The following is a 57671-nucleotide window of genomic DNA, read 5'->3' as shown; positions in this document are numbered from 1 at the left end:
ATGCAACTTTAATAGCTTGCGTAACAGCTATCTTCATTTTTGAGCTTTCAGCTATTATGTCTTCAAAAGAGTACTTTGCACCCATTCTGCGTATCAATCTTTTTACTTCATCAAGTTCCTTAGTCAATTTTGCTATTTCTGATACATCATGAATTACACCCACGCTTCCTTTGAATTCTCCTCTGACAAATAATGGAGTTACATCAACGATAACTTCTCGCTTTCCGGGACCCACAAGCAGTCTTGCACCATAAATAGGTTGCCGTGTCTGTGCTACGCGCAAATGCATGCTTTCACCCTGAGCTATATCAACCGTGGCGAGTTTGCCTATGACATCTTGAGCAGAAAAACCAGTGATTTTAGTATATGCCTTATTTACCATAACAATTCTTCCATTTTCATCTGCTACGGATATAGCGTCGCTTGTTGATTCAATTATCGTTTTCAGAAGAACTTCAATTTCCCGCAAATTTGTTACTTCCTCTGCCATCTTTTGAACACTCGTTATATCACGGAAGATTGCCACTGCGCCTATGATTGCTCCAGTTTTGTCTCTTATGGGAATCCTTGTCGTAATTATCTTCGTGTTGCCAAGTTGTTGGATTCTATTCACCTCCGGCACACCTGTTTTCAGAACAATATGTAAGCGTGTGTTTGGTATCGCATCTGTCACGGATTTATTAATCACCTGAGAAACAGGTATGCCAAGCATGAGTGATGCCTGTTTATTCATAAATGTTATCTTGGAGTCTTTGTCTATCAGTATTACACCTTCAATTATTGAATCCAGAACTGTTTGAAACAACTCCGCTCTGTCCATTCTGGCCCTCCTCAAAAAAAAGACGCAAAAATTCATCAGCCGGGAGTTCACGCACTCTTTTTTTGATAGCCGAGTGGATCATATTATGTACCATTTTGTTTGGAGATACAAAAATCTTTCGAAGAAATAGAATATACTCATCAATCTTAATTGACACATGATTTCTGCACATTGAGAGTATTGCAGAATCCACTTTCGGAGCTGGTGAAAAACACGATTTTGGTAAATTGCTGACTTTTTGCACATCATAGAAGCTTTGTGCAAGTACAGTTATGAAGCTGTATCTCTTTTCACCGGGTTCAGCAACAAGCTTTTCAGCAAATTCTTTTTGAACAATCAGTACAACTTTCTGAAAACCGAGCTCGATTAATTTTATAATTATTTTTGAAGATATTTGATAAGGTATGCTACCTATACATAAATTGATATTCTCTATTTCTTCCGGCGTTGACTGCAAAAAATCTTTCACATACACTTTTAAACCAGGACTGGCGAATTTCTGACAAAGCTGTTTTGCAAGTTTCTGGTCTATCTCGTATGCCAGGACCTGAAACCCAGCTTGCAGTAGAAAACCTGTTATAAAACCTTTCCCGGCTCCTATCTCAACTACTCGTCTATTCGAAACATCGTGAGAGATCAATTCAACTAACTTAATGGCCGTGGACTTATCATTCAAAAAATGCTGTCCATAAGGCCTCATTGTTCAAACAATACCTCTGCTTGAGCCTCTATCACAGTTGTACCATCTTTCTTAATCACAGGTGTATCTAACAAAAGTCTATGTTTCTCGGGAATTACTTGATTAACTTTCACATGTATTTCTATTTCTTCATCTATATAGACAGGCGATTTATATTTGATTTGCTGCTTTACAAGAATTGTACCCGGCCCGGGAAAATCCATTCCGAGCACCTTAGATATTAATGAAGCAACAAGCATACCATGACAAATTCTTTTCTTAAAACGAGTGGTTTGTGCGTAATTTTCATCCAGATGAACTGGATTCCTGTCGCCGATTAATTCTGCATAACTTCTGACCATCTCATCTGTGATGACAAATTTTTCAACATGACTCTGGCCTGGATAAAAATCTGTGAATTTCATAACAACACCTCCTAAGCTTTTAATATACACTATACTTTGAAATTCGTAGAAACCAGATGTTAAGATCACCTACTCTTTTTTCTGTAATATTTGCTACAACTTTGAGTAATTCAATAACCGTAAAATAATAATTGATAAGTATACAAGGGGTGAAAAGATGAAGAAAAACCCGAAAAACCCAAAAACAGTATCACAAATTGAACTCCTTCGTATGCTGAAAGATGGTGAAGAAGGTGCGAAAGAGGAACTGCGAAGGAGGATGACTCTTTCTGATGGAGAAACCAATCAAGCAAGAACAGCAGAAAGTAAACAGCGATCGTAGTTCTGTGGAGTTTATTAATTTTTCCTTGTCTATCGATGGAATAGATGTGCTGAGGAATATCGATCTGGTAATGAAATCAGGTGAGTTGGCTATTGTCTACGGCCCTCGAGGGGCTGGTAAATCCGCGCTTTTAAGATCCCTCCTCAGATTGAACAGAGAAATATATGATAATGTAGAACGATCGGGTGAATTAAAAGTAAACGGAAAGCCAGTTAATGCTTATGACAAAAAGACATTGAGGCGACTCGTAACCTATGTAGAGCCTTCTTTTGTTGAAGCCCTTGATCATCTCAGATTCGGTGAATTTATCAATTTAGTTCTGGCGGAAAAGCAAGTTTCACTGGACGAACTATCTACTGAACTTGACAGGCTTGGAATATTAAGATTGCTGAAACGGGAAATGCGAACCCCTCTCAGGGAATTCTACACTATGGAAAAAATAATGGTCCTTCTATTTGCGGCAATAGTCAGAAAATCTTCAATAATTGTTTTAGATTGTATTCTTGACCACGTCGATGATGATGCCATAGTCCCGGTTGTTAGGGAACTTTCTTCAATAAAAGAAGATAGAGTCGTAATACTCAGTACAAGGCATCAAAGCCGTTTCCTCCCAATGGCAGATTTGTTTGTAGCAATAAAAGATGGTAGAATTGAATACAAAGGGGCTCCAAGAGAATTAGTACTGAAGAGGTGAAAATTTGAAAGTTATAACAGTCACTTTCAATCCTGCCTTAGACAGAGAGTTTATAATCGAGGATTTTCAAGTGAATAAATTACACAGAATTTTACACCGTGAAGATATGCAAATGTCTCCAGGCGGAAAAGGAATAAATGTTTCTATTGCACTTGCAAAGCTCAGAGTGCAATCGGTTGCAATAGGTGTTCTTGGAGGTTATATTGGAAGAGTGCTTCTGACCGAATTAAGCAAACTAAGTCCGTTGATAAGCACGAGTTTCGTGCACATTGATCATGAAACCCGGGAAAACATAGCTATTTTGGATCCTAAGGATCATACAATTACAGAAATCAACTCCCCCGGGCCAACCGTTGAAAAAAGAACTGTCGATTTTCTTGTAAAAAGATACCAGATGCTTCTTTCAAGAGCAGAGGCAGTTGTTCTGTCAGGTAGCCTCCCGCCAAATCTTGGTGGAGAAATTTACGGGATGTTGGCAAAGATGGCTAAGGAAAAAGGGAAACAGGTCTTCATGGAAATAACCGACGACTACATTAGATCTGCTTTCGATATTCAAGTTCCGAATGTAATAAAACCGGATGTGAGACAAAAAGCAGTTGTTCTTGGAAAAAAACTAATCTCTCTTGAGGATTATGTTGACACTGCTTCTGAGCTTGTCGATATGGGAGCCGAAATGGCAATAATCTCATACCAAATTAAAAGTGATATTGTAGCAACAAGTGATGGAGTATGGATTATTTCAACCCCATTAGAGATAGAAATATCGAATCTCCTTGGCGCTGGAGATGCTTATATAGCCGCCATGGTTTATAAGAGGCTAACCTGTCCAAATTGCGATCACTTAGAAGTAGCGAAATTTGGCTACGCAGCTGCTTTAGCAAAAACCAAAAAACTGCCGAAAGAAATGCCAGAATATAACGAAATCAACGAATGTTTGAATAACTGCGAAATTAAGAGACTCAGGTAGGTGATCGCTGTGCGTGTATTTGATGTGATGACCCGCGATGTAACAGCTGTAACCAAAGATGAAAGTGTTGAGAACGTATTACGCATAATGTCGAGTCAATTACTCTCTGGAATACCTGTAGTTTCTGAGGATATGAGAGTTATTGGGTTTATAAGTGAAAGCGATATAATTAGAGCGACGGTGCCAAGTTATTTTTCTCTTCTTCAATCAGCTTCTTTCATACCTGACATGAACCAATTTCTCAGAAATGCCAAACTTGTAAAAGATAAGCCTGTTTTTGAATACATGTCTTCTCCACCGATAGTTGTGAATGAGCATGCTAATTTGATACATGTTGCAGACATTATGATCAGGCATAACATAAAAGTCATACCTGTGGTTGATGATCTTGGCAGATTGGTCGGTATGATCGGCCGCACTAATATTTTAAAAGCAGCAATGGAAGGGGCTCTGTAAAATGAAAAGAGCTTATGTTACTTTCCTTGGCTGTAAAGTCAATCAGTATGAATCTGAGTATATGATTGAACAACTTGAGCAGCACGGGTTTGTAATGTCACCAAATTTTTCGGAAGCTGATCTTTGTGTGCTAAATACCTGTGCCGTCACTTCTGAGGCTGCAAGAAAATCGAGACAATTGATTAGAAAATTAAGAAGATCAAATCCGGATGCTGTAATAGTAGCAACAGGATGCTATGCTCACATAGATGCGCAAAGTCTCATTGATATCGGAGCAAATATAATCATTGGAAACAATGAAAAACGCAATTTAGTTAATTACATAGCGAGGTACTTTGAAAATTCTTCGAATTTTGTAGATGTGAGCGAACCAGATCAGGAAGTTTTGGAAAAAGTTAAAAGCTTTCTCTCAGATAGAACCAGGGCGTATATAAAACTTGAGGATGGTTGCAATGAATTTTGCAGTTACTGTATAGTCCCCAAAACACGAGGAAAGCAAATAAGAAGTAAGCCTGTTGAAGTTGTAATTAAAGAAATGAACGATCTTTTGAATAATGGGTACAAAGAAATTGTACTTACAGGCGTGAATCTGGGAAAATATGGTCGGGACATAGGAACATCTTTAAGCATGTTATTAAGGACTCTGCTAAATCAGATTCATGATGATTCGAGAATTCGGCTTAGCTCAATAAATGTTCAAGATTTATCAGACGAATTGATATCGCTATTTGCCTTGAGTAACAAATTATGCCCTCACCTTCATATACCTCTGCAAAGCGGTTCAAATAGAATTCTGCAGAAGATGAACAGAAAATATACTGTTGAAGAAGCTCTCGACATCTTTGAAAAGCTGAAATCAATTAATCAGTATTTTTCTTTTACAACAGACGTAATCGTTGGTTTCCCCGGAGAAACAATTGGCGATTTTTTGCAAACGCAAGAATTAATCAAGGAAATCGGCTTTGTGAAGGTGCACATTTTTAAATATTCATCCAGACCCGGGACAGTAGCAAGTAAACTTGGTTACCATATATCAAATGATGAAAAAGAGAGAAGAGCAAAAGAACTTGCAGCTTTGTGTAAAGAGATTTCAGAAAAATATCGAAAGAAAAGTATTGGAAAAATCAGGCATGTTCTTGTTGAGCATAACAGATCGGGTATATGTTCCGGTTACGACGAATATTATGTGCGCCATGAGTTTGCCGATGGCGATATTGGGAATATCGAGAGAGTAATCGTAAAGTGCGTAAGCACTAATGGGGTGGTGTCGGTACTTGCTGATCTGGAAGGGGCGCTGGCTTGAAAAGCATGAAGCGTATATTTCCTTAGAGGAACCATGCCTTTTATACGGAGGTTTGGTTTATGAAACACTGAGAACCTATAATAGGAAACTATTTGCTGGTAAATATCATTTTGACAGACTCAAAGCATCAGCAGGTTGTTTGCATATAAAAATAGATATGGATTATGAAAATTTTCGGAAGATCATCTCTGAAGGTGTTGAGAAGGTAAACTGCGATGTATCTGTAAGAATCATGTTGTTGCCCCGTGGCAATATAAGTGCTTTTGGGTTTGAGACAAAATCTTATGAATTAATCATTTTTCTCGAGAAATTGAACATTTCGAAATTTCCGGAAAAAGTAAAAGTATCGTTGAGCAAAGTTAGAAAGATAGATGATTTAGCCACACCTGCGTATTTAAAAATTGCTGGCAGAACAGATATATTACTGGCAAAAATGGAAAAAGGAGATGCCTACGATGTTATCATGCTTGGAAGTAAGGGACAGGTTTGTGAAGGGACTTTTTCAAATGTGTTTTTAGTGAAGAACAACACTGTTGTTACGCCCAGTCTTGATAGTGGTATTCTGCCCGGGATAACGAGAAAAAATGTGATAGATCTGTGTAAATCGCTGGGAATAACTGTGGAAGAACGATGGGTTGAACCAATAGAGTTATGCGATGCAGACGAGCTTTTCTTGACTCATACGAGTAGAGGCGTTGTGCCTGTTGATGAGTTAAGCAGTTGCAAAACTTACTCAAAATCTGTTGGAAGATTTCTCGTATCGAAATTTGAAGAATACATAGGCTCCATAGAGGAAAACTGGTTATGAAGAAAATAAACGAGATTTTCGATATGCTTTCATTTAAAGACCCACTATTCAAAGAATTGAAGCTCAGATCGTTTTTTCAATATGAATTAAGCAGTTTCTTGGGAGAGGCTTTGGCAAGGCATTGCAAATTCTTACAATTCAAAGAGGGCGTTCTGTATCTGGAATGTGATGATCCAATCTGGCTTACTGAGGCCAATTTTATGAAAAGAAAGATAAAAGATAAAATAAACGAATTGTTTCATCAACAAATGGTTAAAGACATAGTCCTTAGGAGGTGCAAGTTATGACAGATTACAAAGCTGAAAGTATTCGAATATTGAAGGGATTAGAAGCAGTCAGGTTAAGACCCGGTATGTACATTGGTTCCACAGGAAAAAGTGGATTACATCATTTGGTGTATGAAATAGTAGACAACAGCATAGATGAGGTAATGGCTGGTTTTTGCAACACGATCCGTGTAACACTTTTCGAAGACAACACGGTTGAGATCGAGGACAACGGAAGAGGTATACCTGTTGACACGCATCCGGAAACTGGCCGAAGCGCGCTTGAAGTTGTCATGACAACGCTTCACGCAGGTGGTAAGTTCTCAAAAAATATTTATAAGGTCAGTGGGGGTTTACATGGTGTCGGTGCTTCCGTGGTAAATGCTCTATCGGAAATTCTCGAAGTTTGGATCCACAAAGAAGGTAAGATATATTATCAAAAATATTCAAGAGGATTTCCACAATGCGAAGTTACCGTTATTGGCGAAACAGATAAACAGGGTACAATCGTGAGATTTAAACCTGATGATCAGATATTTTCAATCCTCAAATTCGACCCCGATTTAATTGAGAACAAACTTAGAGAATTAGCTTTTCTCAACCCTCAGGTAAAAATAATATTTGAGGACCTGGCAAACGAATATACCGTTACAATGCATTATGAAGGGGGTTTACGTGAATATGCCCGCTACCTTGCGTCTGGAAGAAAACCCATTCATGAAACAATCGAAGTTTCTGGCGAACTGGACGAAATAATCGTCAAAATAGCAATCATGTACACAGATTCTTACGAAGAAGAGAAGATATATTCTTATGCAAACAACATAAGAACTATTGACCATGGTACTCACGTTACCGCTTTTAAAAACACCTTTACAAAGATGCTGAATGAGTATGCAAGATCTCTTGGCATATTGAAGAAAGATGAATCCTTTTCTGGAGAAGATGTGCGGGAAGGATTGATAGCTATTGTAACTGTACTTATGAAAGAGCCAGAATTCGAAGGGCAAACCAAATCAAAACTTGGCAGTGAAAGTGCTGGAATAGCTGTTTCAAGAATACTAAAGGAGAAATTATCGGAATATTTTGAAGTGAATAAGCAGGTTTTAAAGGTGATTCTTGAGAAAGTATTAAAAACTATGAGGGCAAGAGAGGCAGCGCGTAAAGCCAGAGAGTTGGCCAGACGAAAAAATGCCATGGAAAACTTATCTTTACCAGGCAAACTTGCAGATTGCGTTTCATCAAATGTCGAAAATTCGGAATTATTCATAGTAGAGGGAGATTCCGCTGGTGGTTCAGCAAAACAGGCTCGAGATAGAGAATATCAGGCCATACTTCCATTAAGGGGTAAAATCCTGAATGTTGAGAAATCCTCAATGCAAAAATTGCTTGCAAACGAGCAGATTAAAGATATTATTGTTGCAGTTGGGACTGGTATTGGTGATAGTTTTGATTCTTCAAAACTACGGTACGGGAAAATAATTATTATGACAGATGCAGACATTGATGGTGCGCATATAAGAACACTGTTACTCACATTCTTTTTCAGGTATATGAAACCTCTAATAGAGGACGGAAGAATATACATAGCTGTTCCACCATTGTATAAAGTATCTTTTTCTTCGAATTCCGTGTATGTTTACACAGAAGAGGATTTCCAGGCTTTGAGACGCGAGCTTGGTGAAGAAAGAAAGCTGGAAGTTCAAAGATACAAAGGATTAGGGGAAATGAATCCTGAACAATTGTGGGAAACAACAATGAATCCAGAAACTCGGAAGTTGATACAAGTAAATATTGAAAATGCCGAAGAAGCAGATGCATTGTTTGAAATATTAATGGGTGAAAGTCCATCAGAGAGGAGACGTTTTATAGAGAGGCACGCATTGAAGGTGACCTATTTGGATGTATAACTCACAAAAAGCAATATATTTTACAGGAGCAATATGTTTTGTCATTACATTTTTCGGATTTTTGAACTTCTTCCCGGACAAGGTTCTGTATCCTGACCGAGGGGAAGATTATTGTATTATATTTTATAAAAATAGATTCTGGTGGATTTCTGAAAAGGGGTTTCTCTTGCATACCGCTTCCATTGATGATATTGTTAAACAAGCATTTATAACAGATGTTAATGTCAATAGCCTGATAGTCGATGCAAATGATGTCAATATAATTCAAAGAATCGAGGATGTCCTGAAAAATCCATACATTGCTGAGATTAAATTAAGTAATAAAAGTGCAATTTTGTTAAAAGGTGTTGTATTATATTTCAATGAATGGGATGATTTGATAAGGCACAGTTCAAAGCTGGAAAAATTGCTCAAAACAATGGAGCCCAGAACAGAGTATTTTCTCTCGTCTTCGGGGCTTGTCTATAAGATCAGAGGTGGTGGCGGTGAGGAAAAGTGAAACATACGTTTCTATCGATATAGGTTCTTATTCAATTAAAGGACTGGTGGTATCGAAAACACCAGAAGGATATGAGCTTGCGGTTCATTCAACAACGCACTCAAGGGGAATTGACAGTGGGGAAATCAAAGATGTGATTGCTTTCAGAGAAAGTTTCAATCAGATGTTGAGTCAAATTGATGAAGTAGTTAATTTAAACCGAGCCAGCGTAATTATCTCAACAAGTTGCGGTAGATTTTCTCTTCACGAGGTAAGCAAAGAAATGAATATTTCTGAAAGCGAAAAGAGAACAATTGACGAAAATGTAATTGACAGTTTGAGGCAATCGATAATTGAAAATTTTGGAGATAGTTATCAGGTTCTGCATATTTATCCTAAAAGATATATGATAGATAGATCAAAAGCAGTTTTCAATCCGCTTGGCATGCTTGCAAATCATTTGCAGATGGATGTAACTACGGTAACCATAGATAAATCAACAAATGCTCTATATGAATTTCTTCAAGATTTAATTCCAGTGGATTTCGATTTTGCATCGTCGCTCATAACAGCTTCAGAAGGTGTTCTGACGGATAATGAAAAAGAAGATGGGGTTTGTGTTGTAAAATTAGGGCATTCCAGTTCAGCAATTGTTATTTTTGGAATGGGAGTGCCTATAAGGTTTGAAACTGTATCCCTTGGCATGAAAAATGTTATAAAAGATATCTCTATAGTTTTTAACACATCTCTGGAAGAAGCCGAAAGGTTGTTAAAAACTCATGGAAATGCTATGTATGGTGACATGGCATTTGATCAACAGGAAGTTGAATTTAGAGGACTCGATGGCAGAACAATTAGAAGCATAAGTAAAAACGACCTTGCAAAGGTGATACATGCACGGCTCAGAGAGATATTAACAAAAGTAAAGCGAGTTTATAAAGAAACAATTATGACGATACCAGAGTTTTCTACCAAAGGGCTGCCAGGCGGTGTGGTTTTGCTTGGCGGGGGAGCAAAGGTGCCAAGGTTACTTGATTTAGCACTGGACGTTTTCAAGAATCCAGTGCGAATAGGAACATACAACACATCAACAAATGTCGTGATAAACAATTCAGAAGAAATACTCGACGATCCTTCTTATGTATCAGCATTTGGCGGCTTTATCTCTTTGATTCAGGAAGAAAAAAACCTTGAGCTTCCGGTTGCCAAGTACCAGAAAAAGGAAGTTGCTCAGGGTTTCTTCAAGCGACTTGTTGAGATATTCAAGAACCTCTGGTAATAAAAAGGGGAGGTAGATTCCATGCCATTTGAACTGGGAAAATCAAAAACAAACGGATCAGATAGATTCACTAAAAAGCGTATCCCTGTAATAAAAGTGATAGGTGTTGGGGGCGCTGGGAATAATGCCATCAATAGAATGGTGGAAATAGGTATAAAAGATGTTTCTTTTATTGCTGTAAACACAGATGTTCAAGTGCTGGAGGAAAACAAAGCGAACATAAAGATACAAATTGGCGAAAAGAGAACTCGCGGGCTTGGAGCAGGAGGTGACCCGCAAGTTGGTGAAGAAGCAGCGGAAGAGAGCAGAGAAGAACTTGAGCAAGCTTTGCAAGATGCTGACATGCTCTTCATTACTGCTGGATTCGGTGGTGGTACAGGAACAGGCGCCACACCAGTCATAGCCGAAATTGCTAAAAGTATGGGAGCGCTCACCGTCGCCGTCATCACAACTCCGTTTTATTTTGAAGGAAAAGAACGCTGGAATGTTGCAGTAGAGGGGTTAAGAAAATTAAGAAAAAACGTAGATACTTTGATCAGGATCTCAAACAACAAACTGCTTGAAGAATTGCCACCTGATGTAACAGTAGTAAATGCGTTCTTGAAAGCTGATGAAACGCTTCATCAGGGTGTGAAGGGTATATCAGAATTGATAACTAAACGGGGTTATATCAATCTCGATTTTGCCGATGTGGAATCAGTTATGAGAAATGCCGGAGCAGCCATGCTTGGTATAGGGCTCGGAAAGGGCGAAAACAGAGCAGTAGAAGCTGCTAAGAGAGCTATGGAAAGCAAGCTTATGGATCGTCCGGTGGAAAATGCAAAGGCGATTATTTTAAATGTTTCAGCACCACGAACTGTACAATTAAGGGAGATGCATGTAGCAGCTGCGATTATTAGAGAAAACTGCAGTGAAGATGCCGATGTAAAATTTGGTTTGATAATCGACGATGAACTTGAAAACGATGAATTGAGAGTAACTCTAATAGCAACAGGTTTTGATGAAGAGGATAGATATCTTTTCCCGGAGAGCGAAATCCCCGCTGTCTATCGACTGGGCTTGGAGGATATGAATGGCATTGGATAAGCCAAGATATAAAAGACTTGGTGAAATATTGGTTGAAAAGGGTTTAATAACCAAAGAAGAGTTAATAAAGGCTTTAGATGAGCAAAGAAAGAATCGAAAAGCCATAGGTGAAATTCTTGTCGAAATGGGTATTATCACCTGGGAAGAAATTACAGAAGCCTTAAGCCAGCAATACAACATTCCAATGCTAAAAGACCCACCTCGTGCAATTCCGGTTGACGTGCTGAGAGGTATACCAAAAGCCATGATTGATGAATTAAGAGCTATTCCTGTTGATAAAAAAGATGACAAAATAGTTGTTGTAACAGATAGCGTGTACAACATATCACGTATTACCAGCGAAATAAAATTTTTGACAGGTAAAGACCCTGTAATCTACCTTATAACTCCCACACTTTTCTCATTAATGTATGAACAGCATGTTAAAGGAGCTCCTATGGCTCTGGCGGAAGAAATACCTGTTGAGCAGTTTGAAATTGTAGAGGAAGAAACGGAAGAGACTTTTGCAGACGTGGAAGCGCCTGTCGTTAGAATGGTCAATGCCATAGTTCAAAAAGCTGTTCAAATGGAAGCGAGCGATATTCATATTGAGCCATTCAGAAATTACGTAAGAGTTCGCTACAGAGTAGATGGTCTTTTGAGAAAAATAACCGATTATTCTAAATCTCAACATGGCGCTGTTGCCACAAGAATAAAAATCATGTCAGGCCTTGATATATCTGAGAAGAGATTGCCCCAAGATGGCAAGTTTTACATGAACATTCAGGGGGACCAGTATGATTTTCGTGTTTCAACGATGCCATCTGTTCATGGCGAAAAAATAGTTATGAGAATATTGAAAGTATCAGGCGCGTACAAACAACTTGAGGAACTTGGCTTCAGCGAATTCAACTATAAACATATATCGAATCTTCTTAAACGTCCAAATGGAATAATTCTTGTAACTGGTCCTACCGGAAGTGGAAAATCTACCACTTTAGTTGCAATGATAAATAAGCTGAAAGATGTTACATTGAATATAATAACCGCTGAAGACCCAGTGGAGTACACAATAGATGGCGTTACTCAATGTCAGGTGAATCCTGAAATTGGGTTGACATTTGCAAGATATTTGAGATCCTTTTTAAGACAGGATCCAGATATTATTATGGTTGGAGAGATGAGAGATAAAGAAACGGCAGGCCTTGCAATCGAGGCTTCTCTTACCGGCCATCTGGTTTTAAGTACTTTGCATACGAACAGCGCTGCCGCAGCAATTGACAGGATGGTTAACATGGGTATTGACAGGCACATGATTGCAACTTCGCTGATAGGTGTGATAAGCCAGCGCCTTGTCAGAAAATTGTGTGAAAACTGCAGAATAAAAACCGAGCTAAGAAAAGAATATACTGAAATGTGGAAAGCAGCCTTTCCTGAAATAGAACCTGTTGAATATGTTGCCGGAAATGGTTGTGCTGAATGCAACGGCACCGGTTACAAAGGTCGTGTAGCAGTAGGAGAGGTATTAATAGTTAATAGAGATGTGAAAGATCTTATAGTCTCAGGTGGTGGCGAAAGGGAGATTTATGATCTGGCACTTCGAATGGGAATGCGCCCCATGTTCATAGATGGATTTGAAAAAGTTTTAAAAGGAATTACTTCTTTTGAAGAAGTCCTTAGGGTGACGACCGGGACATGAAATATTTTTCCAGAGACCCTGACGATTGGAAAAAACAGGAGCAGGAATTTCTCAAGAGAGAAAAGGAAAACACAAAGAAATATCGCAGGCAAGGTTTTTATTTTTTAATATTTAATTTAGTCGTTGTGCTGATTTTCTTTTTTGGTTTGAGATTGTATTATGCTCAACTTCCGTCGGAAGAATCAGATATTAACCAGCTCCTCTTACAGGTAGAAAGCCCCTATAATTCAGGTTTACCACTTGATTTGCAGGTAAGGCTCTACAACAACTATAATAAAGAACGTGAAGTGATTCTCGACGGGTTTACACTGAGTATAAACAAAGGGGATAAAACTGTCTACAGTTTTGTTCAAAAGGACACAGTAAGTGCCAGCCTCGAACCATTCACAAGCCGTTTGCTTTTCGACCTGAAAAGAGAGGTAGAACTTACATCTCTCGAGGCTGGAGAGTACATTGTACACGTAAAAGTTAATGTTAACGGCCAGCAGATTACTGCCCAGAAAACTTTTTTAAGTGTTGAAAAATATCAGGTAGATGTTGATGGACTAATGGATTTCTATTTTCCGGGAGAAATTATGAAGTTATCTGTTTATTTAATCAATAATACTGCACATTTGAGAGATCTGGAAGTAAAATCTTTGAAAGTTACTCTGAAAAAAAACAATGAAATTATCTGGCAAGAAGATTCTTTTGATCAGAAAATGTGGTCAGAAGTGGGTGTAGGTAAAAGTGTCTTGATCGAAGACGATTTGAAATTTCAATTTCAGCAGGAGGGGCGTTATATTCTTTCCATTCAAGCTGAAGTGAATGGCTCACTGACTTCTTTATCGCTTCCAGTAGCCTGCGTTCGCGAATATGATTACGGCAGTAATATAGAAAAGGTAGATTTTTATACTGATGCACCAAAGCAAAATCCATTAGGTGCTAAGATGTCTTTTTCTGTATATCTTCAAAATCCCACAGCAAAAGATATTTTTCTACTTCTGGATAAACTGGAAGTTTTACTGCCACCAAGCGCCCTTGATTTTCAGAAGACCTCTGTTAGAATATGGTTGGACCCTTATGCAAGGTATGAAATTTTTAAATTTCTTCCGAAAAATTCATCGGCGATCACTCAGCCGGGAATATATAAACTAATTGTTCGAATTCATTCGTCAGGAAAAACACGAGAATTCGAAAGCCATATTCAAATATTAGAATAGGGTCATATGGAGGTGTAAGAAATAGAGGTTTATACACTTGAACGACTCGATTTCGACAAAATTGTCTCTATAGTTAAAAAATTCGCGCTGAGCAATTGTGGAAAAAAACTACTTGAAAGCTTCAAACCAGTAGACAATCCTCATGATGAATTAAATGCAGTTGACGAGTTTATAAAAATTGTCAAAAGTGAATATGATATTCTGCCATCAAATCTGACATTGATAGACCAGGATGATATTTTCGAAAAAATAGAAAGCGCGCAAACCCTTGGTTCTGAAGAATTGCTAAAAATGGCTGATTTGCTATCTATTATTGGGGTCGTCAAAAAGAACTTATCTGATCTTGCTGATGATTTTCGAACAAAACAACTGAGTGGTTCTCTCGGTAATTACACAAAGATGGTTGAAGAAATACACAAGTGTATAGATGAAAACGGATGGGTTCGTGATAACGCATCTGAAAAACTAAAAGAAATAAGAGACGAACAGAAAAAAATTACAAAGAAAATTCGCAAAGAAATTGAGAATTTCGTTAACTCTCACAGGAATTTTTTGCAAGAGCCGGTTGCAACCATCAGAGATGGAAGGCATGTCTTTCCTGTTAAAGCTTCATATAAATCTCAAATCAAAGGAATAGTGCATTCTGTTTCCTCTACAGCTGTAACATATTTTGTTGAACCAGAGCAATTTGTTCCATTGAACAATAACATTAGAGAACTTAGAGACCAAGAGCAGGATGAAATCAACAAAATATTAAGGGATCTGACTTTGAGGTTATTTGACAACTGGCGTAAAATCAAATCTGATTTGCAAACTCTTGCATACATAGATTCATTGTACGCAAGAGCTGTGTTTGCTCTTAAATACAATGCACATGTCATCTATCCCTCACAGGAAGGTGTGATCAAGCTCATTTCTGCAAGGCATCCACTTATAGATCCACAAAAAGTTGTTGCTATTGACGTAGAACTCGCAAAAGATAAATGTGGTCTTGTGATTACTGGACCAAATACGGGCGGGAAAACAGTGACACTGAAAACCGTTGGTTTGTTCTGCAGTATGATGATGGCTGGATTTCCTCTGACCTGCGACAAAAACTCAAAATTGCCGGGTTTTTCAAAAATTGTAATAGATGTTGGCGATGAACAGGATATTCAACAGAACCTGAGTACTTTTTCATCTCATATGGCAAATATAGCCAGAGCGCTGAGTATAGCAGATCAAACAACGCTGGTGCTGCTTGACGAGCTTGGGTCAGGAACTGATCCAATGGAGGGCGCGGCATTAGCCCTGGCAATAATGGATAAACTTAAACAATCAGGCTGCAAATTCATCGCAACAACTCATCTGACACCGGTGAAAGTTTATGCTGCCAATGATGATAACTTTGTCAGTGCTTCAGTTGAATTTGATCCAGAAACACTGAAACCAACATACCGCGTTCTGATGGGAGTTCCAGGTGCCTCGCATGCATTTGAGATTGCGAGAAAGCTGGGAGTTGATGAAACTATTCTTGAAAACGCCCGCCGTTTGATGGGCGAAGATTACATGAATATTGAGAAAGCTATCGAAAAATATCAAAAGCAAAGTATTATTCTCCAGGAGAAAATCAGAGCTCTTGAGGAAGAACAGGAAGAACTCAAGAAAATTAAAGAAGAATACAAGAAAAAATATGAAAGGCTCAAAAAAGGAAGAGTTGAAGAACTTGACGAAGAATTGAAAAATATGTACAACTATATAAAGGAAATGAAAAAGCAAATTGACGAGGCAATAAGTAATGTGAGAAAGCGCGATAGAGATCTTGAAGCACTCAGGAATGCGTCAAAAATCTTTGAAAGGCAGTCAAGAACAATCAGAAAAATGGAAATGCTTGGGGAAACAGCTCTCTCAGAAAATATAACAACAGGAGATACTGTTCAATTGAAAAATGGAGGAGCTATTGGTAAAGTTGTTGGAATGAGAGGCGAAAAGTTCGTAGTTGATTTTTCTGGCATAAAAATTGAGGCATATTCATCGTCACTTGTTAAAATACCTCCTGAAAAACTCAAAGATTCATCAAATCCCCATCCTGTTTTTTCTTATTACAACCCCCTGAGCAAACCAGAAATAGATGTAAGAGGTCTGACTGTTGAAGAAGCAGAACCTCTGGTAGAGGATTTCATAGACAAGCTGGTTCTATCTGAATTTAAGGTAGGGTACGTGATTCATGGAAAAGGGACAGGGAGATTAGCAGTAGGAATATGGGAAGTGCTCAGGCGAGATGGAAGGGTTAAGAAGTACAGATTCGGTACCCCGAGCGAAGGCGGTACTGGAGTAACTGTTGTGGAGGTGTAAGGTTGATATTTGCCCTGGATGTTGGAACCAGGAAAGTAGCCGGGCTAATAGGATATTTTCAAGACGATATTTTGAATGTTGTTGATTTTGATGTGGTAGAACATTCGACCCGAAGCATGCTTGATGGTCAAATACATGACATAAAAAATGTTGCAAAAACTATAGAAATTGTCAGAGATCGTTTAGAGAGAAGGAATGAAATTGAACTCAAAGAAGTCGCGGTTGCAGTTGCGGGAAGATTTTTAAAAACAGTAGTTGTTGAAAATGAAATAGAAATTCCAAACAAAACAATAGACGAAGAAATTATCAGACAACTTGAATCTGGTGCAGTAGCAAAAGCTCCAGTAAGCGACGAAACCGGAACAGAACTCCATTGCGTAGGATATTCTGTAATGGAATATCGTCTTGATGATTTTTGGATAAAAAACCCGGCTGGGCATAAAGGAAGGAAGCTTTATGTTCGGGCAGTTGTAGCACTTCTACCTGTTCAGGTTGTAGATGCCATGATATCAGCTTTACACAAGGCAGGATTGAAACCTTCATTTTTGACCTTAGAACCCATGGCAGCATTGCAGATATCTGTCCCGGAAGATATCAGACTCCTCAACATAGCCCTGATAGACGTTGGTGCTGGAACAAGTGATATAGCTATTTCTAAAGCGGGCACAATTGTTGGATACGATATGGTGCCCATGGCAGGAGATGAGATAACGGAAGCCATCGCTCAACATTATTTGCTTGACTTCCTTACAACAGAACAGGTTAAACGTAGAATTGATAAGCAGGAAACAATAGAAGCCGTTGATGTAACAGGTAGAAAAATTTCTATCGATAGGTCATCAATTCTCGACGTTGTAAACCCTGTGGTTGAAACGATTTCAAAAAGTATCGCAGAGCGAATTGAAAAATTAAATCTCGGAAAACCAAGCGTGGTATTTCTCGTGGGTGGGGGAGCAAAACTCAGCGTTTTTCGCAAAAAACTATCAGAAGCGTTGAATTTACCTGAGGAGTACATTACATTAAAAACTGTTGAGAATTTAAATTGCGTCAAAAGCACAAAAGATAACTTTATCGGGAGTGAGTACGTAACCTTAGCGGGTATCGCCTACAGCAGTGTCAGCGCTTCAGGAAGTATATATGATGTTGTCAAAATAAACGGTGAGAAAGTCAGACTGCTAAAGCTGGGGCAAACTCAGACAATTTTACAGATATTAACACAGAAAGGATTCAAGCTTTCTGAATTGCTGGGCAAACCTTTACCAGCTCTGGTGTTCGAACTGAATGGCGAAACCAGAGTGATTCCGGGAAAAATTATCGGAGGCAAAAAAATTATCCTGAACGGTTCAGAAGCGGCATTTCACCAGACAGTTAGAAATGGGGATGAAATAGAAATACTTGCTAAACCTGAAGAAGAGGTATATACGCCAAAAATTCTGGACTTTGTCAAGGAAATCAACATAGAAATAAACGGGAAAGATTTTATGAAAATTTATCCCCAAGTCCTCGTCAATGGAAAATTAATGGAAGATCTAAATTATCAAATTCTCGACGGTGACAAAATCGTTGTAAAAGATATAAATATTGATGAAATAAGAAAAATCGTGGAAGAAAAAATAGGCTATGTGAGTTACACTTTAAACAATGAGACGAGATCTGTTAAGAAAATGGTTCTGAATCTCGTTAATTTTGTAGAAAACGATAAAGAGCAACGATATATTTTCGAAGGCCGCAAAGTAAAGATTGACGATATTCTTCATAAGCAAGATAAGATTTTCGAGATAATTTTCAACGGCAAAACAATTAAGTTGAAACCAAAAAACGATGCTGTAAAAGTGAACGGTGAATATACAAGCCGCGATAAAGAATTACAAGACGGCATGCAAATAGAACAGATATACTGGCAACCAATAGTGGCAGATGCTCTGGCTGAAATTCAGCTGAATATTGATGAATTCAAAGATTATAAGATTTTTCTCAATGGAAAGCCAGCATCATTCGTAGACGAATTAAAAGACGGTGATGAAATCAAATTTGAAATTATTAAAAAGGTTCAATCAAACCAACCATGATGCGAATTCTCCCCATGAGGAAGTCACACCCAATAAACAATTGATCTATGAATCCTTTTTCCGGAGGGTTGACGAAAAATTTAACGGATGCATATAGAGAATGAACAAAATCAAATTCATCAATCACAGGATAGAGAAATCCAAAGTCAAAAAGTAAATTTTCCAGACGATATGATCCATAAAAACCTGCCGAAAAGCCAGATTTTATTGTTGTATCTGTGGAAGATTGATCAATCGGATAATTTCCATACTTCAGAGCCACAGATGGTCCTAACTGAAAACCATCTATCCTGTAAAGCGGTATTTTAGCGAGAAATTCGAAATTGTAAAGATTAACAGAAGAACCTTCTATTGTTTTACCTATGTCGAAATTCAGCCCAGCTTCAACTGAATACGAATTATCTACAAGTCCTGTTGATAAATTCCATCCACTCAAATCCCCAAATACCATTCCTCCACCAATTATCCAGGAGGTTGCAAAGAGAAAAGATGGTATAGAAATCATCAAAATTACCAAAATTGTCCTCACAAAAACACCTCACTTTTCATAAGGTACCCCATCTGCTGCTGGAGAACGTGTTCTACCTATAAATCCAGCAATAACTATCAGTGTCACAATGAAAGGAAACATATTAAACAATGGTTTAGTTGAGGAAGCAACATGAAGTAACGGGCTACTTTGAAGCTGATTGGCAAATGCTTCAGAAAAACCAAACAACAAACTTGCCCACATTGCTCCAATAGGATTCCAGTTGCCAAGAATCATAGCGGCAAGTGCTATGAATCCTCTTCCGCCGGTCATTAATTCTCTGAAATTACCTACTTCTCCCACACTTAAAAATGCCCCACCAAGGGCTGCCATAACACCGCTCATAAGCACACCAAAGTACCTTATCAGATAAACATTTACTCCAAGCGTATCAGCCGCTTCGGGATTTTCTCCAACTGCCCTCATTCTCAATCCTAATTTAGTTTTATATATCAAAAACCATGCCAGGGCAACGCAACCAAAAGCCATATATATCATGGGACTGAGCTCTCCGATCGATCGGGCCAGAAAATCATTTTTCATAAACAACGGTATGCGAAGTTCCTGGATTTTACCAACTATATCTGTTTGGCCTGGCCTACCGAAAATTGGTTCCATAAGAAAACCAGTTACGCCTTGAGCCAGAAGTATTAAAGCCGTACCGGAAACGATTTGATTGCCTCTCCATTTAATGCTTGCCCAGGCATGTAGCCAGGCCATACCCAATCCAACAATCACCGCAAATAACACTCCTAGCCAAGCATTACCCGTAAGATAAGTAAAAACCACAGATACAAATGCTCCCATAAGCATAATGCCCTCTAAAGCTATATTAACAACACCTGTTATTTCGCTGAAAACCCCACCAAGCGATGCAAAAATAAATGGCGTTGCAGCTGTCAAAGTAAGTTTATAAAATGCTGGATTAGCAAATATATCAACGAGTGCTTGAAAGATCCTCACTGTGACATCACCTTCTTTTTTCTAATAAGAATCGTTCTGACAATTCTATCAGCAGCTACAAGAAATATAACTATGGCCTGCACAATGAGAATGATGTGCTTGGGTACCCCGACAAACTGCATCTCATTTGATCCTGTTCTTAACGATCCCATAAGAAGTGCTGCAAAGACGATACCAATAGGATTATTTTGCCCAATAAGTGCGATCGAGATACCATCAAATCCCTTCCCACCAGACAGGGTACCAAGAAATCTGTGATGAACCCCCATAACTTCAAGTGTTCCAGCCAAACCAGATAGAGCTCCACTAATTGCCATGGCAAGCACGATATTCCGTGATATGCTTATTCCTCCATACTCGGCAGCATAGATATTGAAACCGGTAGCTTTCAATTCATATCCTTTTGTTGTCTTCTCAAGTACTATATACATAACTATTGCTGCCAAGACAGCCACAATTATTCCAGAAGTCAATTCTGTAGCCTGAACAGTCATAATTGGAGGTAATTTGGCTGAGTTGGCTATTTCCGGGCTTTTGGGTGTTCCCAGTCCAACACCCATCGGTACAGTGACAACATAAGTTGACAAATATTCAGCTATCCAATTTAGCATGATTGTCGTCACAACCTCATGAGCGCCTGTCTTTGCTTTCAAAATGCCAGCTATTGCAGCATATCCTGCTCCTGCAAGCATACCAACTATCATTGTCAATGGAATTGCAAAGACTGCCGGCATCCAGCTTATATTTATTGCAAATGCTGTTGCTATCATCGCTCCTACAATCATTTGACCTTCCGCTCCTATGTTGAACAAGCCTGCCCTGAATCCAAATCCAACTGCCAACCCAGTCAAAATTAACGGAGTAGTTTTAACAATTGTTGAAGCTATTGCCAGTTTTGATCCAAATGCTCCTTTGAAAAGGGCAGCATATGCAGTTATCGGATTTTGACCTATTAACATTATGATGACAGATGATATCAATAGCGCTATTAACACTGAAACCGCTGGTACGATGAAAGCCCAAACTTTACTGTTCAATTTTCTTACCTCCTGATTTCTTCAAATTTGTGTCCTGCCATCATCAATCCAATTTCTTCAATAGTTACTTCTTCGGGACGCACTTCACCCATTATCTGACCAGCGTACATGACCGCTATTCTATCACTGAGGGACATAATTTCATCGAGTTCCATCGAAATAAGCAATATTGCGACTCCTGTATCTCTCAACTCTACAAGCGCTTTGTGGATAAATTCTATCGCACCCACATCCAGTCCGCGTGTTGGTTGTGAAACTACTATAATTTTAGGCTTAGCGCTCATTTCTCTGGCTACTACCAATTTTTGTTGATTCCCACCAGAAAAGTTCATACCGGCCATTTTTATATTGTTTGGTCTGATATCGAATTGCGAGAAAACTCTTCTTGAAAAACTCTGTATTTCTTTAAGGTTCAGAAAATCACTTTTTGCAAAAGGAGGCTTGTAATGTCTGCCAAGTATCATATTGTAATAGGCAGGATATTGAAGTACCAATCCATACCTGTGCCTGTCCTCTGGAATATGAGCCATGCCACTTTCTCTGAGGTCCTTTACTGTTTTTCCTGTAACATCTTCGCCAAGAAGAAAAATTCTCCCTCTTTCTGGTTTTCTCAAACCAGTTAGTGCTTCTACAAGCTCTGTCTGGCCATTCCCCGCCACGCCTGCTATCCCATAAATTTCTCCGCCTCTAACTTCGAAACTAATGCCCTTGACAGCATCAAGTTTTCTGTAATCCTTTACCCAGAGATTTTCGACCCTAAGCACGACATCTGATGGTTTCGCTGGCGGCTTTTGAACAGTGAAAACTATATCCCTACCAACCATCAAACGGGCTATTTCCCTTGCATTTGTTTCGTTTTTGTTTAGAACTCCTGTTACCCGCCCTTGCCTCATTACAGTTATTCTATCGCTTATTTCCATTACTTCATTCAATTTATGTGAAATAAAAACAATGGTTTTCCCATTTTCTCGAAGCCTTCTCAATATATTAAAAAGTTCCTCAGTTTCTTGGGGAGTAAGAACAGCTGTGGGTTCATCAAGTATCAGGATTTCTGCTCCACGGTAAAGTGTCTTGATTATTTCTACCCTCTGTTGCATTCCTACAGGAAGATCTTCTATCTTTGCAGTTGGGTCAACTATCAAACCATAAGAACGTGATAGTTGATCAACTTCCTTTTGCGCTCTCTTTAAGTCGAACAGTATACCACGTGTGGTTTCAGAACCAAGCACCACATTTTCAGCAACTGTTAAATTGTTGACAAGCATAAAATGTTGATGAACCATTCCTATTCCTATTGCTATTGCATCTCGAGGTCCTTTAAAAGAAACTGTTTTCCCGAAGATTTTTATCTGTCCGGAATCTGGCCTCAGTAAACCATACAGCTGGTTCATCAGGGTTGTTTTTCCTGCACCATTCTCCCCGACAATTGCATGAATCTCACCCTTCATTACAGTGAGATTCACATGATCATTGGCAAGAACACCAGGAAATTGCTTGACAATCTCTATCATTTCAACAGCTTTTTCCACAATCTAACCTCCAAAAGCTCAAAGGGGGCAATCTTGCCCCCTTTAAGTATCAAAATGGAAATGTTATCTCAGGAACCTGAAAAGCTTTCAAAGCATCCTCCGTATCTGGAATGATTATCTTTCCATCTTTGATAAGCTTTGTTAGATATTCAAGTTCAGCGATCACAGAATTTGCAACCATACCTTTGGTGTATTTCATCGGGCTAACACCAGCACCATTTTCTTTAACACCAAGAACTTTTAAACCTCCCTCAAAAGTTCCTTCCCAGGCAGCTTTGACACCATAATAAGCGGCAGAGGATATTCCTTTTGTGGCGCTGCATAGAACGACGCCTGGTGCCATGTAATCCTGGTCAACATCCACACCTATTGCAAAATATCCTTTTTTATTCTTTGCATAGTAATCAATTATATCTACAAGTTTGTCAGATCCTACAAGTGCTGTCATTTTCTCTTTCGCTGCTTCTATGCCACCATTGCCGCAGGCACCAGCTGCAAGAAAAACTATGTCGGCTCCCTGAGCATACTGTGCAAGTGTGAGATCCTTTCCTTTTTTAGGATCTTCAAAATCATTCGTGTAACCTTTCAGAACATCCACTTTTTTCTTATGAAGTGTTGAATAAGTTTTTGCTCCAGCTTCGAATCCATATCTAAACCTTTCAACTGGCGGTATTGGGATACCTCCAACAAAGCCAATCTTGCCGGTTGATGTCATGGCCGCAGCAATGTAACCAGCATAAAACCCCGCTTGCTCTTCTTTGAAGATGTAACAAACAACATTTGGTAAATCCTGTCCCTCGGGTGGAGTAATATCAATTCCGACGAAATACGTCTCCGGGAATTGCTTTGCAACCTTGAAAAGTGCATCAGTCATCATAAACCCAACCGCGAAGACAACATCACCTTGCTGAGCCGCTTTAGTAAGGTTTGGAATATAATCTGCCTGTTCGTACGACTGAATAACCTGAGCCTCTGCTCCTATCTCTTTCGCTGCTATTAAAGCACCTTCCCATGTTCCATCGTTAAAAGATTTGTCGCCGAGGCCACCTACGTCCGTAACCATGATAACCTTGAATGCCATTGCGAAGACTACAAGCCCCATCAACAACGATAACACCAGTAGTTTTTTCATAAAACATCCGCCCCCTTTCTGAAAAGTTTGAACAGGTTAACACCAAAAATAAGAACTGCGATAAAAAATATACCAGGATTAAACCAGCCTGATTCCTTCAACACAAGTGTTGGTAGACCCTGTTCGACAAACACCTCCATGCTTCTGGCAGAAAACCATTTTACTATTGAAAAAATAGCCAGAATAAGTGATGGAAAGAAACTGACTTTCGCTCCAGATATCTTAGTCATAAAAAATACAAACATCGCAGCCAGAGCAATCGAAAGAGCTGTTTTTTCTCTGCTCAAAGGTATACTTGGTTTCTTGACTTCGGTGCTAATGTAATCATGTAAAGAAAGCTTTGGTGCTATATTTGAGAGTATTGGATATTTCATCGAAAAGAGTTGTTCTATATAATCGGCAAAATCTTTTCTCAAATAATCGGCAGAATAAGTCATAATCCTTTTCACGTGCGTCGAGAAATCTCTGTACGCAGACTCGAATTCAGATTTTCGACTTTTCTCGTCTGCAACATAAGTTCCAAGATCTTGTGCCAAACCAGAAAACAGCTTCGTTCTTTGCATGAAATTATCAGAATTGTAGAAGGCAATTTTATTAGAAAATAATAGATAAAGGCTTTCATTCACAGATATCTCATCTATAGCTTCGAGGTTTCTGGCTTTCTGCAAAACATCAGCTACATCGTTGAGAACAGTCTTGGTTTCATCCATGCTGACATACAAAACAGACGACAGATCACGAACAAAATACGAGATTTTGGATAATTCGTCTTGAAAAAGATCTTTCTTTAACAAACTGTAATAAACGGAATTTCTAAGATCATAGTTTTCCATGGAAAGCTCCTTACTTTCCGGTACAAATGGGATAAAGATAAAAAGAATTATTGCAGTAGCAATGGACAGGTCTAAAAATCTTTTCTTTCTGAACGCAGTTCTCAGCGACAAAATAAAAGCCAGTACGAAGCCAAAAACCGCCAGAATACCATAAATGAGTGAATCAGAGGAGGAAAGAAAATCAAAAAACAACAACAGGTAGATCGTTTCTACTGAGGCAATAAATGAAAGAGCTGCAGTAAAAAGCTTTCTATATCTCAAGGCCACTACGATAAATACAATATAAACAATATATCGAATCCACCAGAGATTTACATTTTTTGGCGTCGTCAAAACCGCATTTTGTGCAACTTCAGCTTGAAAAGTAGTTACTGGTTTGGATATGTCTCTTGCAAGGAAAGCAGCTTCTCTATTTATATAAGCTGACAGGCGACTCGGATCTTTCGAGAAGTTATCCAATATTCTTTTGACAGCATCTTCAACAGATTGCACAACAGATGGATCCGAATAGTAAAAACGACTCAGATCTTTTATGTGCGGTAAATCTTCGGGTGGTTGAAATGAATAGGTTACACTATCTATAGATGTTATCCTGGCAGTCTCCACAGGAGGAGCTGTGTCTGTTAAACCCAATTTGTAACATATTATCCATGTGAAAAATGTTCTTGCCTCCTTGCTAAGGATATCTCTGTAAGAGCTAAAAAATTTAATAAAAGCGTTGTTCTTCATTATAACATCCACGCTCAAATTACTCTTTTCCATTTGTGAAACAAGATATGAAAGAAAAAGCGCATAAGCAAGCTTTTGATCTTCATCGTCTGCCTGAACATGATCATACATCACGCCCAGATAATCCCCAACATCCGGAGTCGCTTCACGTTTATCAATACTTCCAGCAATCAACAGTCTGTAATATCTATAAAGTGACAGGTTTTTGATCTCTCTGTTCACGAACGACAAAAACTCATCCGAATAATTTCCTTCAGCGTAATTATCAACCAGAGTTCTGTAGATCTCCAAAGAACGATCCATATCAATAGCAAAAATCTGTACAGTGACAAGCAAAAATACGAAGACTATTTTTTTCATCGAAAGCCTCCCTGATTGTTTAAGAAAATTACCATTGAATATAATACACGAAATTATAATCGTCAAGCAAGTGTAAAAAATTGCGTGTTGCCCTGAAAAACAGTACTTGCATTTTTCCTGAAAGTATTGTAGAATAGCACATAGCGATTTTTGGATCTCAGGAAAGGGGGCATGCAAGGTGAGAAAAACAATGTATCGTTTCGAGTTCATAATGTTAAAACACCTTGCAAAAGCCCTGGAAGATTCCTAAAAATAAACTTGTCAAAATACAAGGGGTTGTGCAAGGTGCACAACCCCTTTTTTATTGTAAGAGAGGTGAGCCCATGTTAGCAGTATCTGTCAAAAATGTCAGTAAATTTTTCAAGAGAAAAAAAGGCGAAGTCGTGAAAGCAATCGAAAACATGTCTTTTGACGTGCAAAAAGGAGAGATATTTGGAATACTTGGACCAAATGGGTCAGGAAAATCAACCCTCATAAGAATGATAGCAACGCTTCTTATTCCCGATGAAGGTAGTATAAAAGTTTTCGGGCACGACGTGAATAAGGAACCAGAAAAGGTTAGAAAACTGATTCATCGTGTATCGGTGGAAGCAAGTTTTTTCAAAAAATTGTCCGCATATGAAAACCTCTTCTTTTCGGCAGGAATTTATGGACTTTCCAAAAAATATGCTTTAAAAAAGATACACGAATTGATGGCTTCAATAGGATTCAATCATTCGAGGTTGAAAGATCCTATAGAGGATTTTTCCCGCGGGATGCAACAGAAGGTTTCTATTGCTCGAGCGTTTTTAACCAAACCGAGCTTGCTGCTTCTGGATGAACCAACAACCGGGCTTGATCCAAGAGCCAAACGTGAGGTTCAGGAACTTGTCCACAAGGCAAGCACAGAAGGAAGCACCATACTTCTTTCTACGCATGATATGGATGAGGCGTACAAATTATGTCACAGAATAATGATCATCCATAAGGGAAAACTGGTTGTCATAGGCGAACCAAAAAAGCTCGTGGAAAACCTTAGAAAGAAGTATCCAAACGCGTCACTTGAGACTGTATTCTTCGAATACACCGGAGAAAATTTTGAACAGATAGATCTGGAGGTGGTCTGATGGAGTTCATTGTTCACGAATTGAGAGCTGCTTTAGCTTTTATAGAGCGTAATTTCAACCTGATAAAAAGGTATTGGAAGTGGGAGATAGTTTTTTTTGCTTACACAATAGCTAATACAGTCACGATGGGGTTTATTGGCAAAGGTGCGGTTAGTTTTGGAGCAACGGTTGATGTAAATTATTTAATCATGTATATGCTTATTGGATCAATTCTATGGGGATATCTTTCTGTACTGTTTGAAATAGTCGCTGAAACAGTTGCATGGGAAAGATGGGAAGATACCATAGAATACACTTTCATGGCTCCTGTAAAGCGAATAACACATCTTTTGAGTGTATGTTTTTTCAGCGTTATGTATGGTGTTTTAAGAAGTGGACTAATCTTGGTATTTGTCTCTTTACTGTTCAAACTGAATCTGAGTGAAGCAAATTTTGCCAGCGCCGGTCTTGTTTTAGCAACAGCCTCGATTTCGTTTATAGGACTCGGGGTTGCTGGTGCTGTATTGCCACTGATTTCCCCTGAAAAAGGCGTTCAGGTGGTTCACATTTTTCAAGCACTTCTGCTTATGTTTTCTGGTGTTTATTACGAAATAGATGTTCTACCCGAATGGATGCAAAAAGTTGCTGCTTTATCACCTGCCACTTATGCACTCAGGGGCATGAGAGCCGCCATACTAAATGGTGCAAACAGCAATCAACTGTTTCAGGAGATAAAACCATTGTTGTTTCTCGGTGTTATACTTTTGCCGGCAGGCATAGTTGTCTTCAATTACGTAGAAAAATACGCGAAGAAAAAAGGGTTGCTGAAACGAAGCGGGTAAGATCGCACCCGCTTTATGTTCCAGCTAAACTACCTGCAAGTAAACCGCGCATGAAAAAGCGACCGAGAAAAATGTATACAAGCAATGTCGGCAGCGCAGTTATCAAGGCGCCAGCCATTTGTATATTCCATTCAACGAAATAACTTCCGGCGAGATTATTTAAAGCCACGGTTATTGGTTGCACAGATGGGTTCGGCGTGACAATTAATCCGAAAAGAAAATCATTCCAGATGGATGTAAATTGCCAGATCATGACCACTGCAAATGCTGGCATAGAAACCGGAACAATTATTTTTGCATATATCTTTGCAAAGCCAGCTCCGTCAATTTTTGCTGCCTCTACTATGTCTGATGGAATTGTAGAATAGTAATTTCTGAAAATCAGCGTTGTTATCGGGAGACCGTAAACACAATGAACAAATATCAACCCGGGTATTGATCCATAAAGTTTTGTTTTTTGTAGAAATTGGACAAGAGGTATAAGGATACTCTGATATGGTATAAACATACCAAACAAAATCAGTGCGAAAATTAAATTTGACCCTTTAAATTTCCATTTAGTGAGCACATAACCATTCATCGAACCAAGCAGAGCGGATATTAATGTTGCAGGCACAACCAAGTAAATACTGTTCATAAAATTCACAGAAAGTCCTCTCAATCCGCGCGATGGATCACCTTTCCATGCTCGGGCAAAACTTTGAAAGCTTAGAGATTTCGGAAGGTTCCACATATCTTTCAGGCTAACTTCTTGGAAGCTTTTCATACTTGTGGTAAAAAGAACATAAACAGGCATTAAGTAGAAAAGCGCAAATAGTATCAGAACAGCATATAAGAGAATTCTCGGTAATTTCATCTTCTTACCTCCGTTCTCATACTGTATATTAAATATGGCACAACCAGTACTGCAACTGATAGCAGGAGGATCACAGCAACAGAAGCACCCTGAGAAAAGTAATTTCCTCTAAAAGTAGTATCATACATAAAAAGTGCGGGAACATCGCAAGAAAAACCAATGCCACTACCAGTCATTGCAAAAACCAGATCAAAAATTTTCAAAGAAATATGGCCAAGTATGATAACAGCACCCAGAGTTATAGGTCTTAAAAGAGGTATAACAATATGTCTGTAAAGTTGGAAAGTGTTTGCACCATCAAGTTGTGCAGCCTCGTACAATTCTGACGGTATTCCCCTTATTCCTGCTAAATACATAGCCATAACATAACCCGACATCTGCCAGGTTGCCGCTATAACAACTGCTTTAATTCCTATATTTGGATCAGTATACCATCCACTTTTCAAAAAAGATAATCCTATCTTCTCAAACAGCAAATTCAATCCTACACTTTCTCCACCGGGTCCAGGATTAAGTATCCACCTCCACACCACGCCTGTTACTACAAAAGAAATAGCCATTGGAAATAAATAAATTGTTCTAAAAACCCCTTCAAATCGCACTTTTCTGTCCAGTAAAATGGCTAACAATAACCCAATAAAAATACTCGAAACAAGAAATAAAACAGTGAAAACCGCTGTGTTTTTAAGCGACGTGACGAATCGAAAATTTTGAAACAATCGGCCGTAGTTCTGCAATCCAACAAAAGTGAAATCAGGGAAAATATCTCTCCAGTTTACAAGAGATACCCATGAAGTCCATCCTATAAAAATGTAAACAAAAATCCCAACAAGAACAAGAGAAGGAAGAACAAAAAGTATGGATATAAGTTTATCTTTTTTCATAGTGAATACCTCCGCTTTAAGAAGCGGGGAGGAGAGCCTCCCCGTTTTTACTGTGCAACACCTTGCGAAATAGCAATATTTATCAGAGCTTTTTGCGTTACCTTTACATCTGGGCGGGCGACAAACAGAGATATAACATCTTTGAATTCAGTTACCCATCCTTCCGAAGCTGCCGCTCCGTGCATAACACTTGGAACAATTTCATGTTTTAGCCAATCATCCATAGCGGATCTCTGATACTCAGGAAATAAACTTTTGTCAACATCTGTTCTTGCCGGTATGGATCCTTTTTTAAGATTGAACGCCACCTGACCCTCTTTTGACCCAAGAACTTTGAGGAAAGCTATCACAGTATCTCTATTTTTTGCACCCTTAGGCAAGCCAAAGCTGTCAGACAGAGCATCAAAAATTCCTGCATTGCCAGGTGCCAGAGTCCAGCCAAAATCTTTGAAGTTCTTTGCATAAAAATATCCAACTGCCCAGTCACCCATTATATTCATTGCAGCTTTTCCTTCGGCAATTAACGCACAGGCTTCGTCCCAGGTTCTGGCAGAATGGTCTGGGTTCACATAGGTTAGCATTTTTGCAAAGGTTTCAAGCGCATCAGTAACTCGCGGATCAGACCATTTCGTCTCTCCTGTCCACAAACCTTTGTAGCCTTCTGCACCGAGTTTACCTATCAAAACTGTCTCAAAAGCATGAGCTGCTTCCCATCCATCTTTTGTTCCAAGTGCAAATGGTATGACTCCGTGAGATTTGAGAACGTCCGCAACCTGGAAGAATTCTTCGAAAGTTGTTGGTGGTTTCAAACCGTATTTGTCGAAAATTGCTTTGTTGTACCACAGTACATTTGCTCTGTGAATATTGACAGGGACTGACCACAACTCGCCGTTGTAAGAAACAATATCAAGAATGCCTTTTGGCATTGCTTTGTCCCAGCCTTCCTGCTTGTAGAGGAAGGTAATAGGTTCCATGAATCCTGTTTTCACCCACGTGTCAATAAGTTCGTGTCCAGCATGTACCTGGAAGGTATCTGGTGGATCTCCTCCAAGCATTCTTGTTTTGAGAACGGCTTTAGCTTGAGCACCAGCACCCCCAGCAACCGTTGCGTTGATGATCTCTACACCCGGATTTGCTTTGCTAAAAATGTTGAACAGCTCCTGCAACCCTTCTGCTTCCCCACCAGCTGTCCACCAGCTGAAAATCTCAATTTTTGCCGCGAAAACTGCAACTGCTAAAAGCATTACTACAAGCAAAGACATCTTACGAAACATACAAACACCTCCCCTTTTAAAAAGTTAAGCATTATTCATATCCTCCAGAATTTTGTTTATCGCTGTAATATTGCAACCTGGAAGAGATGGCGAAACACTCTTGAAAATTGTGTCTCTAAATTTTATGTTCCTTAAAAATCCATAAATATCTATTTGCAGAAGCTCTTTTTCAATAAAAGAACCAAAGGTTTCCCAAAGATTGCTAACTGCTCCCCCAAATACAATTATTTCGGGATTCATGAAATATCCAATATTTCTGATCGTTATAACAAGATTTTTCAGAAAATCATCTATAAGCTGGTGTGTTGTTTTATCTCCAGCGAGCCAAAATCTCACAATTGCATCAAATCTTTCCTTTAAGCTTCCTTCTAAGTTCTCACCGGTTGTTTGCTCAAACATACTTACCAGTTTTGAAATTGAAAGCAGTTCTTCAACTTCAAAAATTGTATTTTTCACCATTAAAATAGAATGACCAATCTCGCCAGCTGCAAAATTACTGCCCTTAACAATATTTGAATTTATCAATAAAGCTCCTCCAACACCTTCACCGAGATAAAAAAAGAAAGCGTTGTTAGAATTCTTAATATCTTTCGCAAAAAATGATTCACCAAGTAGAGATAAATTAGAATCGTTATCAATCAGGATCTCAAAGCCATATCTGGCAAAATGCTCTCGGAAATCTACGTTGTGCCATTTCAGATTTGGGGCGTACAGCAATGTGCAATTTTTGCCATCAACGATGCCCGGGAGCGAAAAAACCATTCTTGTTTTTCCCTTTCTCAGCCTCTCATCAAAAAGTTTTGAATTCATTATTGAATCAATATTATTCAGAAACTCTTCAAAACCATTTGTTGGAAAACTGCTTATTATCTCCCAACTTCCATCCAGAAAACCAAGGGCAACCGTTGTCTGTAAAACCTGAACATCTATTATCAAAGAAGTTGCAAAAGCCTTCGTTGGACCATAAACGGATGCCCTCTTTGTATTGGTTCTCATAAAATACCCTTTTTGTTCAATCAATCCCTCCTGAATCAGTTCTTCAGTTATTCTCCAAATAGCACTATTAGCCAGTCCAGTCATTGCTACCAATTCTATTCGACTGCGAGGTCCACGCTCAATCAAATGCCGTAAAATCAACTGTTTATTAAGTCTTTTCATACTCCTGGGATCGATCTTTTTTGAACTCGACATATAGACACTCCCCTGACATATCTCAGCTGTAAAATATCTTTCTAAAAAAGATTTTCCTGGATATACTAAAGCAGATTTAACATATAAAAGCAACTGGAGTTTACTTCTTTTACAGTCTCATCTTCCACAAAATCTGATTTCAAAGTGCAAAATATGCGAGTGTTCTCCATTTAGCTCCAGATTTCTCCCTGTTTCTTCAATTTTCACAAATTGAACAGGAAAAACCTGATTGATCCGGATTACACACTGAAATCTTGTTACAGATAAATACCGATAACCGGGGAAAGATTAAAAAACGTAGATATTCTTAGAAAATATACAAAAATGTTCGAAAAGAAATTATATTAAGGTAATCCCACGATATATATTTCAAAACAATTTGTTTCCGAGCATATTTATATTTGCTTTTTTATGTAAACTTTAATTTAATCTACGTTAGAAATAAATCTTTTTCAGAAAGATAAATAATCAAAACATTATTTAAGTGCCCTGCGTTGGGGACAACCTTTACAGAAGGAGGTGAAAATTTACTAAATCTCTATTAAATAGCCAGGAGGTGTTGATTGTGGGAAAAAAAGTCTGGATTTTCTTATTGGTGTTCATAGCTACTGTTTCATTCAGTGCTGAAAAGGTGTCAACGCCAATAGTCTCGGTTGAGAGCGGGACATATGATTTTCCTCAATTTGCTTTTGTGAATGTTGAAACGCCCGGTGCAGTTGTATATTACACAACAGACGGAACTGATCCATTAACTTCCAGTACACGCCGAACTTTAAGGTGGTACATAAACATCAATACTTCTATGACTTTGAAGGTAGCTGCGGTCAAAAATGGAATGGAACCAAGCGATGTTGTTACTTATAATTATTTGATACGAGTTATGGCACCAAAGGTTTCTCCTGGTGCTGGAGAATGGAAACAACTTCCTGAAAAAATAGTCCTTTCAACTACCACGCCAGGAGCAACAATATATTACACCACTGATGGAAGCGAACCAACACGCCATAGCAATAAATATACAGATCCTATAATTCTTGAAAGAGGAAAATTAAATGTGATTAAAGCAATAGCAGTAAAAGATGATGGATCACCGGATAGCTATGTTGCAACATTTGAGTACAGAGAAAACCCCAACTTGATCTTATTGACAGATGTGTTGAAACCAAATGCTAACATTGATTACGTGATTGAGAAAGTCATCTTGGAAATGACGCTTGATGAAAAAGTCCGCATGGTTTGGGGCGCTGCAACTTCTCAACTTGGGGCAGCAGGTAATACTTATGCAATACCAAGACTTGGTATAACAAGCATGGAACTTGCTGATGGACCTGCCGGGCTTCGTTTGGGAATGTTGGGAAGCGGCGGCCATGAAGCAACTGCGTGGCCAAATCCTATGATGCTTGCTTCAACCTGGAATGAAGAAATTGTTGAAAAAATAGGTGCGGCTATTGCCAGTGAGGCAAAATACTACGGCATTGATATTATGCTTGGGCCAGGCATGAACATTCATAGAGACCCACTGGGTGGCCGTGTTTTTGAATATTACTCAGAAGATCCACACGTTACAGGCAAGATAGCCGCCGCATGGATAAAAGGACTACAAGAAAACGGTGTTGGAGCCACAATGAAGCATTACGCCGCCAACAATGCGGAAAACAACAGAATGAATATCAATGAAATAATCTCTGAAAGAGCTCTCAGAGAAATATACCTGCGTGGTTATGAGATAGCTATTGAAGAAGCAGATCCCTGGGCTGCCATGGGCGCATACAACAAGGTCAACGGGACCTGGTGTACAGAGAATGAATACCTCAACAAAATGCTGAAAGATGTTTTCGGATTCAAAGGCCTACTCATGTCAGATTGGGGTGCTTACCACAATCCCGTTGCCTACAAATATGGTTTTGATTTGAACACACCGGGTGGTGAAACACGGCTCCCAGGACCGGATAGTTTGAAAGAAGCCATAAATCAAGGAATAATTTCGCAAAAAGATCTTGATAGAGCTATAGCAGCTATTTTGAAGATTGTAATCAAAACCGATACTTTCAAAAAACAGATATACGATAAATCTGTATTCGCAGCCCGACAGAAACTCGATCCTTCCTTAGCGAACAAGCATGCTGCACTGTCAAAAGAAGCGGCATTGGAAGGCATTGTTCTCCTCAAAAATGACTATACGTTACCTTTGAAAGATGTAAACACAGTTGCTTTAATAGGTCAATTAGCCTACAAATCAGAATTGCCATCAGGGTGGGGAAGTCCTATAAAAGGAATGTACTTTGAAGGAGGAGGCAGCGCGGCTGTTGTTGTAGATTTTGAGGAAGTTGTCACCCTTGTTGAAGCTTTGACATCTGGCGGATTAAATGTTCTTCAAAAAACAGAAAATGGAGATTACCTCGGTGAGAAAATGAGTAAGAAAGATGCTATCTATGCAGCTGAAAATTCCGATGTTGCTCTTATATTGATTGGCAGACCTGGAACAGAAGGAGCAGATAACACACCCGAAAGCATGAAATTAACAGAGGAAGAGTTTGGTATGATTCGAAATGTTTCTGAAGCATATCACGACTTAGGAAAAAAGGTTGTAGTTCTGTTGAATGTTGCTTTGCCAATCGAAGTCGATGACTGGGATGATTATGTGGATGCAATTCTTTATATCGGACTTCCTGGAACCTATGGGGCTACTGCTGTAACAGATATATTAGTTGGAAAGACTAACCCATCAGGAAAACTGGTTGACAGCTGGCCGGTGAAATACGAGTATGCACCAACGTATGGGACTATGCCAAAAACAGATACTGTTGAAATGACCTATAGTGAAGATATATATGTTGGATATCGTTATTATGATTTACATCCAGAAAAAGTCAAGTATCCATTTGGTTATGGGCTTTCCTATACAAAGTTCAGCTACGAATCAATATTATTGAGCAATAAGATATTCAATATTTCAAACAAAAATGAGAAAATAACGGTCACAGTATCAGTAAGAAATATTGGTGAAATGGCTGGTAAGGAAGTAGTTCAACTCTATGTGAGAGCAAATGACAGTTCGATTGCAAGACCTTACAAAGAGCTCAAAGGGTTTGCAAAAACAAAGTTACTAAACCCCGGAGAATCCGAACAGATAACATTTGTAATTGACAGTAGGGACTTAGCTTATTTTGATGAAACTGTTCATGAATGGATTGTAGAACCGGGTATGTACACAATTATTGTCGGCGGAACATCAGACAACAGTGTGCTTGAGAATGAGGGAGTATGTGCACAAATATTGGCGATAAGGGAATAATTTGAGAAAGAACGAGCGGCGGCACAGCCGCCGTTTTTTCAAATACCTGTCTTGTGGAAAATAGTTTTCTCGCTTCTTTACCTGCCTTGTTGATTATCGTTGCTTTTCTCGTACAATTGACAATAACGAAAGAGTATACATTTCATTTTCAAAAAGTCTATGCAAGGAGGAAAGAAAGGTTTTGTCAAAGACCTTTTGCACAGTCCTATTGATAGCTCTTTTAACAGTTCTGGTCAGCTATTTTGTGAGAAACCATACTCTGTGAGGTGATTCGTCATGAGGCGTTTTTTCAAAATTGTTATAATGGTGATAGTCTGTGTTTTGATCTCAGCTACCTTGTTCGTGTTAATTTTCAACAGGGGTATGAACCAGATCAAGAAAATAGAGATCAAAGATATAGATTTATCCCAGATCAAAGATGGAGAATATCTTGGGCAGTATGCAAGTGGACGATGGCAGTACATGGTTAGGGTAATTGTATCCGGCGGGGAAATAAAGAACATAGAGATTCTCAATAAGAAATCTGGGTTCATAGACATGAATGCGTACAAGCAGTTAAACGATGAAGTAATCAGTAGAGTTTTGAAAAACCAATCTCTAAGAATAGATGCCGTGACTGGTGCCACTGTAAGCACCAAGGCTTTACTTAAAGCTTTAGAGAATGCCCTAACCAAGCAGTAATGGAAGTGAGAGCTTGAGAAAATGGCTATCGATAATTTTTTTCGTGGCGTTCACTTTGTGGATTGGATTGATATTCTATTTTTCCACAAGGTTTCCAGATGAATCGGCAAGACAGGCAAATTTTGCTTACAACATATTGAAGAAATTGGACAGAACTTTTGATTTTTCAGACACAGAATTGTTTATTAAATTGAGAAAATTTTTCACTATTCTCTGGTTTGGTAAATATAGAGCCACAACTATTGAGTTTGTTAGGAAAAGTGCTCACTTTGGACTTTATTTTTTTCTGGGTATTATTTCTTTTGAATTCGGTTTTCTTTATACCAGAAAACTTCTATCTGCTCTTTTGATAGGCATATCATTACCTTCCTTAGTTGCTTCTTTTGATGAATATAGCCAGCAATTTTTTCAGCGTGGGTCTTCAATAAACGATGTCATGATAGATATATCAGGTGCAATTTTTGGAACTCTTATTGGATTATTGCTATTGTGCTCGGTCAAATTCATACTTCGAATACGCAGCAAAAACCAATTAGATAAAAATCAACCACTATGACTCTCTGACGGCCTTTCGTTATTGCATTGTATAATTTTTGAGGTTTTTATGGAAACGATTACATATAAATATTCCATTCACTAAAGCGGGTAAAAAACCCGACAAGTCTAAATATATTCTATATAAAGCTTATTATAAAACCCATTCTTGTTCTGGCTTAAGATTGCTCTGTTTTGTTATATATTACGTTAATTGAAATAATATCTGTGAAATGTATAATAAATATGAAAAGGATTACACAACGAGGTGATAAGATGGCAACTATCGAAGAAGTGGCTAAAATGGCAAGAGTTTCGACAGCCACAGTTTCAAGAGTGCTAAATAATAGTGGATATGTTTCGGAAAAAACACGTCTTAAAGTATGGCAAGCAATGAGAAAACTTGGTTATAAACCGCAGATTTCTGCACGTGCACTCGCCAGCAAAAGATTATTCCACGTGGCAGTTGTAATAAGCCAGAGGATCGCAAATTTGTTAGCGAGCGAAGTTGGTGTTTTTTACGATGTTGTGCTCAGTTCAATAAATGATAATGAAGAGTTCTTCCGCTTTAATACAACTGTTGTTATGTTAGAAAGAATACCACAGAAAAATTTTGACGGCTACCTAATAATCGGAAGTGATGCAAGCGAAGAACAAATCAAACCATTGGAAAAAATGGGAAAAATCGTTCTCGTCGACCATTACATAGATGGGTTGGGAATTGACTGTATCTTGAGTGATGGCTATGATGGTATTTTTCGCGTAACCGAGAGATTCATCAACAAAGGAATAAAGAACATTATCCACTTACATGGGCCACTCAAATACTATGGATTTAAAGACCGATATACTGGATACATTGCTGCCATGCAAAAACATTCTTTGCTACCCATTTGTTACGAATATGATGATTTGAATGAAGAGGTAGAACCAGTATTGAGAAAAATTCTAAGGGACAGGAAACCAGAAGTAATACTCTGCTCCAACGATATCATTGCTATAAAAGTACTGCGCAAGTTGAGAGAGTGGAAATATAGGATACCGGAAGAAATTAGCGTGGTAGGTTTTGATGACATCCCTCAAGCTGAAGCAGAATCGCTTTCTACCCTGAGGGTTCAAAAGTACGAAATGGGTTTCAATGCTGTTAAAAGGCTTTATGAACTATTAATGGGGCACAGTCATCACCCGTTTAGATTGTGTTTGTACACGATGTTCGTTAAGCGGGATTCATCAATTTGAGGAAGGAGGGGAAAAATGAAAAAACTATTAACAATTCTCATTCTCTGCTCAATTATTACTACTTTTGGTGTAAAACTTGTTTTCTGGACTGCTCCCAACCCATTACAGGAGGAATTCTGGAAGGCTATAGTTGAAGAGTGGAAAACAGTTAGGCCCGATATAGAGATAGAACTGGCTGTTATTCCCGCAGCGGCAAGTTCTGAAGAAGCAATTCTAACAGCCATAGCCGCAGGAAACGCACCAGATATATCCGAAAACATCTTTAGTGGATTCGCAGCCCAGCTTGCTGAAATTGGCGCAATATATCCACTTGATTCATTTGGCGATGATTTCTGGAAAATGGTTGAGAGCAGAAAAATGAAAAATATAATTGAAAAATGGCAGTACAACGGTCATTATTATGTCATACCAATTTATTCAAACCCAATGCTTTTCTGGTGGCGGGGAGATCTTCTAAGTCAACTTGGCTATAGTAAACCACCAAGAACTTACAGTGAAATTTATGAAATCAGCCAGAAGTTCACTGTACCGAGTGAAAAATACGGTGTCCAGGTGATAGCTGGCCGGAACTGGTGGGACCGCTGGTTCGATTTCATAACATATTACTACGCCGCAAGCAATGGGAAAAACTATATAGACATTGGAAAAAAGAAAGCAGTTTTCAATGACGAATATGGTTTAAAAGTAGCTGAGTTCATATACAAAATGTTTGAGAATGGTTATACAGCCGTAGAACTTGGTACAAATCCACTGTATATGGGTGTCGTTCTGGGTAAAATAACTGGCCCATGGGAAATTAATTGGGCAAGGGAAACTTTTCCAGATGTAATGGAGCACATGTGGATTTCTCCCCCACCTGTTCCTGATGATTTTCCGGAAGGAAAACCAATTTACACTTTTGCTGATACAAAAGGCTTAGTGATATATGAGACATGCAAAGATAAGAAGGCTGCCTTTGAATTTATCTCCTGGGTATTTTCTAAGGTAGAACACGACGTTATGTGGATTGAAAAAACGAAAATGCCACCTGCAAGAGAAGACCTTGCTGAAAACCCGGCTTTCACGAAATACATGTCAGATGAATTTTTCAAAGCATATGCCGAAGCTGTAGGGTATGCAGTACCACCTGCACTTCTGGGCGAAACCATAGATGTTCAAAATGCCATGACCATTCACTTGATTGAGCCATTGATGTATCTGAAAAAATCGCCAAACGATGCCCTGACAACCGCAGTAAAAGAAGTTAATAAGATAATTTTCTAAGCTAAGAAGGGTGATGACTGTGCCTTCTTTGAAAAGTAAAGATAAAATATTTGCAACTGGTGTTATATGTACTTATTTTGGATATACTGCCGTTTTCTGGGGTTATCCTTTTGTTTGGATGGTAATGCTTGCATTCTCGAAATGGAACTTTTTTGGAAAACCAAAAATTACAGGTTTTGCAAATTTCGTTAGAATTTTTCAGGACCCCACATTTTTAAGAATTGTTTTGAATACGCTTAACTTTCTTGCTTACTTAGTGCCAATGGTTTTGATATCATCTTTACTATTTGCTCTTGCATTGAATAAAATAAAGTACTTCAAAACCTTTATCGTGCTTTCGTTTTTAGTGGCAAATGTTTCATCTGGAGTGGCCTACTCAATAATGTTTTCAAACCTGTTTTCTGTAAATGGGCCAATTAATAGATTGGTCTATTTGGTATTTGGAAAAACTATTCCATGGTTCAGTGATCCACAGCTTGCAATATTCTCGATTTGCTTGATGATATGCTGGAAATTTATTGGTTACTATGGATTGATATTATACGCGGGACTTCAAGCAATTCCAAAAAATTTATTCGAAGCAGCACAGTTAGACGGTGCGAATCGCAGAACGATATTCTGGCGAATAACACTTCCTCTGATAAATCCATCGTTGATTACTGTGCTCGTTCTGGTTATAACACTCACCTTTGGAATTTTCACGGAACCTTATATGATAACAGGTGGCGGTCCAATGCAAAAAACAACCACTTTTCTAATATATATGTACGACACAGCGTTCAGAAGGATTAACCCCTCGTATGCAACCACTGTTGCAATAGTGACAGCTTTTATGAGTTATGGCATAGTAATGCTGATTCGCCGCATCTTTGAGAGGGAAGTGAGTTTTCAATGAGAAAAAAAAGATCTGCCTCAGTTGTTCTGCACGTTGTGATGCTTTTATTGGCTGTGGTTTGGATATATCCATACTTCTGGCTCGTTTTTTCATCTTTTAAACCCGCCAGAGAAATATTTACGACATTTATTCCTTCAAACTTCACCCTTGAGCACTATAGATTTATTTTCTTCATGTCTGAAAAGATAGGAAGACCCTTCGTAAAGGCATTGATGAACAGCATATTCATCTCGAGTACCGTAACATTTTCCGTAGTGATAACATCTGCCTTCATTGGTTTTGCCATATCAAAAGTTAGATTCAGGTTGAGCAGATATACATTTAATTTCATAATATACCAGATGCTCTTTCCCGGGTTTATGTTCCTGATACCTTTATTTGTGCTGATGAAAAATCTCGGGATGCTAAATACATACAGTGCTTTGATTGTTCCAAGCCTGGTAAGTGCATGGGGTGTTTTCATGTTCAGTCAATCTTTTAAATCTATACCTGACGATTACATAGATGCGGCAAAAATAGATGGTGCGAATCGCATCTGGATAGTTTTGAGAGTGATGCTACCACTCAGCAGATCAACTGCATCAATCGTTGGATTGTTTACATTCATAGGAATATGGGACAACTTTCTCTGGCCTTTGATGGTGATAAAAGACTATAACAAAATGCCACTTTCTGTATTACTTGCTGCCTTCAATCATGAGTACGCAAGTTATGTCGGACCAATATTTGCCGGTTCTGTTTTACAAATGATGCCTATGGTTTTAATATTTTTGTTGTTGAGAAAATATTTCCTTCAAGGAATCTCGATGTCATTCAAATAGAGGAGGTATATCAATGGAGTTGAAACTCTTAAGACACCCAGCAAATCCATTATTGAGTCCTGTTTCTTACCATGGATGGGAAAACAAATTTGTCTTCAACTGCGCTGTTGTTTTTGATGGCGAACTGTTCCACATGATTTACAGGGCTCAAGGAGAAGATATGGTATCAAGACTGGGTTATGCTGTAAGTATTGATGGCGTGAATTTCAACAGATTGGAAAAACCAGTATTTAAACCTGCTTCTCAATGGGAATTGTACGGTGTAGAAGATCCGAGAATTACCAAAATTGGCGAGGAGTATTATATGGTTTACACAGCCTATTCTCCCAGAGGGACGCGTGTGTCATTGGCATCGACAAAGAACTTTATAACCTGGAAAAGGTATAACGTGGTTTTGCCGGATATGAACAACAAAGATGCCGCATTGTTCCCAGAAAAGATAGATGGAAAATATGTAATGTTGCATAGAATAGAACCAGATATCTGGATAGCTTATTCAGACGATCTGGTCCACTGGAATAATTTCGTCAGCATAGCCAAGCCAAGGCCAGATTACTGGGACAATCTTAAAATTGGTGCCGGTGCGCCACCTTTGAAGACACCGTATGGATGGCTCTTACTGTACCATGGTGTTGAGAAAAGTGAAAGGCCTGTATATAGACTTGGTTTTATATTGCTTGATTTGAACGACCCCCGGGTTGTTCTTAAAAGAAGCGAACAACCAATTCTTGAACCAAAGGAAGATTGGGAGATCTTTGGAGGAGTTCCAAATGTCGTATTTAGTGATGCCATGGTTGAATTTGGAGGAAAATATTTTGTCTATTACGGAGCAGCGGACAACCATATTGCCTTAGCCACAATAGATGTTCAGGAAGTTTTGAATTGGTGTGAAAACTGACATCAAAAATGGAAATTCTACTCCCCGTGCCTTATGGCACGGGTTTTGTTTTTTTCTATCGCAGTGATAAAATAGTACTTAATGCGAACGAAAAGGAGGGGTTTCATGCAAAAACTCAAAATCGATGATTTCTTAAAGTACAGATTTATATCAGATTTGTCTTTTTCTCCAGATGGAAAGCATTTGGCGTTTGCCGTTCATGAAATGGACCAGGATGAAAACAAATACAATTCGAAGATCTGGCTTTACAAAACAGAATATCCGCAACTACTGCAAGTGACATTTTTTGGAGATGAGAGAATTTTTACATGGTTAGATAAGGAAACACTGTTGTTTGCTTCCTTAAGAAACGAAAAAGACAGGAAACGAAAAGATAATGGAGAACAACTGACTGTTTTTTACAAAATAAATATTAATGGTGGAGAAGCCCAAAGAGCTTTTGAAATTCCTCTAATGGTCAGAAAGATTGAGTATATCGGTCAAAAAAAGTTTGTGTTTACGGCTATGTACGATCCAGAAATACCTGATCTTTCAAAAATGAACGAAGCAGAAAAACAGGAATGGTTAAGAAAAGCAAAAGAAGAAAAAGATTACGAGGTTGTTGACGAAATTCCTTTCTGGTCGAACGGGAGCGGTTTCACAAACAAAAAGAGAACCAGACTGTATATCTATGATGAAAATTCCAGCACAATTTTGCCTATAACTGATGAGTATACTAATGTCGAGCATTTTTCAATAAATCCAGATAGAAAAAAACTTCTGTTTATATCAAACCGCTTTGAGAAAAAGATGGAAATAAAATCTGATTTGCATCTTTATACCTTTGAAGATGAAAAACTCACGAAGCTAACACACGAAGATCGTTTTGATTACGAAATAGCCTATTTCCTGAAAAATAAGATAATTTTTGCAGGTAAAGATATGAGAAAATATGGAATAAATGAAAATCCAAGGTTTTACATCCTGGATCCTCAAACCAGAACCACAAGAGTTATTACTCCAAATTTTGACCGAAGCCTCAGAAACAGTGTAAATTCTGACTGCCGTTATGGTGCAAATCGCATTGCGAAAATCGATGGTGATCATCTGTATTTTATAAGCACAGACTGGCACAGCTCCCATCTCTACAAAATTGATGAAAACGGAAATATCGATCAACTCACTCTGGAAGATGGTTCAGTAGATGGCTTCGATGTGTATGAAGATAAGATTATTTTTGTTGGCATGCGCAATATGAAATTGCAGGAACTTTACACAGTAAAGGAAAATAAAGAGCAACAGATAACATTTTTCAATGAATGGCTTGTAAAAGAACGCAATCTCTCTAAGCCAGAAAGATTTACTTTTCAATCGAGAGATGGTACAACCTTGGAAGGTTGGATAATCAAGCCTGTTGACTTTGATGGTGCAAAAAAATATCCCGCCATCGTCGATATACATGGAGGACCAAAAACAGTCTACGGAGAAGTTTTTTTCCACGAAATGCAATTTTGGGCGAGCGAAGGATATGTTGTCCTATTCACAAATCCGAGAGGAAGCGATGGAAGAGGAAACGAGTTTGCAGATATAAGGGGAAAATATGGTACTGTTGATTACGAAGATCTTATGGATTTTGTTGATGCAGCGTTGAAAAGATATCAGTTTATTGACGAAAATAGAATGGGAGTAACAGGTGGGTCTTATGGAGGATTCATGACGAACTGGATTATTGGACATACAGATAGATTCAGAGCGGCTGTTTCTCAAAGAAGCATTGCAAATTGGATATCAAAATTTGGCACAACAGATATAGGGTACTTTTTTGTGGAGGATCAGCACCTTGCGACGCCATGGAGCAATCAAGAGAAACTGTGGTGGCATTCTCCCATGAAATATGCAGACAGAGCAAAAACACCAACACTGTTTATTCATTCGGATGAAGATTACAGATGCTGGCTCGTTGAAGCTATCCAAATGTTCACATCCCTGAGGTACAACAATGTTGACACAAAATTAGTTATTTTCAAAGGTGAAAATCATGAGTTAAGCCGTGGTGGAAAACCCAAACACAGAGTGAGAAGATTAAAAGAGATAACTGAGTGGTTCAACAAATATCTGAAATAAAATTACTCATTCTGGCAGGGCAAGACTTTCAGTGATAACCAAGCCCTGCCATTTTATCTATGTTAAGATTTTGAATAATTTCCTGTGGATCTATATGCCTTTTTTCTGAGAGGATCTCAATTGCTCGGTAAAGGTCCCAGTTAGCTATTTTTATTGCCTCAGAAACCTCCTTATACCCGAAAATATTTATCAGTGGTGTAAGAAGCGCTGTTGATCTTTCGAGATTTTCACTGCACTTTCTTTCATCAGCTTTTATGAAAGGTATATACGCCGACAAAGCTATACAGGAATTCTTCAAAAAGTCCAGTGATTTGAGCGTATAATGGACAATCAATGGAGCAAATTGATTGAGTTCCAGATTACCAAGTGAGCAAGCGTGAGCTATTAAAACGTCATTTGCAAAAACAACATGGCAAAGTTGCATTACATATTCACAAACAACCGGATTGATCTTACCGGGCATGATAGAACTACCTGCCTGAATTTGTGGAAGAATAATTTCTCCAATAGCTGTTTTTGGACCACTTGCGAGAAGTCTAATATCATTGGATATTTTGTAAAGGTTTACAGCAAGAGATTTCAGAAGGCCATGAACTTCAGAGAAAACATCCCAGTTCTGTGTAGAATCTATGAGATTTTCCGCCTTTGATATTTTCACACCACAGAGCTGCCGTATTTTGTCTACGATTTTTAATATATACTCTTTTGGAGCACCTATCCCTGTGCCAATAGCGGTACCACCTATATTAACAGTTCTTATTCTTTCTTCAACTTTGTATAAACGCCACCTGTCTCTTGCAAGTGCATCCGCAAAAGAACCAAATTCCTGACCGAGCATTATGGGGGGACCATCCATCAACTGAGTTCTTCCAGGTTTCTTTATTGAGTAAAATTCTTTTTCTTTCTGCTGAATCTTATCCTGGAGGTTTATAACTTCATTGATCAATTCTCTTAACTTTACAATCACAGCTATTTTGCCTGCCGTCGGGAAAGTGTCATTTGTAGATTGGTGCAAATTTACATGAAGGATAGGATCAACTATGTATTCTCCTTTTCTTCGACCGAGTATTTCGGAAGCTCTGTTCGCAATCACCTCGTTTACATTCATATTCACAGATGTACCAGCTCCGCCACAAAGTGGGTCAATTACAATGTGATCTTTTAGAAACTGCCATTCATCACATGCCCGGGTTATAGCCACAGAAATTTTTTCATCCAAGTATCCAAGTTCTGCATTTAACAAAGCACAAGCTTTTTTTATTGTAAAATATGCCCAGATAAAGGTATCATCCAGCTTTTCGCTAGTAGCTGGAAAATTGATAAGAGCCCTTTTAGTATGAATTCCATAATAAACATCATCTTCTACTTCAATCTCACCCAGATAATCCTTCTCTTTTCTCATATTAAAGCACCTCTTCGAAAAATCCTGACTGCTCTTTCCAGCACACCATGGAGATATGAAATTACAACTCCATAATTTGTCATAGGTTTGGCAAGTCTCTTTGCCATACGAATCCTTCTCATCATGGCAGATCTGTTAAGTACACACCCTCCACAGTGGATTATGAGTTTAGTATCTTCAATTTCATTCAGGTCGGGAAAATCTCTACCTGAGATTACCTTAAAATTAAGTTTAACTCCAGTATGATTAACAAGCCATCTTGGAATTTTAATTCTGCCAATATCTTCCGTAAGTGGCCTGTGCGTACAACCTTCCATTATTAAAACGGTATCATTATCTTGAAGATGCTCTATTGTTTTTACGCTATCAATAAAATAAGCCAGATCGCCTCTGTGGCGCGATTCAAGAATCGAAAAAGTGGTGAGCTCAACATCGTCATCTATATCAGAAACTACTTTCATAACAACCTGAGAATCAGTTATAACAAGTTTTGGCTTCATATGAATTTGCTCCAGCGTGTACCTCAATTCTCTTTCTTTTACAACAAGGGCTACAGCTTCTCTATCAATTATTTCCCGTATAGCATGAACTTGAGGCATTATGAGCCTTCCTTTCGGAGCGCCAAGATCTATCGGAACAACTACAACAACCAGATCTCCTCCTTCAATAAGATCAGAAAGAAACGGCACTTCATCATCATCGGGTAATATTTCATTGATTTTTCTTCCAATGAGTTCAAAACCTTTAATTAATTTGGAGGAAACTGAGATTGTCTTGACACCATATCTTTGTTGATAAACCCCGAGCAACTCGTCAACTTTCTCCTTCAATAAATCCTCTTTATTGACAACTATTAAAAATGGTATCTCCATTTCCCTGAACAGAGAAACGATATCATCTTCGTAACGCGTCGGTAAGCTATCAACAAGGAGGATTCCACAATCAGCTCGATAGAGAACTTTTCTTGCCCTTTCAATTCTCAATCTACCAAGTTCACCAGTGTCATCGAATCCCGGGGTATCTATAAAAGTAACAGGGCCAACGGGATTGAGTTCAATGGTTTTGTAAACCGGGTCAGTTGTGGTCCCGGCTATATCACTCACTATAGACACATTTTGACCAATAATCGCATTCAGGAAAGAAGACTTTCCCACATTTCTTCTACCAGCTATGGCCACATATCTTCTAAATCCGGCAGATAAATCCATACAATCACTCCTTAAAAGAAAAACCCCTCCAACAACGAGGGGGAGATTCCCCTCGGTGTTGGGCAATTCCTCCACCTCAGGTGAATCTTTTCACTTCTGATGATATCATATTTGCCCCGGCTGAATTACCTCGAACCCTAATTGAAATATCAGGTCAATATATGTGAGGTTTACTAATATTAAAGATATTGACAGTTAAAAATTTTAACTATATAATCTACTCAGTGTGAAAAAATGGGAGGAAGAGATATGAAAAGATACAGGTTTACCATTATCTTCTTGATTTTATCCATACTTTGCGCTGTCTATGCTTTTTTTAGAATCAAAATAAATGCTGATTACATGGTTTTCCTTCCGGGATACAGGCCAGGAGAGCCCATTGAAAAGATAGATAATCAGGATGTTAAAGCTTTGCTGGATGTATCAGAAAAATTTTCTGATGGAACACAGATCATACTCATTCTCTATTCTGAGAAAACATTTTTTGACAGAGAATCCCTTCAAGATGTTTTAAAACTTCAGGAAAAACTTTTAAAAATAGAGGACATCAAAACTGTCCTGAGCGTGACAAATTACGTCTTTAAAACTCCATATTTTGATGGTTCCAGCTTGAAAAGGGAGATAGTTGGTGATGAAGAAGCAAAATCTTTCATTTCCAGTGACGGCAAATACCTGCTTTTAAACTGCATTCTAAAGCCTCTTGATGATCAGAAACCTGCACTGAGAAAAATAGAGGCTTTGCTGAAGGAATATCCTCAGCTGTCTCCAATATTGTTTGGTCAAACTGTTATAAACGATCAACTTTTCAAAGAAATAATAAAACAGATGGTCCTGTATCCGGCGATGATGTTTCTTGCTATATTGATAGTTTTTTATCTTCAGACACGCTCAATAAAAGCGAGTTTCGTTTCTCTGCTTGTTCCACTACTTGCAACAATTGTTGTTTATTCATGCGTGGCGTTGATCGGTTCTGAATTGAATGTAATGACAGTCATGACAATCAGCTTTGTTCTGGTAATAGGTTCTGCTTATGGGCTCCATTTTTACAATGGTATACTTAGATTTGGAAAGAACGTTAGAAAAAAAATGTTTAAGCCCATATTTTTCTCAATGATTACCACCGCAATAGGGTTCCTGTCTTTCCTCTTTGTTAAAATATCGGCTTTCAGACAGCTGGGGTTGATGGTTTCATCTGGACTTGCACTGGTGTTTCTGATACTTTTTACATCTGGATACGAATTACTGTACAGTGAAAACAAGAGAAATCCTCAAGCGATTTCTGTGACTATAAAAGGAAGCTTAATTGGAAAAACTCTCATTGTTGCAATAATAATTGCAGTGATTATTACACCATTTAGCCTTGGAAAAATTGAGATAGGAATGGATCAGGTTTCGTACTTTTCGAAAAATAGCGAAATCGGCAAAGCCATGAAGATACTCGAAAGAGAATTTTCCTATCGCGAACCTGTTTTCATAATGATGGAGAAAAATTCAATTTTCACAGTCAAAGACGGACAAATTATTAAACAAATTATCGAGAAAATAAGTGACCTTGAAGGGGTCTCGGCAGTTCAATTTCCCCAGTCATATCCTGTGCCAACATTAGCAATGCTTTCCCGTTTACAACCGGCTGTTGGATATTTTGTTTCAAATGCACAAACAGTCAGGTTAGTTGTAAATATAACAAATGATGCATACACACATGCCGGGAAACTTAAACAGCAACTTGAAAAAATATTAAGTGATTACAGAGAATATAAATTCACCGTGGCAAGTGCGGCTTTTGTTGTTGATCAAATAAATTCTCAGATCTTGCAAAGCCAGTTACAGAGTCTAATTACGTCTTTGATCTTGATATTCTTGATGATTATAATAGCTTTTAGAAAATTCTGGCTCTCTATAGTTATTGCTATCCCTGTAGCTTTAACAGCTCTTTTCAATTTTGATTTCATCGTGCTTTTTAACCTAAAACTCGATATCGCAACGTCTATTGTAGCCAGTATTCTGGTAGGTCTTGTAGTAGATTACTCAATTCACTTGGCTCACGATATGAGAATGACAAGAGACATCTCGAAAACAATTTCCAACGTTGGTATGCCCATACTTACCAATGCTCTTGGCTTGATAGCAGGTTTTACAGTTATGAGCTTTTCAAAACTTGCCCTTTTCAGAAATATATCCCTTCTGCTATCACTTGGCATTGGTTTCGGAGTTTGTTTTACTTTATTCTCAGAACCACTTATTGTTCAAAGGCTGGTGAAAAATAATGAGGCTGGACAGATTTCTCGCAAATGCAAAAATAGGAACTCGAAGTGAGGTCAGAAAAATTATAAAAAAAGGAGAAATATCGGTTAATGGAGAAATTGTAAAAAATATATCTTTTCACATAAACGAAACAGATATCGTTGAATACATGGGAAAAACTGTCGTTCCTTATAGAAAAATATATTTAATTTTCAACAAACCAGCTGGTTTTGTTAGCGATAAGACTAACGCCCAGCCATCTGTTTTTGATCTGATAGATCATCCGTTTATTGACCAAATGCATGTTGCGGGCAGGCTGGATAGAGATGTGGAAGGGCTGTTGATTTTAACAAACGACGGCTTGTTCACTCACAGGCTGATAAGCCCAAAATTTCATGTGGAGAAGGAGTATATGATATGGTTTGAAGGAAATCTTACAGCAGAGAAAATTCAAATTGTAGAAAATGGTATCGTTCTGGCACAAAATAGATTCAAACCTGCAAAAATCAAATTATTGTCGTCTAATATAATGACCCTTACTATCACAGAAGGCAAATATCACCAGGTCAAGAAAATGATAAAAATTATGGGATTAACTTACAGAAAGATAAAAAGAATCAGAATCGGGAACATCAATCTGGGAAATATGAGTACGGGAAATTATAGAGAACTTGACGAAAATGAATTAAATGAGTTGATGAATTTGCTTGATATAACAGTGAGGTGATCTTGATGGATGTTCTAAAATTATTTTCTCTTGAAGGAAAAGTTGCCATTGTCACCGGCGCTTCTCGTGGTCTTGGTCAGGCTATGGCAATTGCTCTTGCTGAAGCGGGCGCTGATATTGTTGGGGTTAGTAGGTCAGAAGCTGAGCAATCTGAAACAAAAATGGCTATCGAAAAAATCGGAAGAAGATATTTTGCCATAGGAATGGATCTAAGCCAATTCGAAAAGATAGGCTCAATTGTTGAAAGTGCTGTCAAAAAATTCGGGAGAGTTGATATTCTTGTAAATAATGCCGGTGTAATAAAAAGGGCCCCTGTAACAGAGTACAGCGTTGAAGACTGGGATAAAGTTTTGAACATTAATTTAAAAGCGGCATTTTTACTCTCACAGTACTTTTCCAGATATGCCATCGAGAATGGTATAAAGGCCAGGATAATTAATGTCGCTTCGATGTTGTCTTTTCAGGGAGGGATTTTTACTACTGCCTACACAGTATCGAAACATGGCATAGTTGGGCTTACCCGTATTTTTGCAAATGAACTGGCAAGATACGGTATCACTGTTAATGCAATTGCACCAGGTTATATGGAAACGGATAATACAGCGGCGTTGAGAAACGATAGAAATAGATCGATGGAGATTTTATCCAGAATACCCATGGGTAGATGGGGAAAGCCCGATGATTTGAAAGGCGCAGTTGTTTTCTTAGCAAGCTCAGCCGCTGATTATGTAACCGGTACTGTGCTTGCTGTGGATGGAGGATGGTTATCGAGATGATCACTATTGCTGAACTCTTGAATGTGATTTAACTTTTATTTGAGCGTAAATAATCAGAATTACCAGCGTTAGAGCAAATGGCAATATGTTGGCTATTTCAGAAGGGATTCTCAGTGATTGAAGGCTAATTCCCGTTGTTTCTGCTGTGCCAAACAATAGAGCTCCTAATGCGCCTAAGAAAGCTGAATTGCCGCCGAGTGCCTGTGCAGCAAGTGCAATGAAACCTCTACCCGAAGTCATATCGCGTACAAACCACGATACGTAGCCCATCGAGAGAAAGGCACCGCCCAGACCAGCAAAAAAACCACTCAATGTGAGAGAAATGAACTTCATCTTCTTTACAGATATTCCCACAGACACGGCGGCGTCGGGATTTTCACCTACAGATCTCATTCTCATACCTGCAGGGGTTTTGCGAATAAAGTAATCTACCACAAACACCGAAAAAATAGCAACATAGGTCAAAATGTTGTGATTACTCAGGATATTTCCGATAAATGGTATATCTTTGATAAAAGAAATCTCAATACGTGGGAGAGGAAAACTTTTCATTGAGGCAGATGAACCTTTATCTCCAGTTATTGCATCCAGTAAGAAAACAGTAAAACCTGATGAAAAAAGATTTAATGCAACTCCACCTATTATGAGATCTACCCCTAATTTCAGGTGAAAGTACGCAAGTAACATAGCAAGCGCAGTAGCCGAAGTAACGCCGAATATGAGCCCCATCCAGGGATTCTGGCTGATAGAGGCAATAATTGCACTCCAGAATGCAGACATTAGCATCATACCTTCAATGCCAATGTTTATTGTGCCTGTTATTGAACTGAGCAAGGCGCTCATTGTTGATAATATAATGGGGGTGGATACTCTGAGAATACTGTAATAAAAAGACGAATTAAGAAAATCTCTCATCTTTTATCGACTCTTTTTCGATAATTTTCCGTTTGAAGCTAAAAAGCAACGCCTCTGCCGTGATTAAAAGTATCATTATTCCCTGAAGTACCACAACAATTTCAGGTGCCACACCAGTCATTCTTCCCATGACGCTGGCTCCTATTCTCATATAAGCAATAAAAAGTGCAGCAGGTATTACCAGGAAAGGATTGTTTCGAGCAAGTATTGCTACAATTATGCCATCAAACCCATAACCAGGCAAAGATTGCCAGACGAATCTTCTGTACATAGCCGATATCTCTATTCCTCCGGCTAATCCTGATAGCGCCCCTGAAAAGATCTGCACCCAGAATATCACATTCGTAGTTTTTATTCCACTGTAGAAACTGAATTTCTTGTTGGCACCTACAACCCTGATTTCATAACCATATCTTGTGTTGAAAATCATCAATCCTGTTAGCACACATATCGCGATGGCTATTAAAAATCCCGAATTGAGTCTGTATCTGCTCAGCACAGCAAGCCAGGCAGTCTCAGGAAATTTGTAAGACACAAGTGCCCCCACTGATCTATCTCTGAAGTAATTGTTTACAAGATAAATTACAAGATAATAAGAAATATAATTCATCATCAACGATGAAACAAGCTCACTTGCTCTCCATTTACTTTTGATAGCTGCTGGTACAAAAGCCCACATCGCCCCAAAAATTGATGAAGTTATTAAAGTAAAAACCACGTGAAAAAATGGTATTTTCGGAAAACTCAGTGCAGCAACCATTGCTCCAAAAGCCCCGAAAAAAAACTGTCCTTCTGCGCCTATATTGAAAATTTTTGTTTGAAAGACAATCGATATCGCCAGACCAGTTAACATTAATGGTACGGAGTTATTGAGAACTTCAACAAATCTTCTTTGAGAAGAGAATGACCCTGTGAGAAACCACCTGAAAGCTTCTTCTGGATTATCAGTAGCCAGGGTTAAAAAAATATACCCTATTGCAAATGCAAGTACAACTGTTAAAATAACTCTCAAAGTTTCTATCACTGTGAGCTTTTTTTTCATGATGATCCCTCTAAAGGTGTTTTTTCTCTCCTGATGCCAAGCATATAATAACCAATTTCCGCTTCTGTTAGATTCTCATTTTGAAAATGGGCAGTGATCTCTCCTCTATAAAAGACGAGTATCCTATCTGAAATCTGTAAAATTTCCTGAAGATCTGTTGAAATTAAAAGAACAGCTTTACCATCGTTTCTCATTTGCAAAAGTTTTTTTCTAATAAGCTCGCTGGAAGCAACATCTATCCCATGAGTTGGTTGACTGGCTATTATTATTCTGGCATCAACTGTCATTTCCCTGGCAAGAATTACCTTTTGAATGTTACCACCCGAAAGCATTTTCATAGCAGTTCGTGGACTTTCTGCCTTTATTGAGAATTCCCGCATGATCTTTTGAGAGAACTGATAGGCCTGCTTTTTTCTGTAAAGAAAAGTACGAAAAAACAGGTTAGAACCGCATCTATTTGATACGAGATTTTCTGCTATTGAAAGATCAGGTGCGCAACCTATTTCAATTCTGTCTTCAGGAATATAGGCAACCTTCATTTTTCTGATCTGCCAGGGATAAGCGTTCAATGTATTTATCCCATCCACATATATCTCACCAGTCGCATTTTCTCTCAACCCTGTGAGTATTTCAACAAGTTCTTTCTGCCCGTTGCCCTCAAGCCCGGCGATGCCAAGAATCTCACCGGCTCTCAGTGAAAAGCTTATATTTTTTAGAATCTGCACACCGTCTTCACGAAAATAATTAAGATTCCTGACTTCCAGCAAAATCTTTCCAGGACATCTCTTTACCTTTTTAATACTATGCTCAAATTTCTTTCCTATCATTAACTTGACAATGTCCGATTCACTCAGTTCATTATTATCATAAGTTCCAACAACCCGGCCATCACGCATTATCGTTATCTTATCTGCTATTTGCTTCACTTCATTCAGTTTGTGCGTTATAAAAATCACCGTTATCCCGAATCGTGCTAAATTTTTTAAAACATCAAACAACTCTTTCGTTTCCTGAGATGTCAGAACTGATGAAGGTTCATCAAGAATCAATATTTTCGCATTTCGGATAAGAGCTTTGAGTATTTCCACTCTTTGCTTTACTCCCACGGGCAAATCCATCACTTTTTCCTCAAGAGGGACCTGAAAATTAAGTTTTTCCATATATTTTGTGACTATTCGTCTGGCTTTTTCAAAATCGACAGTAAATAAACCCTTCCTGGGTTCAATGCCAAGTATTATATTTTCAATAACTGTAAAGGATGGAACAAGCATAAAATGTTGATGAACCATGCCAATATTTAACGCAATGGCATCTTTTGGTGAGTTCAGGTTTACTTTTTTCCCAAAAACTTTGATTTCACCGCTGGTTGGTCTTTCCATTCCAAAAAAAATCCTCATCAATGTGGTTTTCCCGGCACCATTTTCGCCAACAATTGCGTGTATTTTTCCAATCTCAACGGATATAGACACATTTTTATTGGCTACAATGCCATTTGGATAAACCTTCGTAATGTTTATTGCTTCAAGTGCATACATCATTTTAAGTCATGCAAAAATTTCTCATGGTTTCACACTTGCCCTTAACTGATTTAATTCTTCCTGAGACATTTCAAAAACGGTACCAACCTTTATTTCACCAGAGATGATTTTCTTTTCTATCTGTGCTATCTCGCTTCTGAGATGTTCCGGAACAATTTGCCTGTAATATTTGTTGTCAGCTATTCCGACACCCCCCTCAGCTATACCAAGTGACTCAACCTGACCATAGCCTAATTTTCCTTGTAAATGTAACTTCAACCCTCTGAAAATGGAATTATCGACATTTTTCATCATAGAAGTGACAATATGATTTGAAATTTCTGGATCCGTAGATTCATACATCAAAGCCTGATCAGAGTCAACTCCTATAACCCACCGATCGACCTCTTTTGCTGCTTCAAGCAAACCAATCCCCGTGTTTGCAGCAACGTTGAATATAATATCTGCGCCATGACGGTACATAGCCAAACTGATCTCTTTTCCCTTGGCTGGATCGTTGAAACTGCCAACATAAGAAATAAGTACTTTTATTTCTGGATTTACATATTTTGCTCCTTCAATATAACCTACAAGGAAATCATTGATAACAGGTATATCCACTCCACCTAAAAAACCTATAACTGGTTCCGGATTGGTTTTTGGAATTCCAGATGTGGTAATCAATGCTGCCAGTGCACCAGCCAGGAAAGACCCTTCGTTTTGTTTGTAGATCATCGAATACACGTTATCAAGTTTGCTTTTGTTGTAATCTACAGAAGCATCAAATATAAAATACTTTTTTTCAGGATGCATGGGAGCTACTTCTTCAAGTATCTCTTGCATTTGCCACGTACCAACTATTATCACATCGTAATCCTGATCAGATATATCTTCCAGATACGGTCTCCAGTTCGCCGGATTGTAATTTGCCTCAATAACCTTTCCCTGAATCCCCAGTTCCTCAACAGCCATCTCGAGGCCCCTGCCCGCTGAATCGAGAAAAGACTTGTCACCAAGTCTTCCGTTCAAAAGCAAGGCGACTTTAAGTGGTTCCGCTATAGAAAAAATCACAATCATAGCAAGCAGAAAAACCAAAATTTTTCTCATCTCATGCACCTCTTTCGATGAGAATTTCTATGGCTTTCAAGGCTATCATTATAGATTTTTCCAGACCCTGTTCAAATTTTTCCCCAGCCTGGATATACCCTTCATCTGTCAATTCTTCGCGAACAGTTAATATCGCACCAGTTTTGAGTTTTTTCAACGATCCAATCACATAAAGTGCTCCTATCTCCATTTCTACTCCTAAAACACCGGCTTTGATCAACTGTTTCTCCAGATGACCATGCTTTTCTTCATCAAAAGCTTTTCCATAATAAGAATCTGTTGATAAAACTATTCCAACGTGATAAGGATTTTCCACGCGTTTTGCGGCCCCTATCAGAGCATTCACAACAGAAAAATCAGCTACTGCAGGATATTCGGGAATTATATACTGGTTAGTTGTACCATCCATCCTGACTGATGCAGTAACTATCAGACTGTCGCCAAGATTTAAACCTTTTTGCAATGCCCCGGTTGTTCCAACGCGAATTACTACTCTTGCATTTGTGGTGGCAAGCTCTTCAATGCCTATAGCCATGGCTGGCGAACCCATCCCTGTAGACATAACGCTGACCTTTTCACCTTTAAGGTAACCTGTGTAAGTGAGATATTCCCGGTTATCCCCAACCTTTGTTGCTTCTTGAAGATATTTAGCCACGCGCTCTACTCTTCCCCTGTCACCAACAACAATCACATATTTTCCCACATCGTCAGGTTTAACTCTTATGTGATACCTTGGATCTACCATGACTTACACCCCTTTCAAAAGGCTAATTTTTTCGAAGAATATTTGAAAAAATCTTTCTCTTTTTACGCTCAGCAGAACCCTGGCGTTGGCCTTTTTTCCCGATGTATTCCACAGATCAACTACCGTTTGCCCATATGTAAGTTCACCTTTTGTCTCTATATCAACGTGATATTCCTTTGACTCAAAGATTTCGGGGCTAAGAAGGTACATCACAGTACATGGATCGTGTAAGGGTACACCTTCTATTCCAAAAACCTTTTTGTAAGCTGATTTGAAAAAAATCAACAAATCTGAAAGAATTTCGAATTTCTGGCCAAGTGATCTTATACGAAAAATCTCTTCATCAGTAACTATTACCTGATGAGTGAGATCTAAGGGAACCATCACAATAGGTACGCCAGATTCAAAAACAATCTTTGCCGCTTCCGCATCCGCAAAAATATTGAATTCCGAAACTGGCGTAACATTTCCAAATGATATACCTCCACCCATTAGAACAATAGAATTTAACTTGTGAATCAAATGAGGATGCATCAAGATAAGAAGAGCAACATTTGTCAAAGGGCCAGTAGCAACAAGAGTCACATCATCGTACTTTTCTATAGTCTCAGCCATGAATTGAACTGCATTTGTTTTTTCTATAGGCCGTTTCATTGCTGGGAGATTTGCTCCTTCCAGGCCAGATTGACCATGAATATCTGGAGCAATCACTATATTTCTTAACAGAGGTTTTTCACGCCCTGCAAAAACTGGCAAATCTATGTCAAACAAATCGAGGATGGTTCTCGCGTTTCTACTTGTGTTATGCAAATAAGAATTTCCAGCTACCGTCGTTACTCCAGTCAAACCAAGCTCCTTTGACGCTCCGGCAATCAACAACGCAAATGCATCATCGTGACCCGGGTCACAATCAAGTATCAAATGCACTTTATCTCCTCCCATGCTGTTTTTAACAAAAAGATTCTACCAAAATTCTATTGAGATAGCCCACATATTGTGAAAAAATAACGGCATGATGCCTTTAAGCGGAAATTACCCTGATTTTATAACTCTCAAGTCTTGGACGCGTAGAATTAATCAACACCTTTTTTCCAAGCAACACCACCTGGGTATCTTCATATTCAGAAGCCTGTTCAAAATCTTTCTCGTCAAAACAACCATAAAATTCATAAACTATCGATTTTACCTGCGACAAATCATAATGAGCCTCAATTGATCCATTAGCTCGCAATATAATTAGATACTCTCCATCTTGAAGATTTTCTCTAATCCGAATGACAGAAAGGCTATCACACGCATATCCTTTCTCAATATTTACAGAAACAGGTAGTGTTCTGGCATAAGAATAGACATCACTGAGAGGTGCAAATTTTCTTGATAGATACGTTTTGAATGGCGTTAGCGGAAAACCATATACCTGCTCTTCAAGCTTTAAGATATCTATGTGCGTCATATTAGTATCAAACCTGCTTTCTCGTTTACCAAAAACAGTGGAAATTTCTAACAACGATGGGTCAAAACCCTTTTGAAAACTGTTAAACGCCTTTATAGAATTTTCACGCGTGTGATAAATGCAATCAAAGGCGCCAGCGTGAGCTAACCTCTGAATTGTAGAAAGTGGTAAAGAAGTCTTTTTAGCAAAATCCTGTATATCCTCAAAAGGTGCTCTGTTCTGGCAAAGCTGTACGACCGATGATCCCACACCAGCAATTGCTTCCATGGGTAACTGAAATTGGTCTTCTTTCAAATCAACAGGATTAACAGATGGTTGAATAACCTCAAAACCTGTGGTTCTCAATTCTTGAACAGCGGCGAAAACCTTCGAAGGATCATTTGAATGTTCTTTTATATAATGTTGAAAGAAAACTTTTGGAAAATGGTTCTTTATATAAGCGAGTTGATAGCTCAACATAGCATACGCTACACTGTGGGATTTATTGAAAGCGTAAGAGGAAAACTGGATAAGAATGTTTGCAAGCTCATTCACAAAGGATTTACTGTATCCTTTGTCAATCATTTTATTTCTTAGTTTTTCTACAGCTGCTTTCATTATCAATCTATCTTTATGGGACATGGCCTTCCTAAATAAATCTGATTCAGCAGGAGACATATCTGCCATGCTCATTGCAAGTTTCATTATCTGTTCCTGATATATCACTACTCCAAATGTTTCAGGAAAAAGATCTTCGTGGTATTCTCTATTGCATCCTCTTTTTCTTTCAGCATATATTCGATTTAG

At 38.5% G+C, this 57671-nt stretch carries 51 protein-coding genes (2 of these 51 cut by a window edge); 29 read left to right on the top strand and 22 right to left on the bottom strand.

Translation table 11 applies throughout. The annotated features are described in order from the left end of the window. The 3 genes in view from TEL01S_RS05370 to TEL01S_RS05360 are tightly spaced (each overlapping or abutting the next) and all read right to left on the bottom strand, a layout consistent with a single transcriptional unit that may run on beyond the window. Positions 1–820 carry the start of a sigma-54 interaction domain-containing protein gene (locus TEL01S_RS05370; protein WP_051366175.1) on the bottom strand. It extends 893 nt beyond the left edge of the window, so the window shows 820 of its 1713 coding nt (coding positions 1–820); its start codon is at positions 818–820; the stop codon falls past the left edge of the window. Continuing rightward, positions 774–1520: a 16S rRNA (adenine(1518)-N(6)/adenine(1519)-N(6))-dimethyltransferase RsmA gene (gene rsmA, locus TEL01S_RS05365; protein ID WP_012003110.1), complete on the bottom strand. Its 747-nt coding sequence runs from the start codon at positions 1518–1520 to the stop codon at positions 774–776. Before rsmA ends, TEL01S_RS05370 begins: the two co-directional genes overlap by 47 nt. Beyond that, complete coding sequence (locus tag TEL01S_RS05360) at positions 1517–1924, bottom strand: MaoC family dehydratase (RefSeq protein ID WP_012003109.1); 408 nt, start codon at positions 1922–1924, stop codon at positions 1517–1519. The genes rsmA and TEL01S_RS05360 overlap by 4 nt, the downstream gene beginning before the upstream one ends. 157 nt (positions 1925–2081) lie before the next feature. Here TEL01S_RS05360 and TEL01S_RS11020 point away from each other — a divergent pair, with 157 nt between their 5' ends. The 15 genes from TEL01S_RS11020 to TEL01S_RS05290 are packed head-to-tail and all read left to right on the top strand — an operon-like array spanning position 2082 to position 18776. Next, the gene (locus TEL01S_RS11020; RefSeq protein WP_154654495.1) at positions 2082–2246 is read left to right on the top strand and encodes a hypothetical protein; all 165 of its coding nucleotides are present in this window, start codon (positions 2082–2084) and stop codon (positions 2244–2246) included. Continuing rightward, positions 2197–2940: an ATP-binding cassette domain-containing protein gene (locus TEL01S_RS05355; RefSeq protein WP_012003108.1), complete on the top strand. Its 744-nt coding sequence runs from the start codon at positions 2197–2199 to the stop codon at positions 2938–2940. Before TEL01S_RS11020 ends, TEL01S_RS05355 begins: the two co-directional genes overlap by 50 nt. A 4-nt stretch (positions 2941–2944) precedes the next feature. After that, entirely contained in the window at positions 2945–3907 is a 963-nt protein-coding gene (locus TEL01S_RS05350) for a 1-phosphofructokinase family hexose kinase (protein WP_012003107.1), read from the top strand. A gap of 9 nt (positions 3908–3916) precedes the next feature. Continuing rightward, positions 3917–4363, top strand: coding sequence for a CBS domain-containing protein (locus tag TEL01S_RS05345; protein WP_012003106.1), 447 nt, complete (start codon positions 3917–3919; stop codon positions 4361–4363). A gap of 1 nt (position 4364) precedes the next feature. Continuing rightward, a complete protein-coding gene (gene mtaB, locus TEL01S_RS05340) occupies positions 4365–5666 on the top strand; it encodes a tRNA (N(6)-L-threonylcarbamoyladenosine(37)-C(2))-methylthiotransferase MtaB (protein WP_012003105.1) in 1302 nt (433 codons plus the stop codon). Next, positions 5638–6474 carry an aminotransferase class IV gene (locus TEL01S_RS05335; protein WP_012003104.1) on the top strand — a complete coding sequence of 279 codons (837 nt, stop codon included), beginning with the start codon at positions 5638–5640 and terminating at the stop codon, positions 6472–6474. The genes mtaB and TEL01S_RS05335 overlap by 29 nt, the downstream gene beginning before the upstream one ends. Further along, complete coding sequence (locus tag TEL01S_RS05330) at positions 6471–6761, top strand: DUF721 domain-containing protein (RefSeq protein ID WP_012003103.1); 291 nt, start codon at positions 6471–6473, stop codon at positions 6759–6761. The genes TEL01S_RS05335 and TEL01S_RS05330 overlap by 4 nt, the downstream gene beginning before the upstream one ends. Next, entirely contained in the window at positions 6758–8650 is a 1893-nt protein-coding gene (gene gyrB, locus TEL01S_RS05325) for a DNA topoisomerase (ATP-hydrolyzing) subunit B (protein ID WP_012003102.1), read from the top strand. The genes TEL01S_RS05330 and gyrB overlap by 4 nt, the downstream gene beginning before the upstream one ends. Continuing rightward, positions 8643–9149, top strand: a complete 507-nt coding sequence (locus TEL01S_RS05320) for a DUF4894 domain-containing protein (protein WP_012003101.1) — start codon at positions 8643–8645, stop codon at positions 9147–9149. The genes gyrB and TEL01S_RS05320 overlap by 8 nt, the downstream gene beginning before the upstream one ends. Next, positions 9136–10407, top strand: coding sequence for a cell division protein FtsA (ftsA, locus tag TEL01S_RS05315; RefSeq protein WP_012003100.1), 1272 nt, complete (start codon positions 9136–9138; stop codon positions 10405–10407). The genes TEL01S_RS05320 and ftsA overlap by 14 nt, the downstream gene beginning before the upstream one ends. A gap of 21 nt (positions 10408–10428) precedes the next feature. Beyond that, positions 10429–11493 (top strand): cell division protein FtsZ, encoded by a 1065-nt coding sequence (ftsZ, locus tag TEL01S_RS05310; RefSeq protein WP_012003099.1) that lies wholly within the window; start codon positions 10429–10431, stop codon positions 11491–11493. Next, positions 11480–13171 (top strand): GspE/PulE family protein, encoded by a 1692-nt coding sequence (locus TEL01S_RS05305; RefSeq protein WP_012003098.1) that lies wholly within the window; start codon positions 11480–11482, stop codon positions 13169–13171. The genes ftsZ and TEL01S_RS05305 overlap by 14 nt, the downstream gene beginning before the upstream one ends. Continuing rightward, the gene (locus TEL01S_RS05300) at positions 13168–14373 is read left to right on the top strand and encodes a hypothetical protein (RefSeq protein WP_028843204.1); all 1206 of its coding nucleotides are present in this window, start codon (positions 13168–13170) and stop codon (positions 14371–14373) included. Before TEL01S_RS05305 ends, TEL01S_RS05300 begins: the two co-directional genes overlap by 4 nt. Positions 14374–14394: 21 nt before the next feature. Next, on the top strand, positions 14395–16707 hold the full coding sequence (locus TEL01S_RS05295; RefSeq protein ID WP_012003096.1) for an endonuclease MutS2: 2313 nt from the start codon (positions 14395–14397) through the stop codon (positions 16705–16707). A gap of 2 nt (positions 16708–16709) precedes the next feature. Continuing rightward, on the top strand, positions 16710–18776 hold the full coding sequence (locus TEL01S_RS05290; RefSeq protein ID WP_012003095.1) for a cell division protein FtsA: 2067 nt from the start codon (positions 16710–16712) through the stop codon (positions 18774–18776). On the opposite strand, the gene TEL01S_RS05285 is transcribed toward TEL01S_RS05290, so the two are convergent. The 6 genes from TEL01S_RS05285 to TEL01S_RS05260 are packed head-to-tail and all read right to left on the bottom strand — an operon-like array spanning position 18748 to position 25888. Continuing rightward, the gene (locus tag TEL01S_RS05285; protein ID WP_012003094.1) at positions 18748–19305 is read right to left on the bottom strand and encodes a hypothetical protein; all 558 of its coding nucleotides are present in this window, start codon (positions 19303–19305) and stop codon (positions 18748–18750) included. The two genes, TEL01S_RS05290 and TEL01S_RS05285, sit on opposite strands and share 29 nt — an antisense overlap. Before the next feature lie 9 nt (positions 19306–19314). Beyond that, positions 19315–20268 (bottom strand): ABC transporter permease, encoded by a 954-nt coding sequence (locus tag TEL01S_RS05280; RefSeq protein ID WP_012003093.1) that lies wholly within the window; start codon positions 20266–20268, stop codon positions 19315–19317. After that, on the bottom strand, positions 20265–21305 hold the full coding sequence (locus tag TEL01S_RS05275) for an ABC transporter permease (protein WP_012003092.1): 1041 nt from the start codon (positions 21303–21305) through the stop codon (positions 20265–20267). Before TEL01S_RS05275 ends, TEL01S_RS05280 begins: the two co-directional genes overlap by 4 nt. A gap of 5 nt (positions 21306–21310) precedes the next feature. Next, the gene (locus tag TEL01S_RS05270; RefSeq protein ID WP_012003091.1) at positions 21311–22834 is read right to left on the bottom strand and encodes an ABC transporter ATP-binding protein; all 1524 of its coding nucleotides are present in this window, start codon (positions 22832–22834) and stop codon (positions 21311–21313) included. A gap of 49 nt (positions 22835–22883) precedes the next feature. Further along, entirely contained in the window at positions 22884–23966 is a 1083-nt protein-coding gene (locus TEL01S_RS05265) for a BMP family lipoprotein (protein WP_012003090.1), read from the bottom strand. Beyond that, on the bottom strand, positions 23963–25888 hold the full coding sequence (locus tag TEL01S_RS05260) for a hypothetical protein (protein ID WP_028843205.1): 1926 nt from the start codon (positions 25886–25888) through the stop codon (positions 23963–23965). The genes TEL01S_RS05265 and TEL01S_RS05260 overlap by 4 nt, the downstream gene beginning before the upstream one ends. Positions 25889–26211: 323 nt before the next feature. Between TEL01S_RS05260 and TEL01S_RS05255 the strand changes: the two genes are divergently transcribed. Then, positions 26212–26994 carry an ABC transporter ATP-binding protein gene (locus tag TEL01S_RS05255; RefSeq protein WP_012003088.1) on the top strand — a complete coding sequence of 261 codons (783 nt, stop codon included), beginning with the start codon at positions 26212–26214 and terminating at the stop codon, positions 26992–26994. Continuing rightward, positions 26994–27815 (top strand): ABC transporter permease, encoded by an 822-nt coding sequence (locus TEL01S_RS05250; RefSeq protein WP_012003087.1) that lies wholly within the window; start codon positions 26994–26996, stop codon positions 27813–27815. Before TEL01S_RS05255 ends, TEL01S_RS05250 begins: the two co-directional genes overlap by 1 nt. Before the next feature lie 13 nt (positions 27816–27828). On the opposite strand, the gene TEL01S_RS05245 is transcribed toward TEL01S_RS05250, so the two are convergent. Genes TEL01S_RS05245 through TEL01S_RS05230 form a run of 4 tightly spaced genes read right to left on the bottom strand, consistent with a single transcriptional unit; the run spans position 27829 to position 32020 of the window. Then, positions 27829–28671: a carbohydrate ABC transporter permease gene (locus TEL01S_RS05245; RefSeq protein ID WP_012003086.1), complete on the bottom strand. Its 843-nt coding sequence runs from the start codon at positions 28669–28671 to the stop codon at positions 27829–27831. Further along, positions 28668–29555, bottom strand: a complete 888-nt coding sequence (locus TEL01S_RS05240; RefSeq protein ID WP_028843206.1) for a carbohydrate ABC transporter permease — start codon at positions 29553–29555, stop codon at positions 28668–28670. Before TEL01S_RS05240 ends, TEL01S_RS05245 begins: the two co-directional genes overlap by 4 nt. Before the next feature lie 47 nt (positions 29556–29602). Beyond that, on the bottom strand, positions 29603–30829 hold the full coding sequence (locus tag TEL01S_RS05235; protein ID WP_012003085.1) for an ABC transporter substrate-binding protein: 1227 nt from the start codon (positions 30827–30829) through the stop codon (positions 29603–29605). Between the two features lie 24 nt (positions 30830–30853). Continuing rightward, positions 30854–32020 carry an ROK family transcriptional regulator gene (locus tag TEL01S_RS05230; RefSeq protein ID WP_012003084.1) on the bottom strand — a complete coding sequence of 389 codons (1167 nt, stop codon included), beginning with the start codon at positions 32018–32020 and terminating at the stop codon, positions 30854–30856. Positions 32021–32585: 565 nt separating this feature from the next. Between TEL01S_RS05230 and TEL01S_RS05225 the strand changes: the two genes are divergently transcribed. The 9 genes from TEL01S_RS05225 (at position 32586) to TEL01S_RS05185 (ending at position 43749) form a co-directional block, all read left to right on the top strand. Next, positions 32586–35315 (top strand): glycoside hydrolase family 3 C-terminal domain-containing protein, encoded by a 2730-nt coding sequence (locus TEL01S_RS05225; protein ID WP_161632311.1) that lies wholly within the window; start codon positions 32586–32588, stop codon positions 35313–35315. 276 nt (positions 35316–35591) lie between these two features. After that, positions 35592–35996 (top strand): FMN-binding protein, encoded by a 405-nt coding sequence (locus tag TEL01S_RS05220; protein ID WP_012003082.1) that lies wholly within the window; start codon positions 35592–35594, stop codon positions 35994–35996. Between the two features lie 13 nt (positions 35997–36009). Further along, positions 36010–36552 carry a VanZ family protein gene (locus TEL01S_RS05215; RefSeq protein ID WP_012003081.1) on the top strand — a complete coding sequence of 181 codons (543 nt, stop codon included), beginning with the start codon at positions 36010–36012 and terminating at the stop codon, positions 36550–36552. 254 nt (positions 36553–36806) lie between these two features. After that, positions 36807–37769: a LacI family DNA-binding transcriptional regulator gene (locus TEL01S_RS05210; protein ID WP_012003080.1), complete on the top strand. Its 963-nt coding sequence runs from the start codon at positions 36807–36809 to the stop codon at positions 37767–37769. Positions 37770–37784: 15 nt separating this feature from the next. Further along, entirely contained in the window at positions 37785–39032 is a 1248-nt protein-coding gene (locus TEL01S_RS05205; protein WP_012003079.1) for an ABC transporter substrate-binding protein, read from the top strand. 19 nt (positions 39033–39051) lie between these two features. Further along, positions 39052–39927, top strand: a complete 876-nt coding sequence (locus TEL01S_RS05200) for a carbohydrate ABC transporter permease (RefSeq protein WP_012003078.1) — start codon at positions 39052–39054, stop codon at positions 39925–39927. Further along, positions 39924–40748 (top strand): carbohydrate ABC transporter permease, encoded by an 825-nt coding sequence (locus TEL01S_RS05195; protein ID WP_012003077.1) that lies wholly within the window; start codon positions 39924–39926, stop codon positions 40746–40748. The genes TEL01S_RS05200 and TEL01S_RS05195 overlap by 4 nt, the downstream gene beginning before the upstream one ends. A 13-nt stretch (positions 40749–40761) precedes the next feature. Then, positions 40762–41646: a glycoside hydrolase family 130 protein gene (locus tag TEL01S_RS05190; RefSeq protein WP_012003076.1), complete on the top strand. Its 885-nt coding sequence runs from the start codon at positions 40762–40764 to the stop codon at positions 41644–41646. 105 nt (positions 41647–41751) lie between these two features. Then, positions 41752–43749, top strand: coding sequence for a S9 family peptidase (locus TEL01S_RS05185; RefSeq protein WP_012003075.1), 1998 nt, complete (start codon positions 41752–41754; stop codon positions 43747–43749). Positions 43750–43777: 28 nt separating this feature from the next. Here TEL01S_RS05185 and TEL01S_RS05180 read toward each other — a convergent pair whose 3' ends face one another. Then, complete coding sequence (locus tag TEL01S_RS05180) at positions 43778–45151, bottom strand: aspartate ammonia-lyase (RefSeq protein WP_012003074.1); 1374 nt, start codon at positions 45149–45151, stop codon at positions 43778–43780. Continuing rightward, positions 45148–46359, bottom strand: a complete 1212-nt coding sequence (hydF, locus tag TEL01S_RS05175) for a [FeFe] hydrogenase H-cluster maturation GTPase HydF (protein ID WP_012003073.1) — start codon at positions 46357–46359, stop codon at positions 45148–45150. Before hydF ends, TEL01S_RS05180 begins: the two co-directional genes overlap by 4 nt. Before the next feature lie 249 nt (positions 46360–46608). On the opposite strand from hydF, the gene TEL01S_RS05170 reads away from it, so the two are divergent. The 3 genes from TEL01S_RS05170 to kduD are packed head-to-tail and all read left to right on the top strand — an operon-like array spanning position 46609 to position 50106. After that, the gene (locus TEL01S_RS05170; RefSeq protein ID WP_012003072.1) at positions 46609–48675 is read left to right on the top strand and encodes an efflux RND transporter permease subunit; all 2067 of its coding nucleotides are present in this window, start codon (positions 46609–46611) and stop codon (positions 48673–48675) included. Further along, a complete protein-coding gene (locus TEL01S_RS05165; RefSeq protein ID WP_012003071.1) occupies positions 48626–49330 on the top strand; it encodes a pseudouridine synthase in 705 nt (234 codons plus the stop codon). Before TEL01S_RS05170 ends, TEL01S_RS05165 begins: the two co-directional genes overlap by 50 nt. 5 nt (positions 49331–49335) lie before the next feature. Continuing rightward, positions 49336–50106 carry a 2-dehydro-3-deoxy-D-gluconate 5-dehydrogenase KduD gene (gene kduD, locus TEL01S_RS05160; protein ID WP_012003070.1) on the top strand — a complete coding sequence of 257 codons (771 nt, stop codon included), beginning with the start codon at positions 49336–49338 and terminating at the stop codon, positions 50104–50106. 3 nt (positions 50107–50109) lie between these two features. On the opposite strand, the gene TEL01S_RS05155 is transcribed toward kduD, so the two are convergent. The 7 genes from TEL01S_RS05155 to TEL01S_RS05125 form a co-directional block, all read right to left on the bottom strand. Further along, positions 50110–51021: an ABC transporter permease gene (locus TEL01S_RS05155; protein ID WP_012003069.1), complete on the bottom strand. Its 912-nt coding sequence runs from the start codon at positions 51019–51021 to the stop codon at positions 50110–50112. Then, entirely contained in the window at positions 51005–52063 is a 1059-nt protein-coding gene (locus tag TEL01S_RS05150) for an ABC transporter permease (protein WP_012003068.1), read from the bottom strand. Before TEL01S_RS05150 ends, TEL01S_RS05155 begins: the two co-directional genes overlap by 17 nt. Next, a complete protein-coding gene (locus tag TEL01S_RS05145; RefSeq protein ID WP_038051153.1) occupies positions 52060–53601 on the bottom strand; it encodes an ABC transporter ATP-binding protein in 1542 nt (513 codons plus the stop codon). Before TEL01S_RS05145 ends, TEL01S_RS05150 begins: the two co-directional genes overlap by 4 nt. A gap of 21 nt (positions 53602–53622) precedes the next feature. Then, a complete protein-coding gene (locus TEL01S_RS05140) occupies positions 53623–54687 on the bottom strand; it encodes a BMP family ABC transporter substrate-binding protein (protein ID WP_012003066.1) in 1065 nt (354 codons plus the stop codon). 1 nt (position 54688) lies between these two features. Then, positions 54689–55432 (bottom strand): nucleoside phosphorylase, encoded by a 744-nt coding sequence (locus tag TEL01S_RS05135; protein WP_012003065.1) that lies wholly within the window; start codon positions 55430–55432, stop codon positions 54689–54691. Between the two features lie 3 nt (positions 55433–55435). Further along, positions 55436–56359, bottom strand: a complete 924-nt coding sequence (locus TEL01S_RS05130; protein WP_012003064.1) for a nucleoside hydrolase — start codon at positions 56357–56359, stop codon at positions 55436–55438. 94 nt (positions 56360–56453) lie between these two features. Next, positions 56454–57671: the 3' end of a helix-hairpin-helix domain-containing protein gene (locus tag TEL01S_RS05125; RefSeq protein WP_012003063.1), read on the bottom strand. It continues 1317 nt past the right edge of the window; the window shows 1218 of its 2535 coding nt (coding positions 1318–2535); its start codon lies beyond the right edge, outside the window — the gene reads right to left on this strand; its stop codon occupies positions 56454–56456.

The organism is Pseudothermotoga elfii DSM 9442 = NBRC 107921 (assembly GCF_000504085.1).
Taxonomy (GTDB): Bacteria; Thermotogota; Thermotogae; order Thermotogales; family DSM-5069; genus Pseudothermotoga_B; species Pseudothermotoga_B elfii.
This window is presented reverse-complemented; position numbering and strand designations above follow the sequence as displayed.

Coding starts and splice junctions, on each gene's coding strand:
- rsmA (WP_012003110.1), bottom strand. CDS start 1,520: ATGAGGCCTTATGGACAGCATTTTTTGAATGATAAGTCCACGGCCATT.
- TEL01S_RS05360 (WP_012003109.1), bottom strand. CDS start 1,924: ATGAAATTCACAGATTTTTATCCAGGCCAGAGTCATGTTGAAAAATTT.
- TEL01S_RS11020 (WP_154654495.1), top strand. CDS start 2,082: ATGAAGAAAAACCCGAAAAACCCAAAAACAGTATCACAAATTGAACTC.
- TEL01S_RS05355 (WP_012003108.1), top strand. CDS start 2,197: ATGGAGAAACCAATCAAGCAAGAACAGCAGAAAGTAAACAGCGATCGT.
- mtaB (WP_012003105.1), top strand. CDS start 4,365: ATGAAAAGAGCTTATGTTACTTTCCTTGGCTGTAAAGTCAATCAGTAT.
- TEL01S_RS05330 (WP_012003103.1), top strand. CDS start 6,471: ATGAAGAAAATAAACGAGATTTTCGATATGCTTTCATTTAAAGACCCA.
- gyrB (WP_012003102.1), top strand. CDS start 6,758: ATGACAGATTACAAAGCTGAAAGTATTCGAATATTGAAGGGATTAGAA.
- TEL01S_RS05320 (WP_012003101.1), top strand. CDS start 8,643: ATGTATAACTCACAAAAAGCAATATATTTTACAGGAGCAATATGTTTT.
- ftsZ (WP_012003099.1), top strand. CDS start 10,429: ATGCCATTTGAACTGGGAAAATCAAAAACAAACGGATCAGATAGATTC.
- TEL01S_RS05305 (WP_012003098.1), top strand. CDS start 11,480: ATGGCATTGGATAAGCCAAGATATAAAAGACTTGGTGAAATATTGGTT.
- TEL01S_RS05300 (WP_028843204.1), top strand. CDS start 13,168: ATGAAATATTTTTCCAGAGACCCTGACGATTGGAAAAAACAGGAGCAG.
- TEL01S_RS05265 (WP_012003090.1), bottom strand. CDS start 23,966: ATGAAAAAACTACTGGTGTTATCGTTGTTGATGGGGCTTGTAGTCTTC.
- TEL01S_RS05260 (WP_028843205.1), bottom strand. CDS start 25,888: ATGAAAAAAATAGTCTTCGTATTTTTGCTTGTCACTGTACAGATTTTT.
- TEL01S_RS05255 (WP_012003088.1), top strand. CDS start 26,212: ATGTTAGCAGTATCTGTCAAAAATGTCAGTAAATTTTTCAAGAGAAAA.
- TEL01S_RS05250 (WP_012003087.1), top strand. CDS start 26,994: ATGGAGTTCATTGTTCACGAATTGAGAGCTGCTTTAGCTTTTATAGAG.
- TEL01S_RS05245 (WP_012003086.1), bottom strand. CDS start 28,671: ATGAAATTACCGAGAATTCTCTTATATGCTGTTCTGATACTATTTGCG.
- TEL01S_RS05240 (WP_028843206.1), bottom strand. CDS start 29,555: ATGAAAAAAGATAAACTTATATCCATACTTTTTGTTCTTCCTTCTCTT.
- TEL01S_RS05235 (WP_012003085.1), bottom strand. CDS start 30,829: ATGTTTCGTAAGATGTCTTTGCTTGTAGTAATGCTTTTAGCAGTTGCA.
- TEL01S_RS05230 (WP_012003084.1), bottom strand. CDS start 32,020: ATGTCGAGTTCAAAAAAGATCGATCCCAGGAGTATGAAAAGACTTAAT.
- TEL01S_RS05220 (WP_012003082.1), top strand. CDS start 35,592: ATGAGGCGTTTTTTCAAAATTGTTATAATGGTGATAGTCTGTGTTTTG.
- TEL01S_RS05210 (WP_012003080.1), top strand. CDS start 36,807: ATGGCAACTATCGAAGAAGTGGCTAAAATGGCAAGAGTTTCGACAGCC.
- TEL01S_RS05205 (WP_012003079.1), top strand. CDS start 37,785: ATGAAAAAACTATTAACAATTCTCATTCTCTGCTCAATTATTACTACT.
- TEL01S_RS05195 (WP_012003077.1), top strand. CDS start 39,924: ATGAGAAAAAAAAGATCTGCCTCAGTTGTTCTGCACGTTGTGATGCTT.
- TEL01S_RS05190 (WP_012003076.1), top strand. CDS start 40,762: ATGGAGTTGAAACTCTTAAGACACCCAGCAAATCCATTATTGAGTCCT.
- TEL01S_RS05185 (WP_012003075.1), top strand. CDS start 41,752: ATGCAAAAACTCAAAATCGATGATTTCTTAAAGTACAGATTTATATCA.
- TEL01S_RS05180 (WP_012003074.1), bottom strand. CDS start 45,151: ATGAGAAAAGAGAAGGATTATCTGGGTGAGATTGAAGTAGAAGATGAT.
- hydF (WP_012003073.1), bottom strand. CDS start 46,359: ATGGATTTATCTGCCGGATTTAGAAGATATGTGGCCATAGCTGGTAGA.
- TEL01S_RS05170 (WP_012003072.1), top strand. CDS start 46,609: ATGAAAAGATACAGGTTTACCATTATCTTCTTGATTTTATCCATACTT.
- TEL01S_RS05165 (WP_012003071.1), top strand. CDS start 48,626: ATGAGGCTGGACAGATTTCTCGCAAATGCAAAAATAGGAACTCGAAGT.
- kduD (WP_012003070.1), top strand. CDS start 49,336: ATGGATGTTCTAAAATTATTTTCTCTTGAAGGAAAAGTTGCCATTGTC.
- TEL01S_RS05155 (WP_012003069.1), bottom strand. CDS start 51,021: ATGAGAGATTTTCTTAATTCGTCTTTTTATTACAGTATTCTCAGAGTA.
- TEL01S_RS05150 (WP_012003068.1), bottom strand. CDS start 52,063: ATGAAAAAAAAGCTCACAGTGATAGAAACTTTGAGAGTTATTTTAACA.
- TEL01S_RS05145 (WP_038051153.1), bottom strand. CDS start 53,601: ATGATGTATGCACTTGAAGCAATAAACATTACGAAGGTTTATCCAAAT.
- TEL01S_RS05140 (WP_012003066.1), bottom strand. CDS start 54,687: ATGAGAAAAATTTTGGTTTTTCTGCTTGCTATGATTGTGATTTTTTCT.
- TEL01S_RS05135 (WP_012003065.1), bottom strand. CDS start 55,432: ATGGTAGATCCAAGGTATCACATAAGAGTTAAACCTGACGATGTGGGA.